The 57,671-nt window shown below is 47.5% G+C and carries 48 protein-coding genes (2 of these 48 running past the window's edge); 12 read left to right on the top strand and 36 right to left on the bottom strand.

All coding sequences use genetic code 11. The features are described from left to right. Nucleotides 1–1,472: the 3' portion of a TonB-dependent receptor gene (locus tag ACH19P_RS18720; protein ID WP_462160156.1), read on the top strand. Its footprint begins 1,138 nt before the window's first position; the window shows 1,472 of its 2,610 coding nt (coding positions 1,139–2,610); the start codon falls outside the window, past its left edge; the stop codon is at nt 1,470–1,472. A gap of 109 nt (nt 1,473–1,581) precedes the next feature. Next, nucleotides 1,582–2,625, top strand: a complete 1,044-nt coding sequence (locus ACH19P_RS18715) for an AraC family transcriptional regulator (protein ID WP_462160154.1) — start codon at nt 1,582–1,584, stop codon at nt 2,623–2,625. Between the two features lie 62 nt (nt 2,626–2,687). Here the strand turns inward: ACH19P_RS18715 and ACH19P_RS18710 are convergent, their stop codons facing one another. After that, on the bottom strand, nt 2,688–4,184 hold the full coding sequence (locus ACH19P_RS18710; RefSeq protein ID WP_462160152.1) for a serine hydrolase: 1,497 nt from the start codon (nt 4,182–4,184) through the stop codon (nt 2,688–2,690). Between the two features lie 229 nt (nt 4,185–4,413). Between ACH19P_RS18710 and ACH19P_RS18705 the strand changes: the two genes are divergently transcribed. The 4 genes from ACH19P_RS18705 (at nt 4,414) to ACH19P_RS18690 (ending at nt 6,343) form a co-directional block, all read left to right on the top strand. Next, complete coding sequence (locus ACH19P_RS18705) at nt 4,414–4,989, top strand: alpha/beta hydrolase (protein ID WP_462160150.1); 576 nt, start codon at nt 4,414–4,416, stop codon at nt 4,987–4,989. Then, entirely contained in the window at nt 4,979–5,281 is a 303-nt protein-coding gene (locus ACH19P_RS18700; RefSeq protein WP_462160148.1) for a hypothetical protein, read from the top strand. The genes ACH19P_RS18705 and ACH19P_RS18700 overlap by 11 nt, the downstream gene beginning before the upstream one ends. Further along, nucleotides 5,281–5,880, top strand: coding sequence for a TetR/AcrR family transcriptional regulator (locus ACH19P_RS18695; RefSeq protein WP_462160146.1), 600 nt, complete (start codon nt 5,281–5,283; stop codon nt 5,878–5,880). The genes ACH19P_RS18700 and ACH19P_RS18695 overlap by 1 nt, the downstream gene beginning before the upstream one ends. A gap of 148 nt (nt 5,881–6,028) precedes the next feature. Next, nucleotides 6,029–6,343, top strand: a complete 315-nt coding sequence (locus tag ACH19P_RS18690; protein ID WP_462160145.1) for a hypothetical protein — start codon at nt 6,029–6,031, stop codon at nt 6,341–6,343. 23 nt (nt 6,344–6,366) lie between these two features. Here the strand turns inward: ACH19P_RS18690 and ACH19P_RS18685 are convergent, their stop codons facing one another. From ACH19P_RS18685 to ACH19P_RS18535, 31 genes are all read right to left on the bottom strand, one after another. Then, complete coding sequence (locus ACH19P_RS18685) at nt 6,367–7,110, bottom strand: MBL fold metallo-hydrolase (protein WP_462160144.1); 744 nt, start codon at nt 7,108–7,110, stop codon at nt 6,367–6,369. Nucleotides 7,111–7,223: 113 nt separating this feature from the next. Next, nucleotides 7,224–7,562, bottom strand: a complete 339-nt coding sequence (locus ACH19P_RS18680) for an ankyrin repeat domain-containing protein (protein ID WP_462160143.1) — start codon at nt 7,560–7,562, stop codon at nt 7,224–7,226. A 39-nt stretch (nt 7,563–7,601) separates the two neighbouring features. Continuing rightward, nucleotides 7,602–8,174, bottom strand: a complete 573-nt coding sequence (locus tag ACH19P_RS18675) for an RDD family protein (RefSeq protein WP_462160142.1) — start codon at nt 8,172–8,174, stop codon at nt 7,602–7,604. A gap of 270 nt (nt 8,175–8,444) precedes the next feature. Continuing rightward, complete coding sequence (locus tag ACH19P_RS18670) at nt 8,445–8,831, bottom strand: aldehyde dehydrogenase family protein (protein WP_462160140.1); 387 nt, start codon at nt 8,829–8,831, stop codon at nt 8,445–8,447. Next, the gene (locus tag ACH19P_RS18665) at nt 8,764–9,903 is read right to left on the bottom strand and encodes an aldehyde dehydrogenase family protein (protein WP_462160139.1); all 1,140 of its coding nucleotides are present in this window, start codon (nt 9,901–9,903) and stop codon (nt 8,764–8,766) included. Before ACH19P_RS18665 ends, ACH19P_RS18670 begins: the two co-directional genes overlap by 68 nt. 66 nt (nt 9,904–9,969) lie before the next feature. Continuing rightward, the gene (locus tag ACH19P_RS18660) at nt 9,970–11,493 is read right to left on the bottom strand and encodes a parallel beta-helix domain-containing protein (protein ID WP_462160138.1); all 1,524 of its coding nucleotides are present in this window, start codon (nt 11,491–11,493) and stop codon (nt 9,970–9,972) included. A 72-nt stretch (nt 11,494–11,565) separates the two neighbouring features. Continuing rightward, nucleotides 11,566–12,834, bottom strand: a complete 1,269-nt coding sequence (locus tag ACH19P_RS18655) for a cytochrome-c peroxidase (protein ID WP_462160137.1) — start codon at nt 12,832–12,834, stop codon at nt 11,566–11,568. Nucleotides 12,835–12,840: 6 nt separating this feature from the next. After that, nucleotides 12,841–13,422: a c-type cytochrome gene (locus ACH19P_RS18650; RefSeq protein ID WP_462160136.1), complete on the bottom strand. Its 582-nt coding sequence runs from the start codon at nt 13,420–13,422 to the stop codon at nt 12,841–12,843. Between the two features lie 437 nt (nt 13,423–13,859). Then, nucleotides 13,860–17,456, bottom strand: a complete 3,597-nt coding sequence (locus ACH19P_RS18645) for an eCIS core domain-containing protein (RefSeq protein ID WP_462160135.1) — start codon at nt 17,454–17,456, stop codon at nt 13,860–13,862. A gap of 324 nt (nt 17,457–17,780) precedes the next feature. After that, nucleotides 17,781–20,804: a DUF6519 domain-containing protein gene (locus tag ACH19P_RS18640; RefSeq protein WP_462160134.1), complete on the bottom strand. Its 3,024-nt coding sequence runs from the start codon at nt 20,802–20,804 to the stop codon at nt 17,781–17,783. Nucleotides 20,805–20,818: 14 nt separating this feature from the next. Continuing rightward, a complete protein-coding gene (locus ACH19P_RS18635; protein WP_462160133.1) occupies nt 20,819–21,088 on the bottom strand; it encodes a hypothetical protein in 270 nt (89 codons plus the stop codon). 4 nt (nt 21,089–21,092) lie between these two features. Further along, nucleotides 21,093–22,529, bottom strand: a complete 1,437-nt coding sequence (locus tag ACH19P_RS18630; RefSeq protein WP_462160132.1) for a phage tail protein — start codon at nt 22,527–22,529, stop codon at nt 21,093–21,095. Further along, nucleotides 22,522–23,673, bottom strand: coding sequence for a baseplate J/gp47 family protein (locus ACH19P_RS18625; protein WP_462160211.1), 1,152 nt, complete (start codon nt 23,671–23,673; stop codon nt 22,522–22,524). Before ACH19P_RS18625 ends, ACH19P_RS18630 begins: the two co-directional genes overlap by 8 nt. Further along, on the bottom strand, nt 23,642–24,073 hold the full coding sequence (locus ACH19P_RS18620; RefSeq protein WP_462160130.1) for a hypothetical protein: 432 nt from the start codon (nt 24,071–24,073) through the stop codon (nt 23,642–23,644). Before ACH19P_RS18620 ends, ACH19P_RS18625 begins: the two co-directional genes overlap by 32 nt. Beyond that, nucleotides 24,043–25,122, bottom strand: coding sequence for a hypothetical protein (locus ACH19P_RS18615; protein ID WP_462160128.1), 1,080 nt, complete (start codon nt 25,120–25,122; stop codon nt 24,043–24,045). The genes ACH19P_RS18620 and ACH19P_RS18615 overlap by 31 nt, the downstream gene beginning before the upstream one ends. Before the next feature lie 37 nt (nt 25,123–25,159). Further along, nucleotides 25,160–25,309, bottom strand: a complete 150-nt coding sequence (locus tag ACH19P_RS18610) for a hypothetical protein (RefSeq protein ID WP_462160127.1) — start codon at nt 25,307–25,309, stop codon at nt 25,160–25,162. A 63-nt stretch (nt 25,310–25,372) separates the two neighbouring features. Next, complete coding sequence (locus tag ACH19P_RS18605; RefSeq protein ID WP_462160125.1) at nt 25,373–26,146, bottom strand: hypothetical protein; 774 nt, start codon at nt 26,144–26,146, stop codon at nt 25,373–25,375. Then, a complete protein-coding gene (locus ACH19P_RS18600; RefSeq protein WP_462160123.1) occupies nt 26,124–26,726 on the bottom strand; it encodes a hypothetical protein in 603 nt (200 codons plus the stop codon). Before ACH19P_RS18600 ends, ACH19P_RS18605 begins: the two co-directional genes overlap by 23 nt. Next, a complete protein-coding gene (locus ACH19P_RS18595) occupies nt 26,719–27,123 on the bottom strand; it encodes a GPW/gp25 family protein (protein WP_462160122.1) in 405 nt (134 codons plus the stop codon). The genes ACH19P_RS18600 and ACH19P_RS18595 overlap by 8 nt, the downstream gene beginning before the upstream one ends. 12 nt (nt 27,124–27,135) lie before the next feature. Next, complete coding sequence (locus ACH19P_RS18590; RefSeq protein WP_462160121.1) at nt 27,136–27,954, bottom strand: phage baseplate assembly protein V; 819 nt, start codon at nt 27,952–27,954, stop codon at nt 27,136–27,138. Nucleotides 27,955–27,972: 18 nt separating this feature from the next. Continuing rightward, on the bottom strand, nt 27,973–29,103 hold the full coding sequence (locus ACH19P_RS18585; RefSeq protein WP_462160120.1) for a phage late control D family protein: 1,131 nt from the start codon (nt 29,101–29,103) through the stop codon (nt 27,973–27,975). Nucleotides 29,104–29,105: 2 nt separating this feature from the next. Next, a complete protein-coding gene (locus tag ACH19P_RS18580) occupies nt 29,106–29,390 on the bottom strand; it encodes a hypothetical protein (protein ID WP_462160118.1) in 285 nt (94 codons plus the stop codon). A gap of 15 nt (nt 29,391–29,405) precedes the next feature. Continuing rightward, nucleotides 29,406–30,068, bottom strand: a complete 663-nt coding sequence (locus ACH19P_RS18575) for a CIS tube protein (protein ID WP_462160116.1) — start codon at nt 30,066–30,068, stop codon at nt 29,406–29,408. After that, nucleotides 30,065–30,316: a hypothetical protein gene (locus ACH19P_RS18570; RefSeq protein WP_462160114.1), complete on the bottom strand. Its 252-nt coding sequence runs from the start codon at nt 30,314–30,316 to the stop codon at nt 30,065–30,067. Before ACH19P_RS18570 ends, ACH19P_RS18575 begins: the two co-directional genes overlap by 4 nt. Continuing rightward, nucleotides 30,316–31,638 carry an ATP-binding protein gene (locus ACH19P_RS18565; RefSeq protein WP_462160112.1) on the bottom strand — a complete coding sequence of 441 codons (1,323 nt, stop codon included), beginning with the start codon at nt 31,636–31,638 and terminating at the stop codon, nt 30,316–30,318. The genes ACH19P_RS18570 and ACH19P_RS18565 overlap by 1 nt, the downstream gene beginning before the upstream one ends. Beyond that, complete coding sequence (locus ACH19P_RS18560; RefSeq protein ID WP_462160111.1) at nt 31,635–32,666, bottom strand: Pvc16 family protein; 1,032 nt, start codon at nt 32,664–32,666, stop codon at nt 31,635–31,637. The genes ACH19P_RS18565 and ACH19P_RS18560 overlap by 4 nt, the downstream gene beginning before the upstream one ends. Before the next feature lies 1 nt (nt 32,667). After that, nucleotides 32,668–33,510, bottom strand: coding sequence for a hypothetical protein (locus ACH19P_RS18555; protein WP_462160109.1), 843 nt, complete (start codon nt 33,508–33,510; stop codon nt 32,668–32,670). After that, nucleotides 33,507–34,310, bottom strand: coding sequence for a hypothetical protein (locus ACH19P_RS18550; RefSeq protein WP_462160108.1), 804 nt, complete (start codon nt 34,308–34,310; stop codon nt 33,507–33,509). Before ACH19P_RS18550 ends, ACH19P_RS18555 begins: the two co-directional genes overlap by 4 nt. Next, nucleotides 34,310–34,819 carry a phage tail protein gene (locus tag ACH19P_RS18545; RefSeq protein ID WP_462160106.1) on the bottom strand — a complete coding sequence of 170 codons (510 nt, stop codon included), beginning with the start codon at nt 34,817–34,819 and terminating at the stop codon, nt 34,310–34,312. Before ACH19P_RS18545 ends, ACH19P_RS18550 begins: the two co-directional genes overlap by 1 nt. 64 nt (nt 34,820–34,883) lie before the next feature. Continuing rightward, nucleotides 34,884–36,440: a phage tail sheath family protein gene (locus ACH19P_RS18540; protein ID WP_462160105.1), complete on the bottom strand. Its 1,557-nt coding sequence runs from the start codon at nt 36,438–36,440 to the stop codon at nt 34,884–34,886. A gap of 910 nt (nt 36,441–37,350) precedes the next feature. Beyond that, nucleotides 37,351–38,253: a cyclase family protein gene (locus tag ACH19P_RS18535; RefSeq protein ID WP_462160104.1), complete on the bottom strand. Its 903-nt coding sequence runs from the start codon at nt 38,251–38,253 to the stop codon at nt 37,351–37,353. Nucleotides 38,254–38,484: 231 nt separating this feature from the next. Between ACH19P_RS18535 and ACH19P_RS18530 the strand changes: the two genes are divergently transcribed. Beyond that, nucleotides 38,485–40,497, top strand: coding sequence for a fused MFS/spermidine synthase (locus ACH19P_RS18530; protein WP_462160103.1), 2,013 nt, complete (start codon nt 38,485–38,487; stop codon nt 40,495–40,497). A gap of 118 nt (nt 40,498–40,615) precedes the next feature. Here ACH19P_RS18530 and ACH19P_RS18525 read toward each other — a convergent pair whose 3' ends face one another. Continuing rightward, nucleotides 40,616–43,696 (bottom strand): hypothetical protein, encoded by a 3,081-nt coding sequence (locus tag ACH19P_RS18525; protein ID WP_462160102.1) that lies wholly within the window; start codon nt 43,694–43,696, stop codon nt 40,616–40,618. A 640-nt stretch (nt 43,697–44,336) separates the two neighbouring features. On the opposite strand from ACH19P_RS18525, the gene ACH19P_RS18520 reads away from it, so the two are divergent. The 5 genes from ACH19P_RS18520 (at nt 44,337) to ACH19P_RS18500 (ending at nt 50,928) form a co-directional block, all read left to right on the top strand. Beyond that, the gene (locus ACH19P_RS18520; protein WP_462160100.1) at nt 44,337–46,826 is read left to right on the top strand and encodes a TonB-dependent receptor; all 2,490 of its coding nucleotides are present in this window, start codon (nt 44,337–44,339) and stop codon (nt 46,824–46,826) included. Nucleotides 46,827–46,880: 54 nt separating this feature from the next. After that, nucleotides 46,881–48,344 (top strand): CehA/McbA family metallohydrolase, encoded by a 1,464-nt coding sequence (locus ACH19P_RS18515; RefSeq protein ID WP_462160098.1) that lies wholly within the window; start codon nt 46,881–46,883, stop codon nt 48,342–48,344. 285 nt (nt 48,345–48,629) lie between these two features. Continuing rightward, a complete protein-coding gene (locus ACH19P_RS18510; RefSeq protein ID WP_462160097.1) occupies nt 48,630–50,198 on the top strand; it encodes an ATP-binding cassette domain-containing protein in 1,569 nt (522 codons plus the stop codon). A gap of 104 nt (nt 50,199–50,302) precedes the next feature. Then, the gene (locus tag ACH19P_RS18505; protein WP_462160095.1) at nt 50,303–50,734 is read left to right on the top strand and encodes a hypothetical protein; all 432 of its coding nucleotides are present in this window, start codon (nt 50,303–50,305) and stop codon (nt 50,732–50,734) included. Beyond that, nucleotides 50,731–50,928 carry a helix-turn-helix transcriptional regulator gene (locus tag ACH19P_RS18500; protein ID WP_462160094.1) on the top strand — a complete coding sequence of 66 codons (198 nt, stop codon included), beginning with the start codon at nt 50,731–50,733 and terminating at the stop codon, nt 50,926–50,928. Before ACH19P_RS18505 ends, ACH19P_RS18500 begins: the two co-directional genes overlap by 4 nt. Nucleotides 50,929–51,011: 83 nt before the next feature. Here the strand turns inward: ACH19P_RS18500 and ACH19P_RS18495 are convergent, their stop codons facing one another. From ACH19P_RS18495 to ACH19P_RS18485, 3 genes are all read right to left on the bottom strand, one after another. Then, the gene (locus tag ACH19P_RS18495; protein WP_462160093.1) at nt 51,012–53,966 is read right to left on the bottom strand and encodes a TonB-dependent receptor; all 2,955 of its coding nucleotides are present in this window, start codon (nt 53,964–53,966) and stop codon (nt 51,012–51,014) included. 78 nt (nt 53,967–54,044) lie between these two features. Beyond that, on the bottom strand, nt 54,045–56,684 hold the full coding sequence (locus ACH19P_RS18490; RefSeq protein ID WP_462160092.1) for a family 16 glycosylhydrolase: 2,640 nt from the start codon (nt 56,682–56,684) through the stop codon (nt 54,045–54,047). A 382-nt stretch (nt 56,685–57,066) separates the two neighbouring features. After that, on the bottom strand, nt 57,067–57,671 hold the 3' portion of the coding sequence (locus ACH19P_RS18485) for an LLM class flavin-dependent oxidoreductase (protein WP_462160091.1). It continues 379 nt past the right edge of the window; only the last 605 of its 984 coding nucleotides appear in the window; the start codon falls outside the window, past its right edge; it ends in the stop codon at nt 57,067–57,069.

The raw sequence follows: 57,671 nt of genomic DNA, 5'->3' as shown, positions 1-57,671 counted from the left end.
AAATCAACGCGGTAGCAGGCTTTTCTTACTCTAAAGAAGACGTAAGCCAAACGACCGAGTTGAACATGACCACAGATACCTATGCAACCTTGGTTACGGGTGATTTGAACAAACAAATCGCTGCGCTCACAGGTGGCATGGTGCCGGGTATGGAACACATGTGGAATGCCGATGAATGGGCAAACACCCTCAACATGCTAGGTTTAGGTGATGCTATTATGGCCGCCATTGGCATGGCCGGCGTGCCGCTCAGCGCGGATATCGTCAATGCAACAGGCAACCTGACTTACGATATTGTCTCAACGCAACTGCCTGCGCTGGCCAATCCGGGTGTTCCACCTGAGTTTTTACCCGCATACGTGCCGGAACTGTTCGGCCCTGAATATCAAGGTCAGTTCTACCAAGAAACCGTAAACAACACTGGGGACTTCACTAACTGGGGTGTATTTGCCGATATCGATTACGCCATTAACGACAAGTGGAACATCATCGCCGGTTTGCGTTATTCCAAAGACAGCAAAGATTTCACTTGGTTTACGCCAATTAATAACTTCTCTGGCGTGCCGATTAACAGCGTGGTGGCGATGCAAGGCGGTGCGCAATTACCGTTAAACAACTTGCTATTTGATGCTGTGAATTACGCCGCTTCAGATTCTTGGAATAAACTCACTGGTCGCCTAGTTTCGAGCTACCAACTTACCGACGACGACATGGTCTTTGCATCCTATTCAACGGGTTATAAATCAGGTGGTTACGACTCATTAGGTGCAACCAGCGCAGGTGTACCTGTGGCCTTTGATCCAGAAGATACCACTAACTTTGAAGTGGGTTACAAAGGCATTTGGGCTGATAAAGTGGTCGCTAACATTAGCGCTTACTACTTAGAGTTAGAAAATCTACAAAACAGTATCTCGTCCAAGCGCCCTGGCGACACAACGGCAATTCCATTGATCATCAGTGTTGATAAAGACATCGCCGGGATCGAGTTTGACCTCCGTTGGATGGCCACTAAGAGCCTAACGCTGGGGGTTGTTTCCGAAGTACGCTCTACCGATACCAAAACCCCGATGTTCTATAACAGCCAAGGTGACTTGATTGAAGCGCAAACCCGCTCGGACGACGCAGCGTTGAACTACACCTTAACTCTGGATTGGATGCCAGATTTTGGTATCGGGGCCACGAATTTGCACCTTGATTACGCCTTTGTTGAAAATAACAACGACAATCAAGCTGGTTTGGAAGATTTTCGAGCTGGAATTGCTGAGTATTATAAAGACGTTAAAGACTTAAACGCACGCTTATCATGGGCCAATAACGCAGACAGCTTAGAGATTGGTGTATGGGGTAAAAACCTGCTCGATGAACGTCGCGTAGTTGGTTTTACCACTCTCACCGCTGATGTCTTAGGCACGCCAGGTGTGCGTATTAATCGCGGTCTGGAGATGGGTATCGACGTAAAATACTCGTTTTAACAAACCGAATCAAAACAGCTCAGGTCAAGACTGCCCAGCTTGGCTTGAGCGTTTTTTTATGCTTTGATGGGGGTGTGTTTTGCAGTCCGACCCTAATGTCATTAATTTCATGGCCCAATTTTTTTCTCACTTCGCATTAGCGCAAATTTCCTTATGCGCACTGTTGTTGTTTCCACTTAGAAAACAAAATCCGTCAATCAATTTATTTGTTATCTTGATGCTTTGTGCGAGTGGGTACTTACTTAGTTCTTTGTTTTCGCCCGCTCCCTATTCTCTTTTGGGATGGTTAACACAAATCTTACTCAATGCCTTACCGGGCGTATTTTGGTTAGTAAGCCTCAGTGTGTTCGGCGATCACACTAGACTGCGGCGCTGGCAATACGTGGTCGCGTCACTGACGATGGCGGTCCCCCTTGTAAGCTCGCTAATCGAAGTTATTTTCTCACTGAATATCAAAGATTACGTGGCTATTCACGGCTTATTGAAATACGGCATGCTGGCATTGGAGCTGGTGCTTATTTCTCACGCTTTAGTCATTTCAATTACATACTGGCGCGATGATTTAGTGCAAGAACGCCGTTACATTCGCGGAGGTGTGATTGCGGTCTCAGCCTTATACATCATCGCGGTCATCGCCTTAGAGCAGGTGCTGGATGTACAATGGGACGGCCTAAACATCCTTATCAGTGTGTCTTTTGCGGCGCTTATTACAGCGATTAACGTATTGTTATTCCAGTTAAAAGAGTCCAGCTTATTCGAAACCGTGAAAACACACGAAGCAGTAGAAGAAGAACGCGCAGCACACCCGAAAAAGTCACAAGACTTGGCAAAAGTAGTGCAATCAATGGAGCAAGATAAGCTCTACAGACAAGACGGCATCACCATATCAGAGCTAGCAAAGCACTTGGCCATCCATGAATACAAGTTACGTAACCTTATCAATCAAGAGTTGGGTTACCGCAACTTCAATGACTTCTTAAATCACTACCGCATTAAAGAAGTGACCGAGAGCCTGTCGAGCACTGAATTTGATCATCTACCTGTGCTTACGCTGGCGCTGGAAAGTGGCTTTAGAAGCCTAAGCTCCTTTAACAAAGCCTTTAAGAACACCCACGGCATCACGCCTACGGCGTTTCGTAAGCAAGCGAGTTAGTTGCCCTCACAAAGCGAGAATAAGAGATGAGGCCGCGCACAGAAAGTACGCGGCATTTTCGTTTATAGCGTCGCTGTTTGCTTCATCGCTAACTTCTCTTCAATCGCACTGAGTCTCGCTTTCGCGGATTTACTTTGCGGATTGATGCGTAAGATGCGCTGATAATAGCTTTTCGCTTCTTTAAACTGCTCCAACACTTCATATGCCTCGGCTAAGCTGCTCAAGTAATAGGTTTGCTCATCATTTTGTGAAATCGCAAACTTGAACACCGCAATTGCGTCATTTACGCGATTTTGTTCAAGCAATTTATTGCCCCACTCGACCAATATTTCCAAGTCAATCATCACACCAGTATCAGCCTGCGCTTGTGCAAACGTGGACGCGAAATCATCGAAACCTTGTTTCTCAGTAAGCGCTAACAGGTAAGCCCCGGGCTCAAATGCGAGGCGTTTGCTGGGGTCATTGAAGTCTGGAATATAAAACGCGGCGATATCATCAACAAACTCAATAGGTAGTGAACCAATTAAGTTCGTTAATACAATAATAGAAACGTCATCATCAGGGTAAGTGATCAGAGTCACAGCATTGCCACCACTGGCACTGACAGCGTGATGATACTTGCGCTGAATGACTTGAAAACCTAAGGCATAACCATTTTCAAGATTACTGAACCCTTCGGTGCGACCGTTATTTAACCTTACCGGCTTCCACAGCGTGTCGAGATCCTTAACAAGCTCACCTTGCTCCAAAGCAACAATGTATTTCGCCAGCTCTGATGCGGTTGTACTCATGCCTGCTGCGGTTCTCAGCATATACGGAAACTCACCGTAAAAGTTCTGGTATTCTCCATCCCCCAGATACAGATACTGTCTCGCTTGATGAGGCACCATGCGCTCTAAATAATCAAAGCCTGCTTCAGCTGTTTGTACCATACCGGTTGGTTCAAGCTGTTGCTGGGTTATAAATGTAGGAAAACCTTCTGGTACGTACTTATCAATTAACTTACCTAAAATAACGTATCCCGTCTGGTTATACGAAAAACGAGAATTAGGCGTGAAGATAAAATCTCGTTTCTGGACTTCTTGCCACGATGCTTGTGCATCTCGTGTGACAATGGTGTCGACGTTTGAGTAAGAAGACAAAATACGCGGCAAACCAGTTGTATGACCCATTAGTTGCGTAATTTTAAGTGATTGCCAATGCTTGGGAAGCTCTGGTAAATGCTTGCCTATTTCGTCGTTAACATTCAGATGCCCTTGCTCAGCGAGTTGCATAATAGCCACACCAGTAAAGGCTTTGGTCATCGAATTAATTGGGAAGAGCGTTTTATCATGCACCGGCACATGATGTTGTAAGTCGGCAAAACCGTAATTGCCTTGCTTGACCACTTTACCGTCTTGAACAACAGCTAACTGCAAGCCAGGAATATGCTTTTGCGCCATTATATCCTGCACAAGTGTATCGACAGAGTCCTCTTTTGCCCACAAAGATGACGTTGCCAGCAGTGAGATAGAGGCACACAAAGAGACCAGCAAACGCTTTTTATTATTCTTGTTCATTTAAATCCGTTACGTATCCATGTTGATTCGAGCGAAATTTTAAAGCAAATAACACCTCAATAAAAAAGTACTTTGTTTCAAAATGTTATAAACAAGAACCGCACCTTTCTCGGCAAACAACACGGCCACATGCCGGCCAAATTCCACGCCCCCCTTTACCAAAAAGTACACATGTACTATTATTTAGCAAAATTAGTACACTTGTACTATTTAAAAAAGGATCACATTAATGAAATTTAGCTTCTTCAATGAGTCTTCTGGTCACAAACTGGGATTGACCTCAGTTACACGGGGGCTCACGTCTGTTTTAAGTAAACTCGCACCGCGTCTAAGTGCATCCGTTGGCAATCGAATACTGCTGCAGCCAAGAGGTAAACGAGAATACGACTTCAAAGATTTTCCCTCACACCGAGAAATGAATATCATGACCTCTATTGGAGTGGCCCACGTTAATCTCTTTGGTAGTGGTGATAAGTTGGTTGTCATCAGCCACGGCTGGGCAGACAACAGCTATTCCTTCCAACGTATGATTAGGTCCCTAATCGAGCAAGGTTACCTCGTCGCGGCGCTTGACCATATCGGGCACGGCAAGTCGTCAGGAAATAAATCGCATCTACTGAGTTTCATTGAAACCATGGAGTTACTACTTGGTAAATTTGCAGAAGAAAGGCTGCATGTTGAGGCCATTATTGGCCATTCAATGGGCGCGTATGCAACATTAAATTTGCCGCATCAGCTACTCGAAGATAAGAAGATTATTTTTGATCTCCTCTCCCGTACAGTTCTTTCAATCAATGTTCAATAAGATTGAGCAATTCGGTATTTCACGCAATTTAACCAAAAGCGTGCTCGATTCAGTCGCTCGCCAATATGGTAAGGATTGGCAGCAATTGAGCCTTGAGAACAGCACCGACAAACTCACTTTGGACATCACCTTTATCCATGACAAAAATGATAGACACGCGCCTTTTGCGGATATAGAACAATACCTAAAACACGCAAATACGCCGCTGATCGAAACCGAGGGGCTTGGACATAGTCGTATATTGGGAGATACTAACGTTATCCGTAATATTGCACAGGTTTTGTCGACTTAATGAATAAAGGTGAACGCACCCGCCAAGAGATTCTAAAGCAGAGTATCAAGCATACCAGTCGCTTTGGGCTTGCTGATGTCACTATTGGCACGGTCTCCAAGCTCTGTAATTTGTCTCGCACCGGCGTGATTTCACACTTTAAGAATAAAGAAGATATGCAAATTGCGATTCTTACCTATGGCGAAGCGCTTTTTATCGAGCGAGTCGTTCGTCCTTCTTGGCGAGAAGACCCGTTAGACCACTTAGCGACCTTACTTGATAATTGGGTTAATTGGACGATTGAAATGTTCAATGAATATCAATTTAGTTGCCCATTTTTAAAGGCGGTTGCGGAGTTCCAAAATAGGCCTGATTCGCAGGTCCGAGACTTTACAATCGAACAGCAAAACAGGCTCATCAATTACCTCAACCACCGAGTAACTCGTTGTATTGAACAAGGCCGTTTTGTCACCGATATAGACAGTGAAACGATTGCCTATGAATTGTACAGCCTGTACTTGGGTCATGCGCTCACCAAACACACCGTATCATCATCAACCACCGCTGACGACATGTTTAAAAATTGTGTTGAGCGTTTATTGCTGCGTTATCAGGGCTAATTTTCTTAGTGCTAAGGCACCGTTTGTCTCTACCTTATTTAACGTATTTTTGGGCTATCGTTTTCAGATAAAAATGAATACTCTAGACTGTATGAACAACACGACAAAAATCAGTGTTGGGCGTATCAACTAATTGAAGAAGCAATGCATGGAAGAATCAGATTTAATGGCCCAGCTTGGGCAACGAAAACAGCAACAAAGTGACCTAGTTAAAACCGTGCATGAACATTATGGTGATTACGTGTTTGACTCAGTGGGTTCAGTGCCTACCAGTGAAAGTGTCTATTTCCCGATAAAAAGTGGTGTGCTAGAGGGCTATTGGCTCGATATCGATGTAGGCGATTACCCAAACCTTGTGGGCAAGATGCTTTCAACCATCGATGATTTATACTTTTTTGTTTTCACCCCGCAACAAATGCAGGACTTGGTGTTTAACGCAGAGGATGACGAAGAAGAGGAATAATGTCGAAAGCAGTTTAAATCAGCTCATCGAAACAACTTTTTCAACTTTGCTTTGGTTGCACGCCAGTGTGTTAACGGCACCTGTGGCGCTAGGCTAAGCAAATGCAGGTATTGTTCATGGCTCATGGTCACTTCTCCGCCATGAGCAAGAATGACACTCGTAGGCTTTAATTGCTCAATCCTTTGCAGCGAATTACGGTACCGGCTGGGGTAGAAAATAGGAAAAGGTGGAATATACTTATCTTTTACTTTCACCGCTAAATCAGCCACATAGACTTTGCGTGTCGGCGTGTGAAAGAGTGAAATATCTCTGTCGGTGTGGCCGTGAGTTTCAATTACCGTCCAATCTTCGAATCCCGGTATTACGTCTTGGTGACTCAGCCAATGGTCCGCGTTGATCTTTGGCATATACCAAATGTGCTGCCTTGGCTTTTTCATCCGCTTTGCCACCCACAAAGTCAACAATATGTCGCTTAAATACATCAGCCAGCCATCAACACCACTGTACCACTGCCCCTGTGCAACACCTGAAATGATTTTACAGCCAAAGCGCTGTTGCAGCGTGTTCGCAGCCCCAGCATGATCTGGGTGCATATGAGTCACTACCACGGCTTTTAGCTGCTCCATCGGCCGCCTAAGCTCATTGCGAATGTAGTGCTCGATACCAGCAACATCGGCCTTACAACAGCCATCAAGCAGCAGGATTTTATCTTCATAAACGGCAAAGTAAATCGACTGGATATAGCCTGGTATTTGGTGGATTTTCATATTTATGTGAGATACATCCTGTTGAGTTTGAAGTGTAAAACGCTAGGTTTAAATCAAGCCAAATATTTGGCAAATACAGTGTTTAATTCGACTCATCAACCCTGTCTAGGGCGTCAGCTATTTCTCAAACAAAGTTCTAATCGCTCTCGCCAATGTGGCCTTGAACGACTTTTTAACCGAGCACCAGACCACGCTAATATCCTTACAATTTCATCTGTTGACTGTTGCAATGCTACCTCCAAAGGAACAATGCCATAAGCATTTTCAGCATTAACATCAGCACCATTTTCAATTAGAAACAGAACCATGGGAAAATCTGAATTGTTAATAGCAGAAATGAGGGCAGAACCATATTTTGTGTCTTGGTAATTGATGTTTCCACCACAAGCAATACGCTCCTTTAACAACTCGAGGTTGCAGCCTCGAGCTGCAAAAATTACTTTCTGGTCCAACGAAAATGACATTACCTTTGACTCGAATATACTAAGAATCTAATCAACCCGAACGACCACAGTCCGACCGATAAAGTCATGAAGAGCACGACGTTTCTCATTGAACAGCATAGTTACAAACTCTGATAAGCCCCACAATGCGGTCAATAAGCTAAAGCCCACAATCGCAACTGTGAAACCAGTTGATACCGCTCCTGAAAGACCGATTGAAATAGCAATCGCAAGGATAAACAGAACCCAAGTGACGTTCAAAAATAAATTCACTGATTCTCTGCGCAAAGCTTGTTTAAGGGTAATACGAGTTTCAGTGTCATGGTTGAGTACCTTCACCCCCATCGCCATTTTACCCAGCGTTTGGCCAAAAAAACCGTGCATTAAAATCGCATAAATGGCTAATTGCACACCATTTAATGCCTGCAAAAACCTATCTTGCGAATCAAATTCTACGCCTAGTAATTTGCATTCGATGTAAAGCACTATCACGAAGAAGAAGCCATCTATGCAAGCAGCCCAGAAGCGTCGCCAAAACGTAGAATATCTTGTTACTTTAATATGCTTTTGTACTTGTTCAACATGTTGCGCAACTTGCTCTGGATCATTAAGTAAAGACATGACTTCCTCATATCTTTCTGGATAAGCATCCTTATCGAGGTGTTCCAAAACATCGAGAAGTTCTGTGCGAGAATAGCTAGAAAAGTTCGGCATTACGTCCATTAAATGTTACTTCCTTCAACACAAACCTGTGTAAATACGGCCTTTAAGTGGCTCTTTTTATTCACTAAAGAGTAACGTGTGCACACTAAAAAGGCCATCAAAACGAGAAAGCTTGTATACAGAAACTTACTTTCTAAGTGCCTATTTCCCCGTATTTCAGCGCATTATTCAGCGAATAAACAACCGATAAAAAAGCTCATGGATACGTTTTGTGTAAGGAGGGTAAAGCAACTTACCGCCGTTTAAGGCACCGAGTTTATGCACTGCTTTGGCTTTGGAAAACGTTTGGAAACCTTCATAGCCATGGTAGTGCCCCATTCCCGACTCACCGATGCCGCCAAACGGTAAATCCGCCTGCGCTAAATGGGTCATGGTGTTGTTGATGCATACGCCGCCTGAGTGCGTGGTGTACAGCACTTGCTGTTGCTCACATTTACGATTGCTAAATAGGTATAGCGCCAACGGACGCGGTCGCGCATTGACAAAATCAATGGCTTTTTCGAGCGTGTGATAAGGAATAATCGGCAATAAGGGGCCAAATATCTCCTCGGTCATAATGCGCACGTCTATAGGCACATTTTCTATCAATACAGGGGGCATTTTGCGCGTATTTTTCAAAGGACTCATTGGCTGGATTAACTGAGGTACATTTGGCACCGCTGAGTTTGGCGCCGGCCAAAAGCCCCTGCAAACGTTGGAGCTGCGCGTCATTGATAATAGCGCCATAGTCTGGATTGTCTTGTACGCGAGGATACATGCGGGCAAAGGCATTTTTATACGCTTCGACAAACTCATGCATCTTATGCACTGGGCATAGCACGTAATCGGGTGCCACGCAGGTTTGCCCAGCATTTAACGACTTACCAAAGCAAATGCGCTCTGCAGCCATATCTAAGTCGACATGGTCGGTGATGATCACCGGCGACTTACCGCCCAGTTCCAGCGTCACGGGGGTGAGGTTATCCGCCGCCGCTTTCATCACCCGCTTGCCAACCGCCGTTGAGCCGGTAAAAAACAGATGATCAAATGGTAAAGTTGTAAACGCCGTTGAAATTTCAACGGCCCCCATCGTCACAGCCACTTTGCGCTCAGAAAACACCTTGGCCAATAAGGACTGCAAACACTGATTAAAGTGTGGCGTATGCTCAGACAACTTGAGCAATACGCTATTTCCCGCTGTTACCGCGGCTATAAGCGGGCTTAAGCTCAAAAACAAAGGGTAGTTCCACGGTACCATCACCCCCACCACACCCAATGGCTGGTAAATCACCTTGTTGCTCGCCGGTAAAAAGACCAAGGGCGTTTTGCGCTTGCTCGGTTTAGTCCATTTACGGATGTTACGCAGCGCATTATCTATGGTTTCTACGAAAGTCAGTAACTCAGCCAAACGAGTATCATCGCCACTGCGATGACTAAAGTCTGCGCTAATAGCGTCAATTATGTCGTTTTGGTGCGCCAAAATAACCTGTTTCAGATGCTTTAGCTGGTCAATACGCTCATCGATCGGCGGGTAAGGATTACTGTCAAAATTAGCGCGCTGAGCATCGTACAAAGCGTGCAAGTGGGCTACGGATGTGTCGTGTTGTAACGTGGGAGTGTCTGTTTGCATCAGTGCTTTGTTCATCATCTTTAGGGTAAAAAGAGCAAGTCAAACGCTCAGGGGACGTTTGACTCGCTCAGCTCAGGTTCCGTATTACTTGGTTTGCGCCAACAAATAGTTCGCTACAGCAAGACGTGTTTGTTCGTCGAGATAGTTTTGTGGCGGCATTTCTGGGTAGTCTTCACGCTTTTTGGTTGGGTTAGCGATGAAATCCGCAATCCCTTGTGGGTTATCCATATACAGCGCCTGAATAATTTGCACCGGTGGGCCAATCATGCGCCCTGTGTAAGTATGGCAGCCAGCACACACACCGTTGTATACCACTTTGCCGCGCTCTGAGGGGTCAATGACGCGTGGTGCCACTGGCTCATCAAGCAAATAGGTAATGATAGTGTGCGTATTAGTGAAGTCACATTCGGCCCATGAATTTACGCCCACCGTGACATAGCGATGGCGGTTAATGATACAGCTATCATTCGACTTACCCACACGGACGATGTCCGGCTGGCCTTGTTTTAGCTCAGTTAGCATCAAGGCTTTAACTTCATCTATGGTGTCGTAGCCGTTGTGGTACATCATGTTGTTTAAGATTTTAATGCCATCTGGATTGGGGTCAGATTCTGGATCAGTGGTTACACCCGGTGCGTTGGCGTAATCCGTAATAAGAATACCCGTGGTTTTATTGTCTTTTATCAGGTTGTTCTCAACCACCACGTCATCGGACGCCATAATCAAGATGCCCGTACCCGATGGAATGCTCGCCACCATAGAGCCCGGTGCGCCGAAGTTCACGTGGTTATTATCGTAAATAAAGTTATTGCGAATGATCACATCGTAGGTGGTTTTGATAGGTAAACCTGGGGTGATAAACGCCAAGATACCGCCAGCGTTGTTATACACATTGTTGTTTTCAACAATGGCGTGACGTGAGTTTTCAATTTCAATCCCCGCCACATTCTCAAACACATCATTGTGAGCAACATGAATGTTATCACTCATACCGACGTAAATTGCGGCATCTTCAATGCCTGAGATCACGTTGTATTCAACAATGCCATTCTTGCCAAGCTGAGGAAATATGCCGTAAACGCCTGTATCTTCGATAATGTTGTTGCGAATCTCGAAGTTATTGCCCGCTTGGCCCATTACCCCATTCCCCTTGTATCGGGTGATCAGGAAGTTCTCAACGACAAAGTTATTACCCGAATACAAAAATGCGTCGTTGAGCACGCCTTTGCCATCGAGTGTGGCGCGTTTGCCATCTTTAATCACACCAATAATGCGAATATCGTCTTTATCGATATAGACGGTTTCATGGTAAGTGCCCGGCATTACTTGAATGGTGTCACCGGGTTTGGCCGCTTGTACCGCCGCCATGATACTTCCCCCATCATTAACAACATGAATTTCGCCCACTTCAGTGCGCTGTTGTACCGCTGATTTCTTGGTTGAAGCGTGCAGCTCCGCATCTTTAGATTGATCGTACCCGCCGCCGTAACTGGCGCCACCTGCACTATTGGTGATCACCGGTGCCGCGTTTTGACTATTGCCGTAATACACCCCTGCGGCAAAGGCGCCTGCTACCAGCAGCACACCGATTACTTTTTTAGTCGCCATAGTTTTCTCCGCATTATCAATTTAATGTCATTTTTGGTTATTGTTTTAAGTGCTTGGCAAACACGACGCGTGTTATTGCATTGCACGGCTTTTGGCATACTTTTCATCAACCACTGCCAACCCAGAGGGCACTTGCTTAGGGATAGGTGGCGTTAAGCTTTCATCTGTTAGTGCACCCATAAACTCCACCAGCAACTGCATTTCTTCATCGGTTAAATTAGGTTCTGAAATATGCCAATGCAGCAGTAAATCTTGGTCTTCGGGCACCGCATTGCCGCGACCGTCGTTATAAAACTTCACCGTGTCGAGGAGGTTGTCGTAACGACCAGAGTGCATATAAGGTGCTGATTTAGTGATATTTCTAAGCGTTGGCACTTTAAACCCGCCACGCAATTTTGGGGCGTTGTAGGTTTTCTCTGCGCCAATATCAAATGGCCGACCCTCTGGCTCTGGCGCGCCAATTACGGCCACTTGATTGTTGGTAAACAGCGGCGGTTGATGGCACTCAGCACAACGGGCTACGAATGAACGAAACACATTCATGCCAGCAATTTCGCGAGGTGTCAGCGCCTCATGATAACCATGGGCGTATTGGTCGTAGCGACTATTGAGTGAAATAAGTGAGGTTTGAAACGCCGTCAGCGCGGTGTATACCTGCGGCAATTGAATATCATTACTTTGCGCAAAGTCATCGGCAAAGGCCTGTGCGAACAGGCTGGTATATTGCTCATTACCACGCAATGTAGCCAACAATTGCTCTGGCGTGTTGCCCATTTCTTTAGGGTCAAACAATGGGCCGATGGCTTGCTCTTCCAAGGTTTTTGCGCGTGCATCCCAAAAGAACTTATCTAAAAACGCCACATTCCAAAGCGTGGGTGCTGAGCGCGCTACCTTGTCACCCGTGACGCCAACACTGCGGTCTTCGCCATCACTAAAACCTTTGTCCGGTTGGTGGCAACTGGCACAGGACAAGGAGCCGTCTTTGGATAAAATCGGGTCAAAAAACAGATACCGACCTAAATCGATTTGTGCGGGGGTAAAACCATCGCGATGGGGCGGTAAATTCGTTTTGGTGCCGCCCAAGCCTTTGTTTTGCACTGAATTGTAAAATTGATACTGGGTGAGTAGTTTGCATACCCCAGTGTCGGTCAACTCGAAACTCGGTGGGCAGCGCTGTGATAAGGAAAAGCGTTCATCATCAACGTGTGCTGACGATAACATTACGTGCTCATCGACGTCATATAGCTCTGGGTCCGGTGGCATAATCCCAAGCGCCTGCACTGCACAGTAAGAGCTAACCAACGCAATGCTCACAGTGAATGACAGCGCCCACTTTTTCATCGCCAATTACTCCTGTACCGCGATGTAATGCAAGATGTCGTCAAGCTCTTTGCCTGAGGTCGTTTTGGCCATCATCGCCATTTGCCGACCGTATTTATCTTCGCTGTGTGTACCGCGCAAGCCATTGGCAAAGTTGTGCATTTGTCTTTTCAGATAATCAATATCTTGGCCAGCGAGACGTGGGGCATTAAAAGCCTCATTACCCTGCGCTTGGCCACCATGACAGGCGCCGCATTTACCTTGGTAGTAACGGCTGCCATTGGTTAAATCACCCTGCGTTTGTTGCGCTACATTCAGGGGAGTGAGATTGGCCAAATAGGCAACGAGCACTGGGATGTCTTTGTCTTTATCCAAAGCCTTTGTCATCGCCTGCATCTGCTGGCCTAGCGTGTCTTGTGAGTCACTGCCACGTATACCGGAGTGAAAGTTAAGTAACTGACGCGCCAGATAGGTTTGCGAAAGCCCCGCAATGGCTGGCGCATTAAGCGAGTGATTCCCTTCACCCGATGCACCGTGACACGCAGCACATTGCTGATACTGCTCTGGTGTTTGAGTGGACTGAGCACAAGCGATTGAAGAAGCAAACACGCTGAAAAATAATACTGACCTTACGCTAATGACTGCCCTCATTAGTGCAAGAAAATGGGTGTAATATTGGCGTGTTGAACACAGGAAACATCGCATAGCAAAGCACACTCACAAGTTACGGTGACCCCACTATAAAAAGCGCGCTTGAAAATAGCTGACGAATTCCAAAAAAAGTCTGACGAATTCTAAAAATTGCGTAACGCATTCCTTGAAATACAAAAATTAACACTATAATTCAATAAGTTAAAATAACTGAATGGCACAGCAGTTTGGCGTTAAAAAAGCAAAAATGTGCCTACTATTTATTCAATACGCACGTAAGCAGCCAAATATTTACCCGTAAAAACCGCGGCAAATAGTCACATTATCAACAAGTGCGTTGGGGGATGAGTTGTCTATAAGGCGTTTGCAAAGGTTGAGGAGCCACAGCCTTTAGCCTACACCTTGCCCCTGACAAAACTGATCAAAGCATCTTTCATTTCACCGGCGGTTGGCACCACCCAATTGATGCCGCTGTAGGTTAGCTCACTGTTCGGCAATTGCCGATAACTCGCCTCTGCTGTGGCGCCGACAAGAATATCCAAAGGCACACGTTCATCCGCCAAGTTCAATCGTTCAGATTCCCATACATCAATAGAACCAATAAGGGCATCAATTTCGGCGTAGAGGTACCCATCTAATCTGACATACACCACAGGTTGCACAACGGCACTCAGCTCGCCGGTAACCGCAAAGCCTTCACTCACATTCCATGATGGGTGAACACTAAGGTCAATATTGCCATCCAGCTCGGCGCCAACCGTCACGGCAATGCGCCCACCGCCTCTGAGCACCACAATGCGCGCCGATAAACCGAGTTCCAATTCACCCGCGACACCAGCTTGGGCATCCATGTGTAAACGGGCGTTGCCATCCACACGCGTTGCTTGGGGATTATCAAACTCGTAGTACACATCAAGGCCAACATCGGTGAGGATCAAAGGACTGGTGTGCACATAGGCATTCAGCTCGCCTTTTAAATCCAGCGCCACATCGGCAACACCGGCGCTCAAAAGCGGAATATTTACGTCGAATCCGGGGCGACTTGCTTCGGGCACATCTAAATCGGGTGTTTGTTCATCGCTGAGGATTTCTATGTCTTCGGTTACTTCTATGCCGCCACGAATGCTGATACTGCCTTCTCTGTCGAACGTCACACCGGCACTGGCTTCAAGCCAAGGGGTGAGCTGCAAACTGATGTCGCCACTGCCGAAGAACACCAAGTCTTCGGTGGCTTGCCCTTCAATCGGTTCGCCATTTTCATCAAGGGCCTGATTGGTCACTCCTAAATTCACAGTGCCGGTGGCAATGTCACGCTCAAATTCCGCTTCCAAACCTGCGGTGAAAATACCGTCTTGGATTTCCCCTGTGAGTGTGGTGCTGTTGAGACCAGGTATACGCGCGGTATCAATTTCGGCTTCAATGGACGCACCTAAACTCCACGCTCCCGCTTCATTTTTGCTGATGTTGGTACCCAACGTCGCCGATTGCAAACCAGGAACCGCGCTGGTTAAGCCTACTTCGGCACCCAGGGAGAAGCCATCAGTCACAGAGTGCCTAAAGTTGAGCGTGCCGCTATCCAGCCAAGGATAGGTGAACTCGATATTGCCATTACCGCTAAGCACGTCCTCAGCCCAATTTACCGTCAATTGGGCGCTACTTACACCCGGAATAATGCCTTCCTCAACGCCTACATGACCGCCGAAACGCCATTGCTCATTTTCATAGCCCACTTCAAGTCGCGCCGGATTAAATAACTCGGATTCAAAATCAAAGTAGCCTGCGGCACTGAAGCCTTGCTCTTGGCCAACTGCCGCGGTGATTTCACCACTGCCGACGTTATCGATACCAAAGTTCACATTACCGTTTAATCCCCATCCAGCCCTTGCGCCATAGGAGGCCACCAGCGCACATTCGCTGATAGTAAAGGGCGCAGGCACGTTAATGTCTTCGGCGGTAAATTCTTTAAATGCACTGACATCACCGTTGGCCAGCGTTAGCCCTATTTGCGTACTGTCGCTGAAAAACGGCAGTGAGACGTTAATATACCCTGTGGCAACAACCCCCTGATCGCCATAGATTTCCACTTGATCCCATTCAACTGGGCTAAAGTATTTAGCTTTGAGGTTGTTGATTGTGGTGCGCACCGTATCAGGGAGTGCGCCGCCATAACGGGCGCCAATAAATCGACTCAGAGGCACATCGGTCGGTTCAGTCTCTTGAAACACCTTATTTCGTTGCGATACGTGAACGCGTAAATAGCCAAAATCGCTGCTGTCGGTGTCTTCTTCGGGGTCGGTTTTAAAATACTTATGAGTAATAACCAAAGGATCTAGCCAATAACGCTCGCCTTGCACCGCCGATGGCACGGCTTGCTCTTCGGTGGTGTTGCCTGTCCAGGTAAATTTCTTGCTCACCCCGCCACTTGGGCGTGAGAACACCCGCACTAAACCCGGCCCGCCAATTTTTGTTGGGTCTGCGGCGGTCACCGAATTAAGGTGCTCGCCCGCTTCTATTTCAGCCCTCGTCCAATAATCAGGGCGCGTCACAGACGGTGCACCAGAGCCAGTCACACCTTCAAAAACAAGGGTGAAGTTCTCTTTGATGTCATTAACGCTATCGCCGTAATCGGAGTCAGTAGCGCGAATAAAACCATTGATTTTACTCACGATATTATCGCGAATAATTCGACCCGATTCTTGATTTTTAGGCCCGTCCAACAATTCCATGTTCTCCATGTCATTGCCGAATGTGTCGTGCGGCCAATTGGCTAATTGCAATTCCACGATATGGTCAACATGGAAGAATTTTGGCGTGGCTCGCGTCCCCTTACCGCCCCATGTTGGGATCCTAAATTCGGATGCTAGGTTCTCCAGCGTGCCGCTGTAATAACGGTTCTGCCCACCCGAGTTTCGCACTTCAAAAACGTGGGTATTACCTTGTGGCATCTCCCCCGCGTTGGCGGTTCTGATTTTCTCTTCTAGTGCCGTTTGAATATTCGTGGCGCTGACTTGCGTGAGCCATTTTGTGCGCTGTGCGGGATCATTATCACCTGTGCGGTCAACGCGGCGTCCTCGCCCGCGTTTTATATAAGGAACGGCGCTGTAGCGAGCACCGCGATGATCTCGATTTTTAAAACGCGGGATGTTCAAATTTGCCCAAGTAATGGTGGGATCCGCAGCGTTACTTCTATCAACTAAGCCGGTATTTTTATTGCCGGCAACATCTGGGATCACCTCTTCCACCGTCTCGTCTTCGGCTTTTTGAATTTGCGGCGCACTCGGTGTATTCGAGGAGGCCGCCCCTTGTTGCACCACATGGGTCAACTCATGTGCTAACAGGTGTTTACCGCTTTGGCTATGGGGCGAATATTGCCCTTTGGCAAACACCACATGATTACCGTAGGTAAAAGCCTTTGCCCCCATGGATTGGGCCAAATCATGGGCGTTGGCATCGTTGTGAATGCGGGTATTGCTAAAGTCATAGCCCATGCGCGATTCAAAATAGTCGCGGTTATCCAGCGAGGTGCCACCACTTTGCAATGCTCGCACCCGCTGCGCTATACCATTACTTGGCTCAGGTGCCTGATTATCATTTTCTTTAGACGCCACACTCGCACTATTACCCTTGTGGCCCATCGAACGTGCGCTCAGCGCATGAATAGCGTCTTTGCGCGCCCCTGATAGCACTTGATTGGCGATGTTGTCGGCTTCTCGTTCGTAAGGGTCAGAATCGTGCGCTGTAGATGCTTTGGCTTGTGCACCACTGACCAGCGTTTTTTTGTCTTCTTCGTCATCGGCCTTCTTTCGCTGCACTGGCGCATCGAGTTCTTCTTCCGGTTTAGTCTTTTTGCATTGAATAGTTCCCGCATTTTTGTTCGCTGCAACAATGGCATTGACCGCATCGCTTTGTTTGCGCGCAGGGTCCGCGCTGCGCTGGCGGCCTATGGTTGGGGTTTTATCTGTGGTGGTGTTGGCGTGGGTTAAGTGGCTCATGGCGCGCACCACTTTTCTTTAGGCAATAAAAAAGCGAGCCATCTGCTGCCCCGCTCTATACATTGCGACTTTGAATCACAATACTTGTTCAAGGGTGTTGAACCCTCTACCGACTCTGTTCTATACGTGTTTAAACTAGCTCGAAACCATGTCCGTACTTGTCCAACACAACCCATTACCGGTATGCCTGCACCAACAGGTCTGGCGCGAAATAAAAGTGTAGTCCAACAACCTAAAATTTGCGCGCACAAAGGGCGAGTTTGATGCAAAAAAAACCACTTTTTTTGATTCAGTGTATTCATCTCTCACCCTCCACTTACCTGCTTATTTTCGATTATTGCGAAGAACCAACAACTTAAGAATTTCTGAGCGCACAATGTGTTGGCAGTTCAGCATCATGTTGTCGGCAATTAGGTATTGATAGCGCTCTTCGTAATTTGCATTCAGTGCTTCAAAACGCACACCTGTGGTACAACCGGTTGCGTAATTTTTATCTATGGTGGCCATCATGCCCAGATAGCCATAGACGCGAATGGCTTCCACCTCGGTTTTACTGGTCCAATTGAAGCGTTGCACACTGATATGGTTTTGCGACAACGACAGATGATTGCAATTACCCACATAAATACCACCGCGTCGGTGCACAATAAGTGGTGGTACGCGCACATTAATGCTGTTGTTTTCAATCACCACGCGGCCTGCAACATAACGGCGCTTATCGGTTTTATCACCAACACCGACATGAATGCCCTCTTGCACACCATCAAACGTATTATTAATGATGCGCACTTCTTTGGCGACGCGCCCACCACAAATGATGCCTTTAAATGCTACCGATGGGTTTTGCAGCTTAAGTTCATCGAACCATTTCAAAAAAGCCACATTATTTAAACGAAATCGGCTATCAAACAGCGCTTTATCGGCGACTGATTTAGCCAAATAAAGCAGCTCATTATTCGTTTTTACGGTTTTTTCGCCGGCTGCGAGTGTCAATTGCTCGCGCCAAATATTCGCGGCAACCGGCGAATCTATCATGATCCGACGCTGCCCTAGCGTGCGCATTTGAATGTCTTTTTGCGCTCGGGTGGGCGCTTGTTCAAAATTACGCACTGTGCCTTTATTGATCAGGTATTTTCTCGCCTGTGCCGCCAAACGCCGGTCTTTCAGCTGATTATTAATGCTCAGCGATTTAGGCTTGGCGGTGGTGACAACGTGGTTATTATCGACATGTGTTCGACTTAAATTCAGCAATAACATGGCCACTTGGCGATGACCCACGGCAAAATGCGAGTCCTCAATCATGGCTTTGCCACTGCTACTGCCTGAGTGGGTGATAGTCAAACAGGTGGCCGCGGTGTTAATACCCGATGCGCATTTGAGGGTCATGTCCTCAATGCTTACATTGGCGCAGTCACTGCACGTTACAGCGCCATTAAGGTGGGTGATATGTTTATCGTGGGTGTTGGCCACCTTGCCCTCAACAAACATAGCCCGCATAGCAACGCTGGCACAATTATCAAAAATCAACGCAGCTTCATGATTTTTAGACCAAATATGGGTGCCTTTAGCAGCGCCGCTCAAGGTTAAATGGCCCTTGCCTTTGACAACCACAGGCTCAGTCAAGGGGTAGTCGCCCTCACGAAAACAAATACGCGCATCCTGGCCTTTACCTATTTCGTTAAACACCTTTTCCCACCCTTTGCGCGGGAATACCGTGAAGGTGGCGCAGCCATCGGCTTCGCGTTTACACAGCTCATTGAGTGCGTCTTGCACACTGTGAATATCTGGGGTGCTAAGTGACGTACAGAGGTATTCGTTCTTCTCTAGCGGCAGTGTTGTGGCGTTGTGATTGCACAAAAGCGCATCGAGGATAGCTTTAACTTTAGTGGTGCTGCCAGCATCTGGAAAATCGTTTACAAGGGCTTCTGCCAATAAGCTGCGCACACTGTGCTGTTGCGCATCGCCACAAGGCGGCACTGCATAGCACACGTTAGCCGCATTAATGTCGGTCAGGGCAGGAAACAAGAACGACTGGCACAGCTGCTGCTCTGGCATAAACCCAGTGATGATGCTCTCGCCGTCCACTTCTTCCACACGCACCGTGCCAAGCGTCCAATAGTGATGCACAATGCCATCAGGCAAGGCCTCGGTTATGATCTGTGATTGGTCGTTATGAATGGTTTCTCGCACCTCGCCTAACCAATAATCCCCCGCCACAGCGATGGGATCATCGAGGTCAATAACAAGCTTAATTTTCTCTAAATTGAATCTGGTCTGCGCGCCAATTTCCACATAACAATGTGTGGTGTCACTGAGCCCAGTGCTCAGTTCATTGCCCCTGTCGTACCCTTCATCAAGAAGCCACTGCGTGCCATTAAAGCTAAAACGGGCGAAGCCATCCCAGCGACGCACGAGATCTCTGCCCGGCGCCTCTTCGGGTTTAAAGCCGTCTGTCAAAATGCCACGTTCAGCGCTAAAACCCGCCATCAAATGATGACCTAAGTGTTTTTCGCTGCGCATGTGCTGATCAGGCAAATCGCTGGCACCGCGAAAGAATTCATACGCCCACAGACTTGATTTAAAACCGATGGGGTTTTGCGACACTTCATAGGCTTCGGCGCCATTCTCGCTCGACCATTTTATTGTTAAACCAACAACTTTGGGGTTATCGGTGTCGCCATTCCATTGCACCTCGTGCACTTCCACACGAAACAGAAAATTGCCTATGTCTTCGGGGATATTAAGCTCTTCTGAGCAGGGATCGCAGGGATCATTGAGGGTCTGCCCCTGACGAATCGATAAACTGACTCTCTGGTTGCCTATCGCCGGATTAAGTCGCTCATTTTCTTCAATATCCTCGCGCGAAAAATCCGTGCTACATGCTTTAACTTGGGCCATCACTTGCGTGCGAGTGCAGGTGTCTGCGCCTCTGAGCGCAAAGTCCAACAAACTAGCGTCTTCCAGATGGGTAACCGCTCGCTCCCACACATCGACATACAACCTGTGCTCACCCGCACTCAGTGCAGGTACTGCGGGAAAATCATGTTGCTGGTCAAAGGTAAAAGTCGGCGCTTGATGAGCGTCGGCGCGCACCTCGGCACCGATACCATCCACATAAACTTGCCCCCACTGCAGTTCATAGGTGTCGGGCGAGGTTTGTCGTACTAAGCCTTGGTCTTTGGGAATACCGCTGCCAATAACATCCACCAAGGCGTCTGCCAATCTGCTTTTTACGATGTCGTTAAGTTCGTTCCAGTCAGCATCAGTAATCATCCGGCCCATTTGTTGATAAACGCCGGAATAACCTTGGTTTGCTTTAAAACTTCGACGTGATATTTGTGTTTTCATATTCGTTCCATGTCTTAAAGGGTTTCAGGAAGACGACTGAGGTGCTGATCTGGGATCACAACTGCGTCATATCCCACGGGCAGATAGTCTTTGAGTTTTTCCTGCACAGCATCAAAACGCAGGCTAAGTTGCAGAAAATGGTATGCACCCGGTTCGGTGCTGTCTTCTGCGCGGTATTTCACGTCATCGTCAGTGGCGGGGTGAATAACACCACACCCTGCTTCGCCAAATTTTTCGCTAAAGAAAATGGGTCGTTGACGCTGATTAGCAAAGTGTTTGACCAAGTCTTTACTGCCGCCGAGCGGCCATTTGATCTTCGCGAATAAGGCTGTAGCGTATACACATAGGTGATGGCGCTTTATCGTTGGGGACGTCTTTGTGTACATAGCCGTTAAAGATGCAATCGCTGGCTTGCAACGAGTCCGCTAAACACCGTTGCAACACAGTGCAATATTCAAGTCGCACCAAGCCTGTGGCCGCGTGCACTTCTTTGAACAAGGTGTTGGTGGCGTTGATTACGGGGGTGTCATCGTTGCTGTCGTGAACTTCGGCTTTGTTCACTGCGCACTTATCGAATTGGGCTCTGCCGCTGTGCAGCGTTAAGTGGCTTTTCAAGATAATGCCAGCAAACTGCCACACCGAATATGGGTCCGCTTCAACGATGGCGTCATCCACATACTCGGGGTCGTCTTCCCCCGGCGCGCCCTTGGTCATTCGGCCAATGAGTTCCACCGCCATAAAAGGCGAAACATGGATATTACGGTTTTCAAACACCAAGGCTGGGTCAAAGGGGCCGCCCCAATTGATGGGTTTATCCGTCGCTGACAGCTTAGAGTAAAGGCAGATGTGCTCAAGGAATTTATTCGACGGCAACGTCGGCTCTGTTAGCCACTGCTGCTTCCACGTGATGCGCACACGTTGCGCTTGGAAAAAACCTTGCGGTTGCACCACATGAATAAGAACCTTACGTGGATGAAAGTGGCCAACTTGCCAGTTACTATCACGTATATCGGGGGTTCGTTTTGACACGTCATCAAACGCCGCAGTGTTATAATTACCATTTAAATCAACACGCTGATGATGACAAGGCACACCGTGAGGATAATATTGCCGCCACCTCATAGACTCGCCATACACGTTACTGACTTGGCTTGAAGGAATGTTGTTTTCATCCACAACGGCGCGACTGCCACGACGAAAATCTGGGGTAACACTGGCCAACCCAGGATGGCGCGCCATTTCTTGAGGAATGTCGCGATTGAGGGCGGGTGCAGCGCCAAAGTAGCTCTCTGGCAATAAAGGCTGCTCAAAGCGCGGCGTCATGGCAACACGCTGCCAGCCCTCCTGCACCACCGCTTCCCATTGCCCAACCGCTTCAACCACTGCATCGACCACAGACAAGGTGCCTTTACGTTGGCGCCAACTTATCGCGTGGGTAATTTCATCGCGTCGCCCTTCAATCAGGGGGGATACCTGACGAACATCAAGCAAGTCGGCAAAATAGGGTAACAACCAATCTTGGCTGACTTTATCAAACGCGGGAGCAGGCTCTGAGTGATCGGGTTGGTCAACAAAGTTGTCGGCATAGTATTGCTGCAAGGTTTCGTGCACTTGGTCGAGCAAATCATCCGCACTGCGCAGCAATTTCAAGGTGTGCAAGTTGCTGTCTTGTTGGCGAATGTACTCAGGCAAGACGTCGTACAAGGTTAAAGTGCGCTTAGCCATTGAACACCTCCGTACGGATAATCGGCGCAGACACATTGGCGTTCACAAAGATGATTTGCTCTTTGTTCGGGGTGATATTGCGAATGTACCCATCACTGCTAAGATACGTTTTAACGCCACTGACTAGCGCGCCGCTTTCATCGACGAAGGTGTTATTGATCACACAATCCGCGTTTTCGACCCCTTCAACGGCCTCTACGATTTGGTAAAGTTGTGAACGGTAGAAAGTTTTACCAAACTCGGCATGTTGCAGGCTAAAAGTGTCATTCAGCACTGCACGCACCGCCGCGGTGACATCATCTAGGTTATACGCTTGTGCATCGACGCGAATGCTAATATCTAATGACAACACCACTGGCTGGTAGGGTTTCACTACCACATTGACGCCTGGCTGCGCTTGATTCATTAGCGTGGCGGTCAGAGTTTGTTGCACTTCACCTAATGCCCCGCCGCCGGCAGGCACAATCACCACAGCAAGACTGTCTGCCGAGCCAGGTTTGGGGGCGAGCGCATACGCATGGGCGTGCCATACGCTACTTTGGCGCTTGGCGAGGGCTTGAAAGTCAGCAACGGAAACCGCGCGCGACAGCGTTAACACCGAGGCAGGTGCGTTGCTGCGAATTGACTCTTGGTTTTCTAAATCACCACCGCCTGTGCATTGTGCAGGCTGCACAACAGCAGATAGCAGCCGGTGTGGCTGCTTCATTTTAACCAGTTCAAAAGCCGCTAAATTACCTTTAACGCCATTGCCAAATCGAGCCTGAATACGCACATTATTCGTGCCTGTGGGTAAGCGCTGGCCATACATGCCATTGCCAAAAGTGACCTTGATAAACCCATCTTGAGTCAGTTGCACTTGATAGTGTGTATCTGTTGGCTCAGAGTTTCTTAGGTTCTCGACTTGGGTCCATTCGCGTTGGTCTGCCCAAATACGAACGGCTGCCTTCACCCCACTGGAGAACTCGGTGTCTTGCACGAAAGCCACGTCTTTTTTCTGGTAAACAAAGCTTTGTTGGCTGACCACGCGATCGCCATCTCCGAGCACGTTTTCACTCTTGGATTCGCCGTGGCCAAAGCACACCACATTGCCATACACCACGGTGGCTGATTTACTAAATTGGCCACTCTGTAGCGGTGGCGACACCGACAAGGTAACCGTACCTTGATCTTTGATTTTGTTCGGTTTTTAGCAATTTCACGAGTTGCGCTTGGGTGTCGCTGACGACCCATAGCATACGCCCATAAATTAATGGCTCGGGCAGGGTATCGAGCTGCACTTCAATATCACTGGTGGTGTCTGACGCGAGCGTACACAAACTGGTGTTGTTGATGTCATGGCCTTGAGCATGTGTTGATGTTTTAAAATGACCGATGGCGTAGGTCCAACGTTTGCCCGAGGGCAGGCTAGGCGTCAACGCTAATTGAAAACTTTGCTCCAGCTCAGTGATAGCTCCTATGGTGCGACAATACCAATCACCTGTGAGGGTTTTCAGTAAGATTTTCTGACCACTGGCTAAGCCTTTGGCGGTACCGGAAAACTCCATGGCATGGGGTGAGAGCGATTTAACCGAGAACACTTTTTTCGCCCCAGTTGGCAAGAAATAGAGTTTGCCGCCAAGTGACCCCCCAGCTTGTCATGCAATACCGCCGAGCTGGCATCGTCGGGATCAGCTCTTTGCACTGACGGCGACCTAGCGCTGAGGTTGCCGTCATCAAGCCAGACTTTGCTGCTTTTACGGTCTTTTGGGTAGACAAAATCATGACCATATTCGGTGTTTTGCGGTTTCGATGCGCTGGTCAGATAAAAGTTTTCACTGGTGCCGACGTTGTCGGTGTTATCTAACTCCACGCGTTCGCTATTGATAGCGATAACACGCCGTACGCGGTAACTGCCGCTGTGGTAAAAGGCCAACACATCGTTGATTTTTACAGTATCAATTTGGTCCACTTGGATAACGCCAGTGCCGTTTAATTTTGGCGACTCATGCCAGTCATTGGCGGTTGTTAGAGTGAGGTCGGCCAGGTTTAAATAACCGCTGGTGAATTCTTTATCAATTTTCTTAAGGGTCAGGCTGTGGCTGTTAATTGCCTCGATGGTGACGGCGATGGCCTTGATGTGGTCAGTTAACACCGCGTAGTCACCGACACTGATACCTTCTGGCATTAACGCTGGCTCGAAGTTGAAAAAGGCACCACTGAGCCAAATTTTATCGGGCGAGCGATTATAATCGGGTGCTCTGAGCGCATTGAGGCGGTGATCAACCTCAATATCGGCCAATGATTCAAAGATTAACGGCGTTGAACCATCCTGGGGTTTGTTTTTAATAGCACAACCTTGCTCCACGGTGCCTATTGCTTGCTCGTCTTGTTTGGCGATAAGTGCAACATAGGTCTGCGCCGATGCCGGCGGCGCCGGATGATAGTCCAGCATATTGACCAGTCTTCTGACGTTATCCCATTGCGTGGCGGTGCGGATATATCGCTCGTTGGCATAGGCATCGACGGTATGTGCCAACATATGCACGGCACGGGCAAAGGTTCGCAGTATTTCCCACACATAATCGCGGCGCTCATGCTGATACTGTTCGCGCAAACGTTGTTGCCACTGGCGAATGGTCGCGTCATTGGCCTCATCGCCGAGCCATGCCAGTACTTTTTTCGTCTTGTTGAAATAGTACCCTCAGGCTGTGTCTGAGATCTTCTTGATAGGTCGCGGCATTGCCTTCTATGTATGCGAATTTGCTCAAGCCTGCGCGGTTCCAGCGAGTTAAGTCTTTCATCCTCTTAACCCTCCGTGTAAATTCATGCGCCAAAAGCCCATATCAGGGCGTTTCGGGTCGTTGTCACAACGGGCGAGCTGCTCCCCAGAGGCGAATTACGCCACTGCCGGATTGGTCGGCATAGCGTTTACCTACGCGTTTAAACTGGTTAAGGCACACCGCATCAACCCCTTCTATCGCCATCAGCCACTCTATTAAATCACTGGCATAAAGATTGGCGCCAAATGCCAACCTGCCCGGTTCAAAGAAGCCCTCGGCTTCATTGCTCATCGCCTGCTTAATAGACTGCTGAATTTCAGAGCGAAAGTAGTTCTGTGCGACCTTGATAGATAATGAAATAGATACGCCAACGGCAATGGCATCTTGCAGCCACACTTCTTGACCCACCATGCGAAACTTTTCCACGAGCGCTTTCAGCACACTGCGAAAAGTCAACGACTCAGTCCAATCTATGGGCGCGAGTTGATTAACACGATGAAAGTGGTTGGTTTGCTGCTTAAACTCGTCCAGCGCTAATCCTGATAGCACCGACTCAACGCTATCATCCAAGTTAGCGTTGTTGGCCAACACCGCGGTAACCAAAATGGTGTACCACGACCCTTGCCATTTTTGCACACTGGCTGCGCGCAGCACTGCGGGGTGATCTTCCAAGCGCTCTCGATAATCATCCAAGGTGACCATGCGCCGATTAGTGTGCAATTTTCTGGGGCCTCGGGCACGCGCTTGGTCCATCAAATGCGTGTTGTCGCGCCATTGTTTTTCCAATTGCTCAGTGGCAAAGAGACGATGCTCAGCAATGTCTAAGTCGAGCGCTTCAACAAGCGTTGTGACCCTCATGATAGCCGAGCAAATCAAATAGCTGGGTTTGTACAACTGGGTCGCTGATATTCGGATTAGCACCCAAAAAATCTTTGTCTTTACCAAGTTGCGGCAATAATTTTTGTACATTCGCGCTGTCGGTTAAATCCAACGAAAAGTCAAAGTCTTCGGTATTAATTCCTTTATATTGCAGTAAATGCTGAACTAACGGGGCACTGGACCAAGTCGGTAAATAATGCTGATACACCGCATCATAACCAATAAGTTTTAGCAGCCTGCGTACACTGTCTGGGCGTCTTGCACTGTCAAGAAATGCCTCGTTGTGCATTCTATCGAGGGCGTCCGATTGTTGGTCTAACACCACCGCCAGTGCTTCAACTAAAATGACTTCAATGTCTGCGGGCGACCATGTTCTGCGTTCAGGGAAGCGCGCAGCCAACTCTTCCATCATGAAGAGGCGAAAGCCATCGTAGTCGCGGGTCAGCCAATCAAAATCATCACCAATAGTGGGCATGGGTTTGGGCAAGGCAACTTCTCGGTATCCACAGTCGCGACACCCAGCACTGAAATTCAATTTAGGTGTGGGCGTATTAGCCATGAGCGCTCCCTCCTGAGATTTCAAACTCCAAGGTCTCACTGTGATTCAACGCCGAGAGGCGATAACTAATTTGAATCACTAATCGCTCGTTAAAATCCGCATCGGCGCCCACATTTATGTCTAAATCTTTCGGGCTAACCTCGCCTTTGAGCGCGTCAATCAAACTGCTTTGCAAGTGTTGTTTAGTGATTTGCCACAGCAAGGTCGACTGCGGTTCAAAAACTAATCTTTTTACCCCAGCGCCAAACTCAGGCCTAAACCAGCGCTCACCGGGTTCTGTAAACAACACTTGGGCAATTTTCTGACGAATATGCTCTATGCGCTGGGTCGTTTTTCCGCCCTCAAGCCCTAACTGCAAAGGAAAGTGCGTATAGTCTGGTTGGTTTAGTCGACTCATGACGGTTACTCCCTATAGCGCCGTTGTTTTGCTGGTGAGGGTGCTCATTTCACCTTGGGGAATAGGCGGTGAAGTCGGCCCGCCTGGCGCTGAGCAGGTGTGCATATGCGTTGCGAACATGGCCAAAAAACTAGCGCCTTTGATAAGCGGCTCGCCGCCCATGCCACCAATAGCGACTTGGCTACCCTCAATGGTTACCATATTGCCTTTGACGTTAATTCCCGCCGCCGACATCTCTATTTCATTGCCATTGCCATCACTGACTGTGGTGGTGCTGCCACTCATCACCATTTTATTGCCATTGCCATCCTCTAACGTCACCGAGTTCGCTTCGGCATCGAGCGTGAGTTTGCCGCCGTTTTGGTCGGCGAGCACGGTGGTGCCCTTCTCATCAATCGATAGCTCGCTGCCAATGGTGTGCTTCAATATCACTCTTTCGGCATCGGTATCGTCATCGAATTGCAGCACGTGGCCACTGGGTGTTTTAATAATGCGGGTGGTCGGCGATGCTTTTTTGGCTTCATCAGGCACAGGACGTTGTGGTTGCCAAAATACCCCTGTCCAAATCGGCATATCGGTATTACCCTCTTCAAACTCAACCCAGACTTGGGCGTCCACTTCGGGCACCATAAAAAAGCCTTGGTCGTCCAAGCCACCAAAGGGCAAACAGGGTAAACACCAGAAGCTTTCTTGTTGACCGAATACAGATGGCACTACCACTTGAACGCGGCCACGATGTTCGGGGTCTTGGTTGTTCACCACGAACGCTCGGTACTTGCCGTAGAATTTGTTCTTCGCTTGTTGGACCGTTTGCTCAAGTGCTGTGGGCATAACTCGTTCCTTTGCTCTTTAAAGTAAGCCAGCTATCGGGCTGGTTGGCGCTTCAAAGTCATCGCCGTAGCCATTTCTGGCCACTTCAAAACTTTGTTTGTAGCCGTTTACGTCGAATTTGTGTTCGACCTTCATCACGTACCAACGCCCGCCATACCGCGCGCCAACACCGTCTACAAAAACCGGATCGCCGGGCAATAACACATGGCCATACAAGGCACCATCCAAATCGCCCGTCGCTTTAATACGCAAGGCTTCTTCATTGGCCGTGGACTGCGCCCTTTGATTGGCATGCTCTTCATTGGCAGAGCCTTCTCTGGCTAAACGCCATGCGAAATCGCCAAGGCCTGCCGATTCAGAGGTTGCAGGTTGAGTTCCGTATACAGGCAAATCACTGCTGACACTGTGCTCTTCAAAGTTGCTGTCTTCGTCGTTTGCCACTTCGTAAATAATGGTTTCAGGGTGATGACCATCGTCTTCCAAGTTAAAGCGAATGGCGTTACTTTCTGGGCCGGCGTAAATCAAAATCGTGGGCTGGGGCGAGCGGTCCATGCGCAGCGGGCCGAAGTACATTTTTCCTTCACGAAAAAAGATGTCATAGGCATTTTCCTGGGCTCGCTTTTTCAAAAATTTAATGTCGGTGGTGTTTTGATTAGCGACTAAATTGCTAAAGCCTTGCCCTGGGGAGTCAATGCTGTCGATGCCTGCCTGGGCTAATATCTGCGTGGCGATAGCACCGTCGGTAGTTGGGGTTTCATCGCCCCAGCGCACATTGCGCTGTGTTCTATCGAGCAGCAACGAGGTGTCTTGGCAGATCACCGTTACTAACGCGGCGCCTTTTTGCTCAGGAAAGTCCACTTTTACTTGGCGGATAAAGCCGTCAAACACTGCTTGTTCGGTGTCGCCAAAGGTGGCGGCAATACTGATGCTGGACCAAGGACGAATGCGATCATCGTCATGCACATGCCAGCTGCCATCATCTAATCTACGGGTTTCAAAAACGAGCGTGGCTTGGGCGCTGTCTTGACGGTCAAGCACTGCCGACAGCTCCACTAAATTGGCATAAAAATCACTAATTTCATGGCCATTTACCCGCACAATGCAGGCTGCTGGATCACGATTTTTATCATCAAGCCAATGAAGCAACATCGTTATCGCCCACTTGGAATAACAATAGCCCGGCCAATCCACTCTTTGCTCAACAGGTTGTCTGCAAACAGCAGGTCTGGGTTGGCATCAACGATTCGCCACCACAGGCGAGCATCGTTGTAATAGTACTGCGCAAGGTGATCAAGACGATCATCTTCTTGCACTTGATGTTCAATGACACCCTCTATCGTGGTGATTTCTCTGGCTCTTAAACCATTGAATGTCTCGGCAACAGCCACAGGTTCGAAAGGCCGAGCGTCTTTGTAGCGGGAATTTTTCAACAGCATGTGGCTTCCTCCCGATTAAAATAAACTGCCGAGGGCACTGGCGCCCCCAGAGACAAAATTAAGCCCTGCGCCGATGGTTTGGCGTATTTTCTCAACTTGATAGAAAGGGTTGTTGCCTTCTATCACTTGAAAACTGAGGTTGGCTTTGGCGCGGTACGGTCTGAGATTCGGCAAATGGGCGGTTTCATCCACTTGAATGCTATTCATAAACACCGGCAGGATGTGCGACCCCCACACCAACAGCAACACCGAAGGGTGTTCATCACGAGCAAACGCTCTGGCACTTCCAAAGCCCATGCCCGCAAGCACTTGCAGGCCACCTGGACCTTGCACTTTGGGCTCCACCATAGAGCGCAAGGTGTCAAGCTGCGGCTCAATACCAAACTCATTAGCAATACTGTGGCCAAGGGCATTGCTGTCGGCCATTTTGTCGGTGGCATCAAGCAGGATATCGATACTGAACTGCTCAGGGTCAACAGTGACCCCTTGCGCCACGCGGTTTGTCTCCCACGGAAATGAAAAATCATAACCACCACGGGTGCCGGGCGCATTCCCTGTGGTGATAGCGACGCTGCGCGTGCGACTCAATGATTCAGGGTTGAATTCAAACTCCAACATCAAGGGTGGCACGGTGATACCGTACTCAACCAAGGCGCCTTTAGTATTGTTAAATATCATACTGATTCTCCCCGGCGCGAATGGGCCAATGTGCTTTGGTGAATCTGTTGCGCTATCGCCTTGGCGATGCGTAAATTGGTATGCTGCGGCGAAATACTGATATCCGCAGGTGTCATCTGTGCGATTTGCACATCCGCCGGCCAGTTGTAATGCCCAAGCTCACTGCGCAGCAGTTGCACAATGGCGGTTTTACGCCGCGTTAAACTCACTGGCAGCGCCAGCGATAATTGGTCAATATGCAGACTCATTATGTGTGCCCCCCTTGGGGCGCCTGCGGCAGAAATGCAGCCAGCTTACCGAGTTGATTGGCTTTAACTTGTGGGCTCGCTTTCGCTAATTCTCGCCACACAGCCACTGCGATATGGCGCATCGAAATGGCACTTTGCTGCTGCGCCGCAAGATAGGCTGCGTGCAAGGTAGCATTGCGGATTTGCCCACCAGATAAACTCAGTGCCGACGCTAACAGATCAAGATCGAGGTCATTCGCCAACGGCGCTTTGGGCGGCATTAAACGTTGCCACAGCCGACGCCGTTGCTCCACTTCAGGTTTGGGGAACTCAATCACCATTTGGAATCGGCGTACAAAGGCTTTGTCGATTTGTGAGCGCAAATTAGTGGCGACAATGCACGGCCCCTGATGGTCTTCAATGCGTGCCAGTAAATAGCTCACCTCCATATTCGCGTAACGATCGCGAGCGTCTTTTAGCTCGCCGCGTTTACCCATAATCGCATCCGCTTCGTCGAAAAATAAAATCGCTTGGCGGCCATGTACCGCATCAAACAAACGACCAATATTTTTCTCGGTCTCGCCTATGTATTTGCTCACCAAAGATGACAAGTCGACCCGAAATATCGGCCACCCCAAGTCATTAGCAAGTACCGCCGCAGCTAAGGTTTTGCCGGTACCAGAAGGGCCCGCAAACATGGCCACTGGGCCGCCGGTCTGTTGCCCTCCCCACTCGTCAACCACCGTGTTTTTGTGTTTAACCCAATACAAAAACTCTTTGAGCATGTTGGCTTGCTCTATGGGCAGCACTAAGTCTTGCCATGTAGCTTTATGATTCAATAGCGTTGCCCCGTGCGGCGCACAGCTTTGTTGCGACCAACCCATGACTTTTGCTATGGCGAGGCGGTCTGGTTTAATGGCTGAGAACGGGTCGTCATCAGCACGAATCACAAGCGCTGCTCGCTGCAAACGAACAAGTGCATCGCGCAATCTTTGCAACTCCTCATCGGCAAGCGCCAGCAAGGCTGAAATCGTAAAAAAGCTCGGATACGCTTGTTGATTAGCCTGTAATTTCTGATACAGCACACCAACGCGAGGCAAAATATAGGGGGCATAAACACAACACAAGATGTCGAGTTCAAAGTGAGAAAGCGGCGTTTGTAAACTCGACCACCAGCGTGTTTGTCTGAACGCTTGCGACTGTTGTTGCAAGGTGTTTAGCTCATCAATGAGTTGTTTCGAAGGGCCTTCTTTGCCCGCTAATAAACACATACTCAACAGCTCAATGCGCTGCCATTCCGCCCAGTGGTGCAGATCTGCGACTTGTCTCAGGGTCGACGTCATACGGTACTCCCACGATACAAGCTAATGATCAACGGGTTACTCTTGAGCATGGTGCTTGGGCCATAGGCAAAGGCCTGATAACTGCGTGTGGCCGTAACAATGAGTTGCCAACGATCATGGTCACCATCGATGCTTAGCGCAGGTAAATCAAGGTTTGGCAAGCTCAAGGGGATAGCATCGGGGTGAATGGTTGAGGAACTCACCAGCAAATCAACACCACTGGCACTGAGCCATTCATCGCCTTGCCAGATTTGCCATTCCAGCGATACCGACTCCCCTATTTTTCCCGCAAGCCACAACTGCGGATGAAAGTTGCTTGGCAAGGTGTCTTCCACATCCAAACTTAAGCTGGTGACACATTCATCGCCATCGACCCAACATATGATGGGTGTCCACGCTGGGTTATGGGTGTTGACTGTGCCACCGGCAAACAAGGGGGTGCTCAGCGTGCCAGTGAAGCTGTCAAAACGACTTTCCACCGAGCCTGAGGCCTGAAAGCCAGTAAAGCCAACCAACGGCGCTTCGCCTTTTAATTCCTCTGGAGCGATTGGCGCCAGTGACATTTCAAATAACGCGGAAGGCCGATAAGATGCATCACCTTGTATAGACCAAAGCTGATTGAGCTGTTCGTCGCTAGCGGGGTTAAACACCGTATTCAAACGAAAAGTAATGCCATTTACCACTAGCAAAGGTTGAACACGATGCTCGTGAAATAGCATCAATACTTGCCCGAGCAAACGTAAATCGTCTTCGCCAGGATGGGTGTTATCGTGATCGATTGCCATCGTGGTGATCATGCAATGCAGGCGCAATTGCCACGGTAAATTTGGGTGTGCATTGGATTGAAAACCCGAGGGCTCGAAGCGATAAAAAAATAGATTAATACGGTCTTCCTCTGTGCGCTCACTAAGATCAGCCGGCGACCCGAGATACACAGTGATATCGTTATCAAAGGTTTGCAGGCCACTGCGGATGAAATCGGCGACCGAGTTGCAAATCAGATACAGTGACGAATCAGCAATTGGCATCCTAAATTCCTCTGATTAATAAGCGACTATCTGAATCTTCAGTCGCACTGGGCTTATTGGCGGTGGCTTGCGTTTTTTCACCAACGTCGACTATTCGTATTCTGACTTCACCAATATGGACATTAGGCTTTGGCGGCGACTCCTTAGCACGTTCTTGGCTCGGTTGTGACCAACGGCGCTGTTGCTCACTGGGTTGATGGCGCAGCGGTATGCTTGGCCTTCTCGGCACAGAGTTTGGCGGCGCTGCGACTGGTTCAGCGGGCAATTGCTCACTGGCTTCAGGCAACAGCGTTGGCACATCCGAAAAGTCGGTGTTTTCAGGCGATTCTTTTGCAACTTGTTTAATATTTTCAGATGGTTGTGTTTGCGTACTGCTTGTTATAGAAGGTTTACTTTGGCCCCTGTGAGGGTGCTCAATTTGCGCTGGTTGATGCACGTTACGGGTAATTCTCATGCTTGGTTTAGCACGTTGCTGTGCAACGGGTTGCGGGTGTAGGCTTGGAAGCAGCGCACTGCTTTGCGCCGATTTCGCTTCTATATTGGGCTTTTCAACCTGTGCAGGCGCCTCACTTGTTTGTGCTTTCAACGCAGGAGAATGTTCAGGCTTGTCCGCTTTGCGAGTGTGGCTCGGTGCGCCATCGCCTTGTGACGCCTCCAAGTTGCTTGTAGAAGCATGCACTAGCGGCTTGCTTGGCAAAGTATGTTCACCATGAGTCGTATCGGCTTTTTCCACCGGGTGCTGAGGCACTGCACCGCTGTATGCAAACGGCGAATTTATCTGTGGCTCATAGCCCTTTAATGGGCGCTGCGACTCGGCAATAAATCGATTAAAGTAGCGGCTCATAACAACTCCCGTGACGAAGTAGGTTCGCCTTGAATACGCTTGAGATACTCTTGCCTGCGCTGTGTTGGCAGTGCCAGAATGTCTTTTTCCTTCCAGTGATAATGCTCGGCGATGATATGCACCTCATCGAGCAACTCATCGATGTCGGCATGCAGCCACAGGTAGGGATCAAACGTCACGCTGTTTTCATGGCCGCACTCTGGACATGTGGTTTGTAGCTCAGTGGCGATTTCCGGCACCATGGCTTCGATGGCTTCTTCAATAGCGCAAATGCCTTGCTCGCGTAATTCACCATCAAAGTCGCTATCAACAATGAGGCGTTTGGCCAGCATTGCGCGGGCGTGCTCAGTGTCACTGTGTTGCCCGAGAGCTTCTAAATCAAAACCATTTGGCGAGCGCACTTTGGCGCGTTGTTCGCCCAATTGCGCATAACAAAAAGGAAACTCATCCGCCGCCTGTGTGCGCGGCAATTGATCAATGGGAATGGCGATATCAAAGGGTTGCTGGCAGTGAGGGCATTCAACGCTGCGCCAGTGTGTGGCATGGCCTGTTTCCAGCCACCATGCAATCGCGATAGCCTGACGGTCAGCCAAGCACAAAGACTGCACATCTTCCAAACACGGTGTTTCGTCGGCGAGCGATTCCAATACTGCAAGCAAGGACTCACTTACCCAGCGAGGATGATTTGGCGCTGCACTCATGGCATCGTGCAAGGCGAGTTCAGTCTCTCCACCTGGGGTTTTTAGCTCAAAATTTCTATACCGACGACCGCTTTTAATCAATCCACCGGGCAAAATCATTAGGATTCAGAGGGCTCAGATACCGCAGTATCTCTTTCCCAACCCTCGTGCTGAATAATAATGTTTTGAATACCGACGGCGTTCATGGTGCCAGCGTCAAACTCTGGCAATGCCTGATATTCAGATACCCAAGCGCGGTAGACTTTGTAGGAAATGGCGACATTACCTTGCAGGTTCAGTACATTAAGGATGATGTCTTTGCGGTAGTCTTTTAACGACATCGCCGCGTTACCTTGAATATTATTGACCAAGTTTGCCCAGTTCTCGAACACAGGATCATGAGTGAGGCCTTGCTCTAACGTAATGGCTTCGTAACTTGTGCCACCAGGCAAGACTCTTTCATGAGTTGGGTCGCCTGCAGTGCGCCACTTCACCGCTTCGGTGGTTTTCTTCAACACACTCATTTTTTTCAAGCCAGCAACAACCTGGCCATCGATAATGACCTGAAACATAAAGGTGCGATACGGATCGTAGCGATGCGCATTCACGTTGAACATTGGGGCTGCCATAATTTTTTCTCCTTGATAGAGGGACGACAGCTACACTCAGTGTGTAGCGCCGCCACCGCACTGATCACTGCTGATCGACTTTTTGTTGAATGCGCAAAATCACAAACTCTGCGGGTTTAATCGGTGCGAAACCAACTTGGATGATGACTTGGCCACGGTCGATATCGCCTTGGGTCATGGTGTCGCCGAGTCCACAACGCACAAAATAAGCTTCATCGGCTGTCTTGCCTTGGAAAGCGCCTGCGCGAAATAACCCATTCATAAATGAAGAAATATTTGCTCTTAAGGCGCTCCAAAGAGGATGATCGTTGGGCTCGAATACGGACCATTGAATACCGTTGAAGATACTTTGCTCTATGAAGATGGCGGTGCGCCTAACGGGCACATAACGCCATTCTGGACTAGCATTGGTGGCAAGGGTGCGACTACCCCAAAACACCGGACCGTAGCTAGGACGACTGCGTAAGCAGTTCACCCCTTTGGGGTTGAGCCCATCTTGCTCTAAATCCTCAACCGAGTACTGCAAGCCACTAACATTCACACGTGTTTCCACACCTGCGGGTGCTTTCCACACGCCACGGCGATTATCAATTTTGGCCCACATAGCCGCGGCAATCGCTGACGGCGGAATAGTCACCGTTTTGCTGGCTGTGGGATTGGAATCGGGGTGATAAAGTGGGTTACTGACATTCACCCAAGGGTAATAGAGCACTGAATAGGTGGAAGTCGGTAAGCCCATGGTATTGACGTCGTTGCCCGTGACTAATTCGGTATTCGCGGGCGGGTCAACAATCACCATGCGGCTCATGGTAGACTCACAATGACTAATGGTGTTGGTGATGAAATCATTCCCTGAGTTATCGGCTGACCATTGCTGGCCCGGCAACACCAAAATTGACACATCACGGTATTTTCTCAGAATGTTGTTGTAAAAAGACAGGTAATCTGCGGCCGCGGGGCCGGCTTGTGCACCACTGACCAAGGGCTCGAAATCAGTGAATACGCCATTGGCCAAGGTGTTAGCGTCGGGGTTGGCCGTTGCATCATTCAATACTGCAACGCTAATGAGGCTCGTGCTGTTATTCACTACCTTCTCAACGAAGTTGTCTTCGTCTGGGTTCATACTTAGGCCGCGGTACACTCCCGTGGCCAAGGGAACAAAGTTATTGGAGGCATCTTCTGTACCAATATGCAGCTCGAACAGGTCACCGTCGTGGTTTACGGCGACGCGCAGCGCATTACCCCAAGTTCCTTCGCTAGACGCTGTAACCGACAATACATCACCACCACCTTCTTGTAAGTTCACCGTAGCGGCCGTGGGAGTGTTAACGTTGGAGTCTTCCAAAATTCGGCAAATGTAGGCAGCTTTGCCGCCATTTTGATAAAACGCCCTTACAGCGAGGGCCATATGATCACTTTCGTTTGTTACTCCGCAAGACTGAGAGTAGTCCCCAAACTGGCTGACATATTCATTCCAGGAGCCAATTAAAATGGGCGTATTTGCTGGCCCTCGGAAGGTGGTACCAACAAACGCTGCGATAGAGGTGGACACTCCCTCAATGGGTTTTGAAGCACTGGGTGTTTCTTCTATATAAACACCGGGATGCAGATAGCTTGGCATGTGAATCTCCGTCAAAAGAATGTAAGGGAATTAAATGACGCAGATAAAGCAGGGATTTGTAACTTAATTTCCTTATTGGTATTCTTCCGTCCGTATCCAGATAATGCTTGGCGAATCGTTCGGAACGCTGACCTAAAGGAATAGTTCACGATGGAGGGATAAGCAACAAAAAAAGTGTAATCGTGTTAACAAAAAGAGCGAAAAACCAACAGAGCAAAAACCTCCTTAAAAATCCAACTAAAAACAAACAAATCAATAGCTTAAAATCAAACCAATAAACTTTAAAATCATTTGCAAACCGGTAAAAATAAACATAAAAATAACATTTGTAATAAAAAGTAATGTTTTTACAAGTATTTGATTATATTGCCTATCCCGAACCTTTTTCAGGTTCAGATGAGCGGCTTATCGCCATCAGTTTCATAGTGTCAGATTTTCATGGCGAAAATGGCTTTTTGCTTAGCTGTGAACCAAGCAGTGAGTTATTGAGTCAATTTCTTTATTGTTGAAGCAGAGCAATTACGGTCGTGAAGTGCTTACAACGCCTTGGTGTAATTCAACAGGGAAACGGCTAAGCGAAAGACCTAGGGTCTGTTGACCTTTGCTGTGTGTTTTTGCAGCAATCATTGGGGTATTTTGGCAAGGCAGAGCCTGCGTCGCATAGTCATTCTATGTAAGTCAGGTGATAACGCAGAAAAAATATCCCAATGGCGCTGCCCAAAGGGTTCAACCAAAGGCTTACACTGCTCTGTCATGGGCTATTAACATAGCTCACTATGCAACATAACCCATTCCTTGCATTGAAAGCCTTTGATTTGAACAAAATTCATACTTCAAAGGTCAACAGACCCAGGGGGCACGCATGAGTACAGGGTGCTAAAAAGCGCATTTTCTAGCACCCTGATGGAAGTTATTTCGGCAAAATAGCGAATGAGTTTACCGCCATGCCCGTGGCACCGCGAACGCGAGGTGGGTTCATTACCAGCATAAACTCGAAGCTCTTTGCACTGGCAAGCGCTGTACTTAGCGCTTCAAGGTTCATGTTTTCAACAATGTAGATACCATTATCTGCAAGCAGAATACGGTGTGCAGGGAAGATGGTGCCAGACTCCGGAACCACTTCGTAGCTTAATTGATCTGCGCCCGTTAAGAAGATATCTTTTTGTGCCAACCAGGTTGCCGCTTCTGCACCTGGGCCTGGACGCAAGCCCATGTATTTTTGTGCATCGTCGTTAAAAAATTGGCCAAATCCAGTGCGAATAAGCACCGACATGCCCGCTTCAATCGTCACTTTCTGCGCTTTTGCTGTCTCTTCTAAGTCTTGCGCAGTAATTTCATAGCCCGGCGCTAAGTGATCAACGCCCTTGTAGCGCGCGACATCAAGTAACACAGCACGGTTCAATAGGCGTTCCGTTGGGTATTCTTCAATGCCTAATGACTTTAATCCGCGTGCCCCTTCGATTTCCTCGGTACTGATACCACCATACGCTTGACCATTGTGGCCAATATGGCCTATCGCATCAATGTTTGGCGCCCCATGCTGACCACTGAAGTACATCATGTCGGCGGCAAACGACAACTCAGGGATCATCCCTGCGGTGTCTTTGTGGCTATCGACCATACCCATGGTATAAGGCGGGTTAAAGCTCAATAGCGGAGAGCTAGCATCCCATACATGGTTTAACTCAATCACTTGCGCAGACGACAGCTGCTCCATAAGTCCATTGTTGGCAGCGCACGCTGAAGTGGTCGTCGCCATTGCCAACACAGCCGCGAGCCACGCGCTGCGCTTAACTTTATTAAATAGGTTCATTTATCAATCCCTTAAGACGTTGTTATTCGAACATTCGCGGCAAGTATAAGCCAAACCTTTCGATATTATGTAAATGAAACGTAAATTTAATAATTAAAGCGATGTAAACATTCCCATCCACCCGCCTTTTGGTGACTCGGGTGTCTCCATGTTAAAGAGACCCGATTTCTGCACCGGGTCATTGTGTGCTACATTTGCCGCGTTTTTCACCATATTGAGGCGGCTGTCGCAATGCTTGCGATTATTCTTGTATTTTTAAGCGCATTTTTATTGTTCCAAGTGCAACCCATCATGGCCAAAATGCTGTTGCCCAGCTTTGGCGGTGGTACTCAGGTTTGGACAGCTTGTTTGTTGTTTTTCCAAACATTTTTACTTGCAAGTTATGGCTACGCACACCTTATTTCCAGCCGCTTAGCGCTCAAAAAGCAGTTTGTCGTACACGCGGGTGTGCTACTTGCTGGTGCGGCCGCGTTACCCATCGGCACACACATGCTGCAAGCGCAAAGCGAGACTCCCGCGTTGAGTGTGCTTATTCAGTTGGCAATGGCCGTGGGATTGCCCTACTTCGCTTTAGCAGCAACCGCTCCGTTAATGCAAAGTTGGCAAGCTAAAGTAGATAATGAGCATGCTTACAAGCTCTACAGCTACTCCAACATCGGCTCCTTCTTAGCATTATTGTCTTACCCTTTTGCCCTCGAGCCTTGGCTTGGATTGTCGGAGCAATCATGGCTTTGGAGTGGTGTATTCATTGCGTTCGCTGCGACGTTTTATGGCTACATGGCACACTTCTACAAACGCGCAAAGCAACTAGGTAGCACAGAACAAAGTGCATTTCGTGGCGGTGTGCACCGTCACTGGTCATTATGGCTAGCACTCAGTGCTTGCGGTGTAATGGTGCTCACGGCAAGCACCAATGCCATGACGCAAAACATCGCGCCCGTGCCATTTTTATGGATTTTGCCACTGGCGCTGTATTTGCTGACATTCGTGTTGTGCTTCCACTCGCCAAAAGCCTATCACCGACTGTTCTGGCTTGCGACCTTGGCAGTTTCTGCGTTTATTGCCTGCTTCTTATTCTTCATCGGCAGTCAATTCGATATCGTCAGCCAAGTGATTCTCTATTCCTTGGTTCTGTTTGCCGCCTGTATGATTTGCCATGGTGAACTAGTTCGCGCCAAACCAAGTACACAATTCCTCACCCAATTTTATTTAGTGATGGCGTTAGGTGGCGCCCTTGGCACCGCAGTAATTACCTTTGTTGCCCCACAGGTATTCACGCTTTACTACGAATATCCGTTGGCTATCGGTGCCGCCTTGGTGCTGTTCGCTACAGGTATTTGGCTCGATAAAAACACGCCAAAACGCGCCCTGTTGAGCGCCAGCGCACTGAGTTGCGCCGTGCTCGCCGCCGGCTTATTTGTGTGGCTCGATGGCCAGTTTAAGAGTAATGATATTGAACGCTTGCGTAACTTTTATGGCTTATTGACCGTGACCGAGGTGAACATTGATGGGCGCACTGAGCGCCGTTTGATTGATGGCACAACGACGCATGGAGTGGAAGTGCTTGAAGGTGCAGGTAAAGGCGAGCCACAAAGTTATTACCGCCCAGAGACCCTTGTTGGCCAATTATTGCAAGACTTACCCAATGGTTCTCATGTTGGTTTTATTGGCTTGGGTGCAGGCACGCTGGCAGCCTATGGTAAAAGCCAAGACACTTATACCTTCTACGAGCTAAACCCGAATGTACTCACGACCGCTCAGGCGCAGTTTAGTTACTTAAATACATCGCAAGCGGCATTGGAATACCACCTAGGTGATGGCCGTGTGACGCTTACTACAGAGGAACAACAAGGGCACAAGCATCGCTTTGATGCCTTGGTGCTGGATGCCTTCAGCGGCGATGCAATCCCCATGCATTTACTCACGCAAGAAGCGATTGCACTGTATCTAACACAGCTAAAAGACGACGGTGTATTGGCGGTGCATATCTCCAACACCCACTTGGACCTCACTCCGTTGATGCGTGGGCTCGCACAGCAATTCGATTTAGCCATTGTCTACGGTGAAGCCAAAGCCCAACAAAGTCATGGTCATGATGTACGTTGGGTGCTGCTTAGCCAAGATCACGCGCGCTTAAGTGCTTACCGCAGAATTCAGTCACCGTGGCCGAGCAGCACAGCGACGTTTGTGTGGCGCGATGACTATAGCAACTTGCTGCAAGCCATGAAATTCATGGGTGAGTAGAAGAAACGTTGAGTTGCGATTAGTACATCGCAAGCAATTTAAAATTGATGCTTGCGATTAGCAAGCATCAACTTTGAAAGCAGGCCTTGGAGTAAATTTCCAGACGATACCCTTAGTACTAATAAGTTATTTTCTTCATTTTAAGAGCTTTAGATCGGCCTATTTTGATGGTATGAACTAGTGTTAGTAAACCTAATAACAACCAAATAGCCCCCCCTGACTCTTCTTCGGTTTCTTGCTCATCAACCGTTTCACTGGGTAGAACAATGAAACTGTAATATTCTCGGTAAAAAGCAGGACCTTTTGTAACAGTAACTTCAATCCCTCCTGCCTTTGCCTCATCAAATTCGGGCGGGGTACCCTCAATTAGACCAGTATCAGGGTCAATAGAAACCCAGTCTTGCACTTCGTCTTCTCCGCTAGAAGTATAGGAGCCATAGATGGAAGCCGTTAAAGCAAACTCTAAAGAGTCTCCGGTGTCAGCATTGTCAATTAACCTAACTTGGTATGAGAAAGGTGTTCCCGCATCTAGTTCGCGGCGAGCATGTGGATTGTTATCCCAGCCGCGTTCCAACCTTAAAACCTTGTCGACCATGATTTCGTAACTGTAGCTGTTAAGCATCTGGCCATCATCTATCACTATATGAGCGGCTTGCCGACCTGTTTCATAATTAAACAAATGATATTCAGAAACAGGAGTACCTTCTACTTGTGACAAACTCTGGTTGTAACTAAGCCACCGCGGAGAAGTTACATACACCTGTATGTCACTGTCTACAATAAAAGAGGACTCATACAGATGCGCTTGCATGGCATTTCCTATCGCCTCTGAATACTTCGCATCGGGCAATTCATTCTGCCCCTCGAAACTTAATGAATACAAAGCAGAGACATTATTGTGATCCTTGGCCTGAAAGGCGATTCCTTTATAATAAGTTATCACGTCAAGCGGTTGAGTAATGTTACTACCTAACGCAACTTCACTTAACTCACTATTTACTGTGTCATACTGATACAGTTTTGAAGTTGTAGATTCTTGATTTACATAGAAAATATGACCATCGAAGTAAGCTAAACTTTGATAGTTAGCTTGCGCCTTATTGTCTAGGACACTGGTAATAGTGTGTTCTAGCGTAGAAAACGCAAGAATTGATTCGGTCTCTGAAGAGGTTTGTTTGCCTACGAAGTAAATAGAGTCATTTGCTTTGTGTACTCCTATGCTTTCGTTAAACTCGCTCAGTGATGCCTTGAAAAGTAATTGGTCATTTTCAACCTGAAATATTCCAATACCACTTTTGCTTCGTTTAATTATGAAAGCACTGTCGTTAGCTTCGAACATACTCAATATTATGTCTGGTTCGAATATGTCGATAAGCGTTGATGTTTCGTCATTAAAATTGAACCGATAAAGCCTCTCATTGCCAACGTGATAACTGACTAAAAACAGATAGTCATCTCGCAATTTAGCATCATGAACAACTTTTTTCATTCCTGTATTTGCTTTGAAGCCCACACCACTAATGCCCTTTAAGTGAAAAGATGACTCTGGTATGCCTTCTTTGATTTGCAACTGAGTCCGTCTATGCTTCAACCAAAAGGGAGTGTCTTCATCGTCTTGAGATCTGGACGCGTACAGCGAATAAAGAGAGCCATTATGTGAAAACACTGACATGTAGGTCTTGGTCGGAGAATAGTAATTCTCGTTCCAACCTCCCTCCTCTGTATGGATTACTTCACCATGTAAATAGGCTGCCTCAGGTGCATAGGGAAAAGCGACCTTAGTATTCACAAACTCCTGCGTTGTGTAGTCAAACTGAAGCATATGCCTAGAGTAGGTATTTCGCTCAGATTCAAGTAAATAGGGTTCAACAAATAGTATATTTTTTACGGCTTTTAATAACCTCAAGCTCGCTGACTTACCACTACTGTCTGAGTTTACATCGATTAGCGATGTTTTGTTTGTGTCCAAATTGGTGGATACAAGTTCAACCCCACGGCCATCACCCAATCCATTAGACGCAGTGGCATTAACGCTAAAGTATAAACTGCCATTCGCTATCACCATACTCGTGTCGACATTGCATTCGTCTGCTAGGCAATAATAGCCAAAGTATATGTTGCTTAGCTCTCGTGTTTTGACATCAACTTGACTGATCCATCTAGATTCATAATTTGGATAGCGATATCTACGATACTCAAAAATTACCTTATCATCACCGGTTATAAAATTAGCAGCATCGACACCGCCATCATAATAATCAAAGGCTGAAATGCATGCTGGCTCTAAAGTGTCTAGGTCTATAAATATCAGCGATGCACCAAATTCAACTCCGCATCCCTCTACTTCATAGCCTAGCCTCGTTCCTCCTATAACCAGCGTGTTCTGCACTATCTCCATTTTTGCAAGATATAAACCTTGCGTGGTATAGATTTTTTCTGTGGATGAGCCATTAGATTTAAAAATCCGACTCTCATCATCACCTTCACCAAGGGCATCAAAGTAAAAAAAGCCATCTTTAGCTGTTATGTCATAAATACGAGTAGAAACAGTACTATCTAGGTGAGTGAGCTGCTCAAATGACGCTGTGTTAACTGAATAGCTGTATAAATTTGCACTTGTGCCGTTATTTGCACCAAAATAAAGCACATCACCGAGCGCTAGCAGTGAGGACGTAACACCATCATCTCCACCGGTATTGAAATCTTTAACTAACGTGACTTCATTGTTTTGAAATTCATACAATTCTTCACCCAAGCCAAAATCTGCAACAAAAAACGTTGAGTTTTCGAAATTTGCAAAGTGTTCGACATCAAACACAAAATTCAATTCAGTTGGCTCGAGACTCACTTCATTAAGGTTTGAAATGGAGTAAACCTGGCCATCTTGTTGAAAATACAATTTGTTAGCAAACGGTTTTAACTGAGTCACGTTCGCAGTAGGGACATCAGGTTCAAGCATGACTAGTGAGTGTTCATTCGTTTCTGGATTGACTAAAAAGAGGTGCCTTTTTTCGTCAATCCCACCATCACTAGCAATGAAATAAACTGCGTTGTTGAACACAGTTGGTTTTCTTGGGTAACTACTTGAGAGATGTGGATCTGAATATTCTTTCTTCCCCAGCTGCTCAACTACGATAGCATCCTGTCCATACGCCAAACAGGAGCATAGGGTGAGAATTAATAGAAAAAACCTAGCCATACTCACAATTCCTTTTATTGAATATTAAGTTTCTCGGTGAGTATAACGCGATAGACATCCGATTAAAATACGGCCAAATAACTATATATTGTTTCGTATTGCATTGATTTTTATTGTTTATCTATGAAACCGAATGTTTAACTAGATTTTACTATGAATGAAATCAATTAAACCGAGCAGCACAGCGACGTTTGTGTGGCGCGATGACTACAGCAACCTGCTGCAAGCCATGAAATTCATGGGTGAATAGACTTGTTTAATATTTAGTGGCGCAGGGCTAACAAAGGCTGCGTCATTGTTTTATTTCCCACACCTTCGTGTCATGAATTATTCCTTTAACACCTCTGACCTCTTTGCAATGTACAGTTCGCATTCGTTAAAAAAACATCAAATTCTTTCCCATAACATTGGCATTTTCAGGGTGAGTTTCACCTTAAAACGTGCGACTGAGCACCTGATTTAAAAGGTAAAAATCGTCGACAAATACAAGTTGATACATCTGAAAACAGAAATTAAACACTTTAAAATCATACAGATAGGACTTAAGTCCCATACTCGAAATTTTAATCTTGCTGTAACCAAACTGACATTTTCCCTCCTTACCGTAGCCGCTCCTTTTCGCTTTGGAAGTAGAAGTAAAATGAAGTCGTTGTTCAAAGTTAGTTATTTAGCAGCCGCTGTTTCAAGTTGCTGTATTGCAAGTTTTCCGTTGTTAGCAAATCAAGAGGGTGCCACCAAAGAAAGTGACATCGAGCAAATTGTCGTCACGGGTCGTGCAGGTGCAGGCTTTTTACGCAAATCAGAAACCAGCTATGCCATTTCCACCCTCAGTGATGAAGATCTTGTCACTGATAACCCCCTCAGTGTGGCGGATGTGCTCAAAACCGTGCCGGGTTTCTGGGTAGAGTCTTCAGGTGGTGAAGCAGGCAATAACATTCGCGCACGAGGTATTCCGCGTGACGGTTATTCGTCAGTGTCTTTGCAAGAAAATGGCCTAGCCATTCAGCACGATGGCGGCCTTGGCTACCTCAATGCCGATCAATCATTTCGCCTTGATGAAACCATTGAACGCGTAGAAGTGGTGCGTGGTGGTCCTTCGCCAATTTTTGCATCCAATGCACCGGGCGGCATGGTGAACTTTATCACGCGTAAAGCATACGATTACGACAGCGCGGTAATGAAATTTGAAGTGGGTGACTACAACCACTATCGCTTTGACGGCTACTACGGCAAAGCGCTAGAAAACGATATGTTTGTATCAATTGGTGGCTTTTATCGTCAAAATGATGGTGTTCGCGACCCAGGGTTTACCTCAAACCAAGGCGGCCAACTGCGTATCAGCGCGGGTAAACGCTTTGACAATGGTGAGATTTTTGTCGACTACAAGCACCTTGACGACAAAGTAGCTTTCTTGCTCCCCATTCCACTTAGCTATGATGCCAACGGTGACATCACCGATGCACCTGGGTTTGATGCAAACTACGGCACCATGATGGGCCCTGAAGTTGCGCACAATGTGTATCGTAACTTAGGCGATGGCTATGACTTTGATTTAACTGAAGGCACCCACTCTGAGCTCAATCAGTTCACCGTTAAGGCGGACTTCACGCTAGATAATGGCTGGCAATTAACAAACAACTTCCGATATCGCCAAAGTGATACGCTGCGTAATGGCCTTTTCCCGACGGGTGGCATTACGAGTGCCCAGCAACGTATTGATGACTTGTCAGCCCAGTACGGAGCAGTACTGCCACAAAACACACATGTTGAGTTAGCGTTTACCAATCACCCTAATGACACCTTTGATGTGCAAAATAACCAAGGCAATGGTCAAGTACTCAATGGTAACTTGTTATCGGTGTTTGTACCTTTGGATGAAGTCATTAACGATTTGCGTTTTTCAAAGCAGTTTACGATTGGCGACCAACAACATGACATCTCATTTGGTGCATATGTTGCCACTTACGACTATGAGTTTGTGCGCTACATGGCCACGGCCATGTTTGAAGTTGCCGAACAAGCTCGCTTAGTCGATGCAGTTGTTGTCAATGATGCAGGGGAGCGAGTCAGCAGCATCACAGAAAACGGCATTTTGCGTTACGGTTCGCTTTACAACAACGTAGATGCTGGCGCAGATATTTACGCATTTTATGCGGCTGATGAGTGGCAAATCACCCCGAAGTTGCGCCTTGATTTAGGCGGCCGCTATGAAGTCTCTGAGTTATCCGGCACAGTAGAAGGCACCGAAGTTGTTGACCTTGAAGCATCAGATACCTTTGCGGATGATAACTTTATTACCGGCAATGGCGAATTCAAACACATTGACCGTGAATACAAAGAGTTTGCTTGGACGGCAGGTATTAATTATCAACTTTCAGATGAGTTGGGCTATTTCGCCCGCTATACCGACAGCTTCAGAGCGCCTAATGCGTCTGACTTCAACGGCAACCCTGACAGAGACGATCTCAAGGTTGAGCCGATCACTATGTTTGAAGCAGGTGTGAAATACGCGGCAGAAGATTTCAGCATCTACGCAACGCCGTTTTATACTCACTTCGAGAATATGCGCTTCACTGACTACATTTTTGATACCACAACCAATAGTTACCGCGACCAAACAGCGTATGGCGACACCAAGACGTATGGTGTTGAGTTAGAGTCGTTCTGGCAAGCGTCAGAGCTATTAGACGTTGCGCTCACAGGTACATGGCAATCAGCCGAGTATGAAACCTTTAACTTCACCAACCAACAAGGTGAAGCAGTTGACTTCGGCGGCAATCAACTAATCCGCGTACCTGAGCTAAGCTACCGCGGTACAGTGGGTATAAATCTACTAGATGGTCGCTTCAGAACCGAGTTAGTGGCTGAATACTATGGTGACCGCTATGGTGATGTAGCTAATACAGTGAACTTACCGAGCTACCACGTGTTCAACCTCAGCGCCCGCTACGACATCAACGACGAGTTTGTCGCCTATTTCAACGTGCAAAACATTAATAATGAAATTGGCTTAACCGAGGGCAACCCGCGTGGCGGCCAATTCATCGGGGAAACCAACGAAAGCAACTACTTCCTAGCGCGTCCAATCTTAGGACGCACTATCAGCGCATCATTGCGCTACAGTTTCTAACCCTTCGTAGTCCTTGTTCAAAGAGCCCGAAAGGGCTCTTTTTTTGGAGAACATATGCGTATTTATCTATTGGCATTTGCCCTGTTTCATATTCTTGTTGCGCAAGCTGCAGAGCCTATTGGCAAGCCTGCTGGCGAACCCGTTGGCGAACCCGATCAGGTTATTTCTGGCAGCATTGACGGCAGCGCCCATCAAAGCTACCAATATGTTGATTTTGAAGTACCCAGCAACACCCAAGAGTTGGTGATTGAATTTGCGTATAACCGCGATAACCGCACTGTTATCGACTTAGGGTTGAACGACCCAAGCGGGTTTATTGGTTGGAGTGGTGGCAGTAAAAACCGCATTGTTATTTCACGCAGTTATGCCAGCACAGGCTATTTACCCACACAGGTTAAACAAGGGAAATGGCAACTTATTCTAGGTGTGCCTAATATTCGCAAAGAGTCTGTCAGTGACTACCGTATCGCGCTTTATTACAACCAAGTTGCCACCGCGTTCAACAGCACAGTACTTAACGATAAAGCACGATGGTATCGCGGGGACTTACACGCCCACTCAGCGCACAGCGATGGCCACTGCCCGTCCAATCAACAACAAAAAGTGGGCTGCCCGCTGGCTTGGTCGGTTCAAAACGCCGCACAAAAAGGGCTCGATTTTATCGCGCTGAGTGAGCACAACACGCTGTCTCAACACAACGAGTTATTTGCCCTGCAACCCTTTTTTGATTCATTGTTACTCATGCCAGCACGAGAAGTTACCACGTTTTACGGTCATGCCAATGTGTTTGGCATGACCAAGCATCTGCCCTTTACTGTCACCGACGGTGGTGTCTCGCATTTGCAACAGCAAGTCATTAACAACCATGGAATTTTATCAATCAACCACCCTGCTCTGCCATCTGGCGAAGCGTGTATGGGCTGTGGTTGGGTAGCAAACACCGACTATACCCAAGTACACGCTATTGAGGTGGTGAACGGTTCGGTGCGCAAAAACCATCAAGATGCCTTTAACGCTCGTACCTTTTGGCATAACTTGCTGAACCAAAGCTATAAAATCGCCGCAATTGCAGGCAGTGATAATCACAATGGCCACAGCCATGAGCTGGGTAGTGGTGACATTGGCAGTCCAACAACGGTGATTTATGCCAAGAACTTAAGTACGCCCGCATTGCTCAAAGGTATCAAGGCAGGCAAAACCTTTGTCAGCACAAAAGTGAGCGACACGCGCATTCCTAAACTCACCGCTCGCATCGGTGGGCAAGATTTTGAGATAGGTGATACCGCACAGATTTTTTCCAACGCTTCAAACAAAGTTACGCTGACTTTAACGTTACCAAGCAATAAGGGAGAGAAAGTCGCTTTTTATAGCAATGATGGTACGCAAACGTTATACCTAAAAGCAGATACAGCAGTGGTAACGCTTAATACGGAAAATTTAAGGTGGGTTAACGCTGAGGTCTACAACCAAAATGATGAGCTGCTCTTTGTTACCAGCCCGATCTATTTTGAGAAATAAATACTCAACTAGCCAGATAATTCAGTTCTCGGGTCTATCTGGCGTCTTTCTACCTCAGTTTAACCTGCGAGTACTATTGCCTAACAACAGCGAGTAGTTTAGTATTTAGCCAATTTCATTTCGAGATCTGTGCCAATGAACAACTAATCCTCCTTAGCTATCCCACATTATATATTTGGTTTACTAGGGTGATTGGTGCGCGTCATTTGGGCTATCTTCACTTCACAATTTATCGAGTCAATCCGCTGTTTGATGCGCGACATCACCCCATTTTAAGGGGCGATTATGTCTGTATTATCTGTTCACGAACTTAACGTATGCTTTGACAACGGTGTACGTCTTTTTTCCAACCTTAGCTTCTCTCTTGAACACCCAGTTACCGCCTTAATAGGTCGCAACGGGGTGGGAAAATCCGTGCTTGTTGAGGTATTAACTGGACGTAAAAAAGCCACCTCAGGCAATGTTGTTAGCACTCTATATATTGGTTACTTTAGTCAGCACTTAAACACTGATTGGCAGCAAAGCATAGCTCGCTTCCTCGGTGTTGATGACACACTTGCAGCGTTAGCGGCTATTCAGTCTGGCAGCTATGAGCAACAACATTTTGATGTTGTTGGCGAACAATGGCAACTACAAGAACAACTCGAAAATGAACTATTGCGCTTAGGACTTCCCGCTAACACTCAATTACCTTTGGGCCACTTAAGTGGAGGCCAGCTTGCTAAGCTAAGGCTTCACGCATTGTTCTGTGCAAACTATGAATTACTGATTCTCGATGAGCCAAGTAACCACTTGGACGGTGAAGGAAGAGCATGGCTTTTGGAAAAAATAGCCACCTATACTGGCCAAATTTTAATTGTTTCTCATGATCAAAAGCTGCTTGAGTACGTTGATTGCATTTTAGAGCTTACTTCGCTTGGCATAAACCAATACACAGGAAACTATCGTCACTTTAAAACCTATAAATCCATGCAGCTCAAAGCATTAGAAAGCCAACAGGCCAATCTCAAGCAAGCCATTAAACAACACGCTTTTAAATTTGAGAGAAATGCTCAAAAGGCGCAAAAACGTGCAACTCAGGGCAAGAAAAAAATCGGTAGCCAAGCGAAGGTGGTACTTAATGCGCAAAAAGAAAGTGCGGGGCAAAATCAAAAATCCCAACGTATTCGTAGTGAGCGAAAGCACACGCAACTCACTCAAGAGCATAATGCGGTGCGTGAAAAGATAGAGGTGAATAAAACACAGCAACTTCACTTCAATAATTCACGCCCCGACTCACATAAAGACATACTTGTTCTTGAGAATGTACTCGTTCCCTTTGTAGAAAACGCTCCTATAAACCTGCTTATGAAAACTCACTGTAAAGCCCGTTTACACGGTAGTAATGGTTCAGGTAAATCCACACTGCTAAAGCTTATCGCAGGTGAGTTAACCGCCATATCCGGTTCCATTCATTGCAATTCAGAAGTGGTGTACCTCAGTCAACATTACAGTTGGCTGAGTCATTGCGACACTCCCTTAACCGCCAAAGAACTCACGTTTAGCACATTGAGTGACAGTGAATGGCGCACGGCGCTTGCAGGAATCGGGTTACGTGGTGACAAAGCATTCCAAGCCATTACTCACTTAAGTGGAGGTGAGCGCATGAAACTCGCCTTGCTTGTTGTTACTCAGCGCCCCAACGCACCTCTATTACTGCTTGATGAGCCTGATAACCACCTAGACCTTGATGCACAGCATTATATCAGTGAAGCCCTATGCGGGTATGGAGGCGCTTTTATCCTTGTAAGCCATGATGAATATTTTTGTACGAGTTGCGGTGTAGAAAAAACAATCTATTTAACAGCGGGTTAGACTCAAAAGAGTAAAACAAACCAACCTTAATGTAAAACACACTTGACTTAAAGTCTGGTTTGACTAACATTTAGTCAAGTTAAATTGCTTTCGAGGTGAAAGATATGAGCCAAACAGAACTATCGTTTAAACAACGCAATAAGCTAAACACATTGAACTTGGCTAAGTGGACGACGGCGTGGTTAATAACCTTAGCTATTGCGTCATTTGGCCCTCACTTGATGTGGTCCAAAGAGCAAACAATTTTCAGCATTATTGCTGTTGCCTTAAATTTATTGGTCGGTGTGATGATGATCGTGGCCAACAAAAAGCAAATTTTAGGTTTGGATGAAATGCAACAACGCATACAGCTCAATGCGATGGGGATTACATTGGGTGCGAGCGTAGTATTTGGACTAGCGTATTCAGTGGTGCAATCAAGTGGGCTCCTCAATTACGACGAGGACATCTCCCATTTAGTCATCTTCATGTCGTTAACCTATCTGACGACCCTCATTGTCATGAACACGCGCCTGAATGATGAGGACGAAGAATGAAAAATCGTTTAAAAGTGCTTCGTGCCGAGCGTGATTGGACGCAAGCAGACTTGGCCAATGCGCTTGATGTTTCTAGACAGACTGTCAATGCTATCGAGAAAGGCAAGTTTGACCCGAGTTTGCCACTGGCATTTAAGTGCGCAAGGTTATTTGAGATGCGTATTGAAGAAATATTTGAGGACGAATCGGCTTAGATTAGCTTGCCCTAGCAGGCAACCAATAAATAAGCCGCTCATTTGAGCGGCTTTTGTTCTCTCATCGGGGGTCTGTGATGAGTTTAGAAGCTGTAACGAGCACCGATGCTGTAACGTGGGCCATACTGACGAGCAAATAGGAATTGCTCTTCGTAACGACCATAGCCACGCTCGGTTTCGTTGTTGAGGTTGATACCTTCGAAGAACACAGTCACCTGCTCGTTGATATCGTAGTTGACGCTCAAATCCCATTGACCATAGGTGTCACCAAATTGCGGTGGCGCATCCGAAGAACCTTGAGATTGACCCACACCAATCAAGTAAGAGTCACGCCATGCGTACGTCACTTTCACCGACAAACCGTCTTTGTCGTAGAATGCTTGGAAGTTGGCAGAATCACTTAAGCCTGTAAGTGGTGCTTGTTGCGTTAGGCTATCTACATCAAATTCCACATCGCCATCAACGAAGGTTGCGTTGACACCTAAGCCGAAGCCCGTTTCGCCGAACAAGTGCTGTAGTGCGATTTCAAAACCGTCTACAGATTTGCTATCGGTGTTCTGTGGTTGCGAGATATTCCAAACCATCAGTGGATCTGAACTCGTTGGTTCAATTGCACCATCCGCATTACCATAACCAAGTGCGAGCAACTCATTAAAGATTGCGTCACTGGTTGCTTGCTCACCGCGCGCTTCAACCGCCGCAACGGCCTCTTGATAGCGTGGACCATTCAAGATGTCGTAAAGACCCTCAATCGTGGTTTCTGTGATTTGCGTTTGAATGAAATTATCTACGTCTTTTTTGAAGTAACCAACTGACGCGTAGCTGCCTTCGCCATAATAATATTCAAGCGATAAATCTAAGTTTGTTGACTCAAACGGTAATAAGTTCGTGTTACCTTGGCCACCCGTGCGCGACCCTGGTTTCGGGCTACCTGTTAAGCTACGGCCACCCGCTAAGAAACCAAGTGGTGCACGCGCCATAGTTTTACCCCAAGAAGCACGAGCAACAACGTCCTCAGTCAGTTCAACTTTCACATCGACATTCGGCAACCACACATCGTAATTACCTTCTTCAGTGTAGAAGTTGTCTGTGCCACCCGCTTCGTACTGCATGATCCACTCAGATGCACTTACCCAGTTCACTTGCTGCTCAACACGCTGGCGAACCGTACTGGTTACGTCTGTTTCCTCATAGCGTAATCCTGCGTTGATTTGTACAAAGTAGTCCGCTACATCAAACTCCCATAAGGTGTTTACATAGAAGCTTTGCGTTTTTTCTTCAACATAGCTTTCACTATCGACACCATCAAAAAATGGGTCGATTGAGTAGTAGTTGTCCCCTAATAGGTCTTCGTTTAGGAACGCAAGCTGACGTGCTAGCGCCTCTTCAAAGCTGTAGGTGTAGTAATAGTTCGGTTGTAAATCACTGCCGCCGCCATCGAACTGATCAAGCAAGTCACCCGTTTCATTGTAAGTAAACATGCCATCCGGGAAGATTTCCGTGAATGATGGATTGAAGCCTGGACCACCACGTAAACCACTCCATGCTGTGAAGCCACCCATAGTTTGTTTAGTGTGTGCCGCACCGAATTTCACTTTCACCAATGGGATTTCAAAGCTGTCGTTCAACCAATCAGCGTGAAGCTGTGCTTGCTCAACGTTCGACTCACCCGGTGAGTAGATAAACTGGCTGAAGTTTGAATCAATCTCACTAGGATCGAGCACCGTAGTGCCATTTTTCCAATTAACGTAAGCATGTGGAATTTCACCAGTGCGGTAATCGTAAATTTTGCTACGTAGCTGGTCAGAGCCCAGAATGATTTGACCATCAGAACCTAGACCATCATCGGCACCGTTGTCGGTTTCATTTTTTGAGTCATGGTAGTCGAATTCGACTTGCCACTCGTCATTGATTTGCCAATCAAGATTCAAACCAATAGAGCGTGCTTTTACTTCTGTCGTGTTACGACTCGCAGTAAACGAGCCATCGTTACCGCTGATATCCGCGTAAAGCGCCGTGCCGTTCTCATCCAGCTCATAGCTGTTAATGTTACTGCCAAACTCGTTCCAAATACCCCAACCAACGGTGTTAGTGCCCGTGATTGCACGGCTAGCTGTATAATCCAACGTCGCAATAAAGTTATCGATCGGCGCATACTGTAACGTCACTTGGCCGTTAGTACGCTCACGTTCAACATCTGCAATGCTGTAGTTCATGTCCTTAGGGAAAAAATGATTACCGATGCGGTTACCTTCACCGTCCACAGCACGTGGGTCGATGAATTCACCTTCTTCGAGCGTGGGTAAATCAACATTCGCTTGCCAGCCTTGGATGTTAGCGGCCTGCTGCTGGAAATCACGTTCTTGGTGTGAAAATGATACCGCAAAACCCAGTGAGTCATCCGCATAGGTGTTGCTATACATCGCTGAGAACTCAGGTGTTACGTCATCACCTTCTTCGTTTGACGTGTCATGAATCGCTTTAATAGACGAGCTGAATTGCTCACCTGGGCGTTGCAAAGGACGGGTAGTCACAATGTTCACTGTGGCGCCTAGACCGCCACTTGGCACGTCTGCTTGGCCAGATTTCGCGACTTCAAGCGCGCTCACGCCATCTGCGGCAATGTTTTCAAGCGCATAAGAACGGGTGTAACCCGTGCCCGGCATTTGACGACCATTGAGGGTGATCAAGTTAAACTCAGGGCCAAAACCACGCACGGTGATTTCACTGCCCTCACCGTTTGAACGGCTAACTGAAACACCGGTGATGCGCTGCAGTGACTCAGCCAAGTTTGTATCTGGAAACTTACCCATTTCTTCTGCAGAAATGGCATCAACCACGCCCGTTGCTTGGCGTTTCATATCCATGGCGCGGATCATACTGCCACGAATACCCTTGATTTCGATGACTTCTATTTTCTTTTCGGCTTGTTGCTCGTCTTCAAATGCGTACGCATTTGAGATGCTGCCCACTCCTGCTGTCAGGATCATCGCTACCGACGCTGCAAGAGGTGTTTTTGTAAATTTTGTGCTTCTCATGATTACCTGCTTTTGCAAATTAATGTCATGTAATGAGGGTGCCGAATATGGGCACCCATGGCCTGTTGTCAGATGTGGTTATGGGTTCGCGATTACCGCATTGTCGATGCGATATACTGCACCTTCACCCATACCCCACGATGGGAATATCATGACAACGTCGATTGCACTGATATCAAGACCTGCGCTTAGTAAGTCAGAGAGCGTAAACGTGTATGTTTGCCACTCGCCAACCACAGGCTCAACACCTTCTTGACTTGCGCTCAACGGAAGTTCAACCGCCTGACCTGCATCATTTGACTCAATTTTGAATAACCACTGCGCGTCTAGGTTGCTGGCATTCGAAACAATTTTCATTTCGAAGCGTACAACACCTTCTGCGAGCATGTGAGACGCATCAAAATACACGCCATCAGCAGCTAAGAAACCCATGACGGTTGGTTGTGCGCCGATTTGGAACTCGGCAACTGAACCGTGCGCTTCGTCATCTGTTTCTACTGTCGGTGTGCTACCTGCACAGCAATCCCAAATACTCCACTGGTCAGCGACATTATCAGCAAATAAAGTGAGGTCTGACTGCGGCTCTGGTGCGTAGATTCGGGCGTTATCCACTCGGTAAACCGCACCTTCACCTTGACCCCAAGCAGGGAAAATCATTACAACATCGATGGCACTCACATCCAAACCAGCTTGTAAAAGAGTGCTGATTGGGAAGGTATATGTTTGCCACTCACCCGCAACCGGATCTGCACCTTCAACACTGGTGTTTAGATTCACTTCTACTGCGGTTGCACCGTTATTAGACTCAACTTTTAACAACCAAGGCGCATCGGGTGTGCTTGAAAGCGACGTCACTTTCATTTCGAATTGCAGCATACCGTCATCAACAAGAGTTGTTGCATCAAACATCGTGCCACTGCCACCAAATTCAGTGCGGTTAATAAAGCCCATTACTGTAGGACTTGCACCGATGGAGAACTCCGCAGTTACACCGTGCGCTTCGTCGTCCACCACTTCAACCGGCGTTGAACCACCACAACAATCCCACAATGGCCAATCTGTGTTGGTTTCATCAGTGAACAGTGTCAATGAAGGTAATGAGGCACCACCGTTAGTGATTTCTACATTATCAACACGGTAAACAGCACCTTCGCCTTGACCCCATGCAGGGAAGATCATTATCACATCGATAAGTGATACATTCAGGCCCGCGTCGGATAACGCTTGTAGCGGGAAGGTATAGGTTTGCCATTCGCCAGCAACGGGGTCGACACCTTCGGTACTAGTATTAAGGTTAACCTCTACGGCTGTCGCGCCTTCGTCGCTCTCGATTTTAAATAACCAAGGTGCATCCGGCGTGCTCGGCAATGAAGTAACTTGCATGTCGAAACGCACGTAACCATCTTCCAACATACCGCTTGCATCAAATGGCGAAGCTTCACCGTTTTCATCGGTAATGAATGCATCACGGCTGATGAAGCCATTTACAGTCGGTTGAGCACCCACAGTAAATTCAACAACATCACCACGGCTTGCGTCTTCAACAAGTCCAGGTGTTGAACCACCACAGCAATCCCATGCAGGCCAGTCTGGATTAAACGTGCCATCAAAAATAGTCAGTGGAGTGACTGTGCCAGAACTTGGCGGTGTAGGCGCTGGCGCTTTACCTTCAACGAGCGCGTCGTCAAGATCATCATAACCAGGACGAACTGTTTCACAGCCTCGACCTGTATCTGGGTCTTGGGCACATTCAAATACGCGAACATAATCAACTTCAAATGTTTGGCCGTTTTCAAACGCAGCAGTATCGATACCCGTTTGGTTTACATTCTCAGGCCAATCGCCACCGACAGCGAAATTCAGGATCATATAGAAGGTTTGATCGTAAGGCGTTTCGTCCCAGTGCGTTTCTAGTTCACCCGTCACTTGGTTGTAATACTCTGAATACCAACCGCGGTGCTTAAGTGCGAGCGCTTCACCACTTGCGTTGTATAGCAATTCAGATTGGCGCTGTGTCGCATAGAGGTAGTTATCTACATACCAACGAATTTCACCTTCTTGCCATTCAATTGCATAGGTGTGGAAGTCATCCGCTGGATTAGAATCTTGTGGGAAAGTATACGCTTTACCGCTTTGATCGTTATTTGGCCACTCACGACCATAATGCAGCGTGCCGTAAATATTTGATTCTACGCCGTCATCAGTTGGCACTTTTAGGTTAACCGATTCAACAATATCGATTTCCCCTGAACGAGGCCAACCACCGTATACTGAATCGGTAGGCATCATCCAAAATGCTGGCCATGAACCTTGACCGCTTGGCAATTTCGCACGCATTTCAAAGCGACCATATTTAAAGTCTGCTTTGTAGCGCGTATTCAAGCGCGCAGAGGTGTATGGTTTGGCGGCTCCGTCTTCAGCAGGCAACGCAACGATATTTAGAATACCATCGGCTACGAAAGCATTTTCTGCGTTGTCGGTGTAACACTGTTTCTCGGAGTTACCACCGCCAGCACAATCTACTTCGAAGTTCCATTTACCTTCGTCGATTGAATCGCCGTTGAAATCGTCTTCCCATACCATAACCCAATCTGAAACGGGTTCACTTGGGTCAATGGTATCAATTTTGGTATCTGTGGCTGAGCCACCGCACCCTGCCAGCGTCGCTACCGAAAGCGCGATGGCTAATTGCGTTAAGTGTGTTTTTACTCTGTTCATTGCGTTGAACCCTAACATCATTAGTTTGTTAGCATCTAGCTGATATATAGACGTTTTTATTAAAACCAGCTAATTTGTAAGCGCTTACAAATCACTTCAAATAAAAAGCACTGAGAATGTAAGCGCTTTCATAGAGTATGACAAGGTTGTTAAAACGTCAACAAAGTAAACGGTTTTTTAACCCATCCAAGCTAAATATTGATGATAATTTACACAAGTTTTCGTTCATATGCCTTTGCAAACAAACGTTAGATTGCTCAATTAGCCAGCAAAAAAGGAAGAGTTGGGGTCTAATGGCATCGATAGTGACGACTGATGTAAAATTAAAATCGATACCACTAGCTGCTATTTGGGATTGTTAATGGTTGTAAAGAATAGCCGGCTAATGTTGTGCAATAAGCTCGTATGAGCGCAGTCTTGCCTGTTGATCATAGATGATTGCATTAATCATGATTTCATCAGCACCTGTGCGTTGCTGCAATCCTTTAAGACCCGCATGCACTTTTTCTTTGTGACCAACAATAGACTCTCTGAGCATGCGCATTACCTGCTGGCGCTCCGGTTCACTCCAAATCATATCCATGTTATCTGTTGGAGGAGGTATTAAGCCTTCTTGCCCGCGCAGCATACTCAAAAACTTTTGCTGTCCTGTGGTTGCTAGGTATTGCGCCTCGGCGTCAGTGTCCGCAGCAATGGCATTAACCGCAATCATCACATAAGGTTGTTGCAACTGCGCGCTCGGCACAAAGTTCTCTCGATAAAGCTCAACGGCCTTCATCATATAATCAGGGGCAAAGTGAGAGGCAAACGCAAAAGGTAAGCCTTTTTTTGCCGCTAAAAGAGCCCCATACGTGCTCGAACCTAACAGCCAAATTGGTATATTGGTGCCCACACCAGGATAAGCTCTGACCTTCTGATTTGGTTTTGCCTCTGATAGAAAGTACTGCAATTCGTCTATTTGCGGCGCTAAGTCCTCAGCGGCTCTGA

The organism is Pseudoalteromonas sp. GB56, from assembly GCF_054923835.1.
Note: the sequence above shows the minus strand (reverse complement) of the source record. Positions and strands in the feature narration are given on the sequence as shown.

Excerpts from the sequence above, each read along its gene's own strand:
- ACH19P_RS18565 (WP_462160112.1), bottom strand. The coding sequence starts at position 31,638 with ATGACGTCGACCCTGAGACAAGTCGCAGATCTGCACCACTGGGCGGAA.
- ACH19P_RS18525 (WP_462160102.1), bottom strand. The coding sequence starts at position 43,696 with ATGGCTAGGTTTTTTCTATTAATTCTCACCCTATGCTCCTGTTTGGCG.
- ACH19P_RS18550 (WP_462160108.1), bottom strand. The coding sequence starts at position 34,310 with ATGATTTTGCCCGGTGGATTGATTAAAAGCGGTCGTCGGTATAGAAAT.
- ACH19P_RS18675 (WP_462160142.1), bottom strand. The coding sequence starts at position 8,174 with ATGTCTTTACTTAATGATCCAGAGCAAGTTGCGCAACATGTTGAACAA.
- ACH19P_RS18535 (WP_462160104.1), bottom strand. The coding sequence starts at position 38,253 with ATGAACCTATTTAATAAAGTTAAGCGCAGCGCGTGGCTCGCGGCTGTG.
- ACH19P_RS18510 (WP_462160097.1), top strand. The coding sequence starts at position 48,630 with ATGTCTGTATTATCTGTTCACGAACTTAACGTATGCTTTGACAACGGT.
- ACH19P_RS18690 (WP_462160145.1), top strand. The coding sequence starts at position 6,029 with ATGGAAGAATCAGATTTAATGGCCCAGCTTGGGCAACGAAAACAGCAA.
- ACH19P_RS18590 (WP_462160121.1), bottom strand. The coding sequence starts at position 27,954 with ATGCCCACAGCACTTGAGCAAACGGTCCAACAAGCGAAGAACAAATTC.
- ACH19P_RS18645 (WP_462160135.1), bottom strand. The coding sequence starts at position 17,456 with ATGAGCCACTTAACCCACGCCAACACCACCACAGATAAAACCCCAACC.
- ACH19P_RS18695 (WP_462160146.1), top strand. The coding sequence starts at position 5,281 with ATGAATAAAGGTGAACGCACCCGCCAAGAGATTCTAAAGCAGAGTATC.
- ACH19P_RS18545 (WP_462160106.1), bottom strand. The coding sequence starts at position 34,819 with ATGGCAGCCCCAATGTTCAACGTGAATGCGCATCGCTACGATCCGTAT.
- ACH19P_RS18520 (WP_462160100.1), top strand. The coding sequence starts at position 44,337 with ATGAAGTCGTTGTTCAAAGTTAGTTATTTAGCAGCCGCTGTTTCAAGT.
- ACH19P_RS18495 (WP_462160093.1), bottom strand. The coding sequence starts at position 53,966 with ATGAGAAGCACAAAATTTACAAAAACACCTCTTGCAGCGTCGGTAGCG.
- ACH19P_RS18560 (WP_462160111.1), bottom strand. The coding sequence starts at position 32,666 with ATGCCAATTGCTGATTCGTCACTGTATCTGATTTGCAACTCGGTCGCC.
- ACH19P_RS18685 (WP_462160144.1), bottom strand. The coding sequence starts at position 7,110 with ATGAAAATCCACCAAATACCAGGCTATATCCAGTCGATTTACTTTGCC.
- ACH19P_RS18670 (WP_462160140.1), bottom strand. The coding sequence starts at position 8,831 with ATGACCGAGGAGATATTTGGCCCCTTATTGCCGATTATTCCTTATCAC.
- ACH19P_RS18660 (WP_462160138.1), bottom strand. The coding sequence starts at position 11,493 with ATGGCGACTAAAAAAGTAATCGGTGTGCTGCTGGTAGCAGGCGCCTTT.
- ACH19P_RS18500 (WP_462160094.1), top strand. The coding sequence starts at position 50,731 with ATGAAAAATCGTTTAAAAGTGCTTCGTGCCGAGCGTGATTGGACGCAA.
- ACH19P_RS18610 (WP_462160127.1), bottom strand. The coding sequence starts at position 25,309 with ATGAAAGACTTAACTCGCTGGAACCGCGCAGGCTTGAGCAAATTCGCA.
- ACH19P_RS18585 (WP_462160120.1), bottom strand. The coding sequence starts at position 29,103 with ATGTTGCTTCATTGGCTTGATGATAAAAATCGTGATCCAGCAGCCTGC.
- ACH19P_RS18570 (WP_462160114.1), bottom strand. The coding sequence starts at position 30,316 with ATGAGTCTGCATATTGACCAATTATCGCTGGCGCTGCCAGTGAGTTTA.
- ACH19P_RS18665 (WP_462160139.1), bottom strand. The coding sequence starts at position 9,903 with ATGATGAACAAAGCACTGATGCAAACAGACACTCCCACGTTACAACAC.
- ACH19P_RS18715 (WP_462160154.1), top strand. The coding sequence starts at position 1,582 with ATGGCCCAATTTTTTTCTCACTTCGCATTAGCGCAAATTTCCTTATGC.
- ACH19P_RS18575 (WP_462160116.1), bottom strand. The coding sequence starts at position 30,068 with ATGATATTTAACAATACTAAAGGCGCCTTGGTTGAGTACGGTATCACC.
- ACH19P_RS18700 (WP_462160148.1), top strand. The coding sequence starts at position 4,979 with ATGTTCAATAAGATTGAGCAATTCGGTATTTCACGCAATTTAACCAAA.
- ACH19P_RS18710 (WP_462160152.1), bottom strand. The coding sequence starts at position 4,184 with ATGAACAAGAATAATAAAAAGCGTTTGCTGGTCTCTTTGTGTGCCTCT.
- ACH19P_RS18540 (WP_462160105.1), bottom strand. The coding sequence starts at position 36,440 with ATGCCAAGCTATCTGCATCCCGGTGTTTATATAGAAGAAACACCCAGT.
- ACH19P_RS18490 (WP_462160092.1), bottom strand. The coding sequence starts at position 56,684 with ATGAACAGAGTAAAAACACACTTAACGCAATTAGCCATCGCGCTTTCG.
- ACH19P_RS18640 (WP_462160134.1), bottom strand. The coding sequence starts at position 20,804 with ATGAAAACACAAATATCACGTCGAAGTTTTAAAGCAAACCAAGGTTAT.
- ACH19P_RS18595 (WP_462160122.1), bottom strand. The coding sequence starts at position 27,123 with ATGAGTCGACTAAACCAACCAGACTATACGCACTTTCCTTTGCAGTTA.
- ACH19P_RS18600 (WP_462160123.1), bottom strand. The coding sequence starts at position 26,726 with ATGGCTAATACGCCCACACCTAAATTGAATTTCAGTGCTGGGTGTCGC.
- ACH19P_RS18580 (WP_462160118.1), bottom strand. The coding sequence starts at position 29,390 with ATGCTGTTGAAAAATTCCCGCTACAAAGACGCTCGGCCTTTCGAACCT.
- ACH19P_RS18655 (WP_462160137.1), bottom strand. The coding sequence starts at position 12,834 with ATGAAAAAGTGGGCGCTGTCATTCACTGTGAGCATTGCGTTGGTTAGC.
- ACH19P_RS18620 (WP_462160130.1), bottom strand. The coding sequence starts at position 24,073 with ATGGAGTTTTCCGGTACCGCCAAAGGCTTAGCCAGTGGTCAGAAAATC.
- ACH19P_RS18515 (WP_462160098.1), top strand. The coding sequence starts at position 46,881 with ATGCGTATTTATCTATTGGCATTTGCCCTGTTTCATATTCTTGTTGCG.
- ACH19P_RS18530 (WP_462160103.1), top strand. The coding sequence starts at position 38,485 with ATGCTTGCGATTATTCTTGTATTTTTAAGCGCATTTTTATTGTTCCAA.
- ACH19P_RS18630 (WP_462160132.1), bottom strand. The coding sequence starts at position 22,529 with ATGGCTAAGCGCACTTTAACCTTGTACGACGTCTTGCCTGAGTACATT.
- ACH19P_RS18555 (WP_462160109.1), bottom strand. The coding sequence starts at position 33,510 with ATGAGCCGCTACTTTAATCGATTTATTGCCGAGTCGCAGCGCCCATTA.
- ACH19P_RS18605 (WP_462160125.1), bottom strand. The coding sequence starts at position 26,146 with ATGAGGGTCACAACGCTTGTTGAAGCGCTCGACTTAGACATTGCTGAG.
- ACH19P_RS18505 (WP_462160095.1), top strand. The coding sequence starts at position 50,303 with ATGAGCCAAACAGAACTATCGTTTAAACAACGCAATAAGCTAAACACA.
- ACH19P_RS18705 (WP_462160150.1), top strand. The coding sequence starts at position 4,414 with ATGAAATTTAGCTTCTTCAATGAGTCTTCTGGTCACAAACTGGGATTG.